Annotated in this window: 51 protein-coding genes, 1 tRNA gene, 1 pseudogene and 1 other annotated feature (1 of these 54 only partly in view); of the genes and pseudogenes, 26 read left to right on the forward strand and 27 right to left on the reverse strand. The window is 56.3% G+C overall.

All coding sequences use genetic code 11. The features are described 5' to 3' along the window. Positions 1–121: 121 nt before the first annotated feature. The 10 genes from ACMGEE_RS06955 to ACMGEE_RS07000 all read right to left on the reverse strand — a co-directional run bounded on the left by ACMGEE_RS06955 (position 122) and on the right by ACMGEE_RS07000 (position 13,346). A complete protein-coding gene (locus ACMGEE_RS06955; RefSeq protein ID WP_253454974.1) occupies positions 122–565 on the reverse strand; it encodes an RcnB family protein in 444 nt (147 codons plus the stop codon). A 188-nt stretch (positions 566–753) separates the two neighbouring features. After that, entirely contained in the window at positions 754–1,158 is a 405-nt protein-coding gene (locus ACMGEE_RS06960; RefSeq protein ID WP_301729860.1) for a type III secretion system chaperone, read from the reverse strand. 11 nt (positions 1,159–1,169) lie between these two features. Then, positions 1,170–6,266, reverse strand: coding sequence for an AvrE-family type 3 secretion system effector (locus ACMGEE_RS06965; protein WP_436829833.1), 5,097 nt, complete (start codon positions 6,264–6,266; stop codon positions 1,170–1,172). 285 nt (positions 6,267–6,551) lie between these two features. Further along, positions 6,552–7,805 (reverse strand): c-type cytochrome, encoded by a 1,254-nt coding sequence (locus ACMGEE_RS06970; protein WP_253454977.1) that lies wholly within the window; start codon positions 7,803–7,805, stop codon positions 6,552–6,554. A 6-nt stretch (positions 7,806–7,811) separates the two neighbouring features. Beyond that, positions 7,812–9,581, reverse strand: a complete 1,770-nt coding sequence (locus ACMGEE_RS06975) for a GMC family oxidoreductase (RefSeq protein ID WP_436829834.1) — start codon at positions 9,579–9,581, stop codon at positions 7,812–7,814. A 34-nt stretch (positions 9,582–9,615) separates the two neighbouring features. Then, positions 9,616–10,341, reverse strand: a complete 726-nt coding sequence (locus ACMGEE_RS06980; protein WP_253454978.1) for a gluconate 2-dehydrogenase subunit 3 family protein — start codon at positions 10,339–10,341, stop codon at positions 9,616–9,618. Between the two features lie 304 nt (positions 10,342–10,645). Beyond that, entirely contained in the window at positions 10,646–11,140 is a 495-nt protein-coding gene (locus ACMGEE_RS06985; RefSeq protein ID WP_253454979.1) for a DUF1198 family protein, read from the reverse strand. A gap of 98 nt (positions 11,141–11,238) precedes the next feature. Beyond that, the gene (locus ACMGEE_RS06990) at positions 11,239–11,505 is read right to left on the reverse strand and encodes a hypothetical protein (RefSeq protein ID WP_253454980.1); all 267 of its coding nucleotides are present in this window, start codon (positions 11,503–11,505) and stop codon (positions 11,239–11,241) included. A 193-nt stretch (positions 11,506–11,698) separates the two neighbouring features. Next, positions 11,699–12,658 (reverse strand): chemotaxis protein, encoded by a 960-nt coding sequence (locus ACMGEE_RS06995; protein WP_301252398.1) that lies wholly within the window; start codon positions 12,656–12,658, stop codon positions 11,699–11,701. Between the two features lie 322 nt (positions 12,659–12,980). Then, positions 12,981–13,346 (reverse strand): helix-turn-helix domain-containing protein, encoded by a 366-nt coding sequence (locus ACMGEE_RS07000; RefSeq protein WP_253454982.1) that lies wholly within the window; start codon positions 13,344–13,346, stop codon positions 12,981–12,983. 158 nt (positions 13,347–13,504) lie between these two features. Here ACMGEE_RS07000 and ACMGEE_RS07005 point away from each other — a divergent pair, with 158 nt between their 5' ends. The 5 genes from ACMGEE_RS07005 (at position 13,505) to ACMGEE_RS07025 (ending at position 16,160) form a co-directional block, all read left to right on the forward strand. Next, complete coding sequence (locus ACMGEE_RS07005) at positions 13,505–13,633, forward strand: hypothetical protein (RefSeq protein ID WP_301252397.1); 129 nt, start codon at positions 13,505–13,507, stop codon at positions 13,631–13,633. 346 nt (positions 13,634–13,979) lie between these two features. After that, entirely contained in the window at positions 13,980–14,762 is a 783-nt protein-coding gene (locus ACMGEE_RS07010) for an ATP-grasp domain-containing protein (RefSeq protein ID WP_436829835.1), read from the forward strand. Between the two features lie 26 nt (positions 14,763–14,788). Continuing rightward, positions 14,789–15,151, forward strand: coding sequence for a tlde1 domain-containing protein (locus tag ACMGEE_RS07015; protein ID WP_301729867.1), 363 nt, complete (start codon positions 14,789–14,791; stop codon positions 15,149–15,151). Then, complete coding sequence (locus ACMGEE_RS07020) at positions 15,148–15,747, forward strand: hypothetical protein (protein WP_436829836.1); 600 nt, start codon at positions 15,148–15,150, stop codon at positions 15,745–15,747. The genes ACMGEE_RS07015 and ACMGEE_RS07020 overlap by 4 nt, the downstream gene beginning before the upstream one ends. Further along, positions 15,714–16,160, forward strand: a complete 447-nt coding sequence (locus ACMGEE_RS07025) for a DUF943 family protein (protein WP_436829837.1) — start codon at positions 15,714–15,716, stop codon at positions 16,158–16,160. The genes ACMGEE_RS07020 and ACMGEE_RS07025 overlap by 34 nt, the downstream gene beginning before the upstream one ends. Before the next feature lie 73 nt (positions 16,161–16,233). Here ACMGEE_RS07025 and hxsD read toward each other — a convergent pair whose 3' ends face one another. Then, positions 16,234–16,482 carry a His-Xaa-Ser system protein HxsD gene (gene hxsD / locus ACMGEE_RS07030; protein WP_436829838.1) on the reverse strand — a complete coding sequence of 83 codons (249 nt, stop codon included), beginning with the start codon at positions 16,480–16,482 and terminating at the stop codon, positions 16,234–16,236. A 399-nt stretch (positions 16,483–16,881) separates the two neighbouring features. On the opposite strand from hxsD, the pseudogene ACMGEE_RS07035 reads away from it, so the two are divergent. Next, positions 16,882–17,127: pseudogene (locus tag ACMGEE_RS07035) on the forward strand (tyrosine-type recombinase/integrase); the annotation flags it as partial. Positions 17,128–17,142: 15 nt separating this feature from the next. Here ACMGEE_RS07035 and ACMGEE_RS07040 read toward each other — a convergent pair. After that, a tRNA-Arg gene (locus ACMGEE_RS07040) sits at positions 17,143–17,219 on the reverse strand. A gap of 183 nt (positions 17,220–17,402) precedes the next feature. On the opposite strand from ACMGEE_RS07040, the gene folD reads away from it, so the two are divergent. Further along, entirely contained in the window at positions 17,403–18,269 is an 867-nt protein-coding gene (gene folD, locus ACMGEE_RS07045; protein ID WP_301252380.1) for a bifunctional methylenetetrahydrofolate dehydrogenase/methenyltetrahydrofolate cyclohydrolase FolD, read from the forward strand. Next, the gene (gene ybcJ, locus ACMGEE_RS07050) at positions 18,269–18,481 is read left to right on the forward strand and encodes a ribosome-associated protein YbcJ (RefSeq protein ID WP_301252378.1); all 213 of its coding nucleotides are present in this window, start codon (positions 18,269–18,271) and stop codon (positions 18,479–18,481) included. The genes folD and ybcJ overlap by 1 nt, the downstream gene beginning before the upstream one ends. 91 nt (positions 18,482–18,572) lie before the next feature. On the opposite strand, the gene cysS is transcribed toward ybcJ, so the two are convergent. Next, complete coding sequence (gene cysS, locus ACMGEE_RS07055; RefSeq protein ID WP_436829839.1) at positions 18,573–19,961, reverse strand: cysteine--tRNA ligase; 1,389 nt, start codon at positions 19,959–19,961, stop codon at positions 18,573–18,575. Positions 19,962–20,192: 231 nt separating this feature from the next. Here cysS and ppiB point away from each other — a divergent pair, with 231 nt between their 5' ends. The 5 genes from ppiB (at position 20,193) to ACMGEE_RS07080 (ending at position 24,442) form a co-directional block, all read left to right on the forward strand. Next, positions 20,193–20,687 carry a peptidylprolyl isomerase B gene (gene ppiB, locus ACMGEE_RS07060; RefSeq protein WP_125288486.1) on the forward strand — a complete coding sequence of 165 codons (495 nt, stop codon included), beginning with the start codon at positions 20,193–20,195 and terminating at the stop codon, positions 20,685–20,687. Next, on the forward strand, positions 20,687–21,412 hold the full coding sequence (lpxH, locus tag ACMGEE_RS07065; protein WP_253454990.1) for a UDP-2,3-diacylglucosamine diphosphatase: 726 nt from the start codon (positions 20,687–20,689) through the stop codon (positions 21,410–21,412). Before ppiB ends, lpxH begins: the two co-directional genes overlap by 1 nt. 265 nt (positions 21,413–21,677) lie before the next feature. Then, positions 21,678–22,187 carry a 5-(carboxyamino)imidazole ribonucleotide mutase gene (purE, locus tag ACMGEE_RS07070; RefSeq protein ID WP_253454991.1) on the forward strand — a complete coding sequence of 170 codons (510 nt, stop codon included), beginning with the start codon at positions 21,678–21,680 and terminating at the stop codon, positions 22,185–22,187. Next, the gene (gene purK / locus ACMGEE_RS07075; RefSeq protein WP_369896314.1) at positions 22,184–23,263 is read left to right on the forward strand and encodes a 5-(carboxyamino)imidazole ribonucleotide synthase; all 1,080 of its coding nucleotides are present in this window, start codon (positions 22,184–22,186) and stop codon (positions 23,261–23,263) included. Before purE ends, purK begins: the two co-directional genes overlap by 4 nt. 435 nt (positions 23,264–23,698) lie before the next feature. After that, positions 23,699–24,442, forward strand: coding sequence for a helix-turn-helix transcriptional regulator (locus tag ACMGEE_RS07080; protein WP_125288482.1), 744 nt, complete (start codon positions 23,699–23,701; stop codon positions 24,440–24,442). Here the strand turns inward: ACMGEE_RS07080 and ACMGEE_RS07085 are convergent. The 3 genes from ACMGEE_RS07085 to ybbA form a co-directional block, all read right to left on the reverse strand. Then, the gene (locus ACMGEE_RS07085; RefSeq protein WP_253454994.1) at positions 24,410–25,063 is read right to left on the reverse strand and encodes an acyl-homoserine-lactone synthase; all 654 of its coding nucleotides are present in this window, start codon (positions 25,061–25,063) and stop codon (positions 24,410–24,412) included. The genes ACMGEE_RS07080 and ACMGEE_RS07085 overlap by 33 nt on opposite strands. Positions 25,064–25,222: 159 nt before the next feature. Continuing rightward, entirely contained in the window at positions 25,223–27,640 is a 2,418-nt protein-coding gene (ybbP, locus tag ACMGEE_RS07090) for a putative ABC transporter permease subunit YbbP (protein ID WP_253454995.1), read from the reverse strand. Continuing rightward, positions 27,637–28,323 carry a putative ABC transporter ATP-binding protein YbbA gene (gene ybbA / locus ACMGEE_RS07095; protein ID WP_301729874.1) on the reverse strand — a complete coding sequence of 229 codons (687 nt, stop codon included), beginning with the start codon at positions 28,321–28,323 and terminating at the stop codon, positions 27,637–27,639. Before ybbA ends, ybbP begins: the two co-directional genes overlap by 4 nt. Between ybbA and tesA the strand changes: the two genes are divergently transcribed. Genes tesA through ACMGEE_RS07120 form a run of 5 tightly spaced genes read left to right on the forward strand, consistent with a single transcriptional unit; the run spans position 28,294 to position 32,096 of the window. Further along, positions 28,294–28,917, forward strand: coding sequence for a multifunctional acyl-CoA thioesterase I/protease I/lysophospholipase L1 (gene tesA / locus ACMGEE_RS07100; protein WP_301729875.1), 624 nt, complete (start codon positions 28,294–28,296; stop codon positions 28,915–28,917). The genes ybbA and tesA overlap by 30 nt on opposite strands. A 31-nt stretch (positions 28,918–28,948) precedes the next feature. Then, positions 28,949–29,746, forward strand: coding sequence for an SDR family oxidoreductase (locus tag ACMGEE_RS07105; protein ID WP_301252368.1), 798 nt, complete (start codon positions 28,949–28,951; stop codon positions 29,744–29,746). Between the two features lie 54 nt (positions 29,747–29,800). After that, positions 29,801–30,658, forward strand: a complete 858-nt coding sequence (locus ACMGEE_RS07110) for a co-chaperone YbbN (protein WP_253454998.1) — start codon at positions 29,801–29,803, stop codon at positions 30,656–30,658. 53 nt (positions 30,659–30,711) lie between these two features. Beyond that, on the forward strand, positions 30,712–31,626 hold the full coding sequence (locus ACMGEE_RS07115; protein ID WP_253454999.1) for an SPFH domain-containing protein: 915 nt from the start codon (positions 30,712–30,714) through the stop codon (positions 31,624–31,626). Then, on the forward strand, positions 31,626–32,096 hold the full coding sequence (locus ACMGEE_RS07120) for an NfeD family protein (protein WP_253455000.1): 471 nt from the start codon (positions 31,626–31,628) through the stop codon (positions 32,094–32,096). The genes ACMGEE_RS07115 and ACMGEE_RS07120 overlap by 1 nt, the downstream gene beginning before the upstream one ends. Before the next feature lie 47 nt (positions 32,097–32,143). On the opposite strand, the gene cueR is transcribed toward ACMGEE_RS07120, so the two are convergent. After that, positions 32,144–32,554, reverse strand: a complete 411-nt coding sequence (gene cueR, locus ACMGEE_RS07125; RefSeq protein ID WP_253455001.1) for a Cu(I)-responsive transcriptional regulator — start codon at positions 32,552–32,554, stop codon at positions 32,144–32,146. 153 nt (positions 32,555–32,707) lie between these two features. Here cueR and copA point away from each other — a divergent pair, with 153 nt between their 5' ends. The 3 genes from copA (at position 32,708) to ybaK (ending at position 36,746) form a co-directional block, all read left to right on the forward strand. Continuing rightward, on the forward strand, positions 32,708–35,209 hold the full coding sequence (gene copA, locus ACMGEE_RS07130) for a copper-exporting P-type ATPase CopA (RefSeq protein WP_436829840.1): 2,502 nt from the start codon (positions 32,708–32,710) through the stop codon (positions 35,207–35,209). A gap of 87 nt (positions 35,210–35,296) precedes the next feature. Then, entirely contained in the window at positions 35,297–36,097 is an 801-nt protein-coding gene (locus ACMGEE_RS07135; protein ID WP_253455004.1) for a TraB/GumN family protein, read from the forward strand. 163 nt (positions 36,098–36,260) lie between these two features. Continuing rightward, positions 36,261–36,746, forward strand: coding sequence for a Cys-tRNA(Pro)/Cys-tRNA(Cys) deacylase YbaK (gene ybaK, locus ACMGEE_RS07140; protein ID WP_125288471.1), 486 nt, complete (start codon positions 36,261–36,263; stop codon positions 36,744–36,746). Here ybaK and ACMGEE_RS07145 read toward each other — a convergent pair. After that, entirely contained in the window at positions 36,743–37,609 is an 867-nt protein-coding gene (locus ACMGEE_RS07145; protein WP_253455006.1) for a LysR family transcriptional regulator, read from the reverse strand. The two genes, ybaK and ACMGEE_RS07145, sit on opposite strands and share 4 nt — an antisense overlap. Before the next feature lie 85 nt (positions 37,610–37,694). Between ACMGEE_RS07145 and ACMGEE_RS07150 the strand changes: the two genes are divergently transcribed. Beyond that, on the forward strand, positions 37,695–38,129 hold the full coding sequence (locus tag ACMGEE_RS07150) for a multidrug/biocide efflux PACE transporter (RefSeq protein ID WP_253455007.1): 435 nt from the start codon (positions 37,695–37,697) through the stop codon (positions 38,127–38,129). On the opposite strand, the gene ushA is transcribed toward ACMGEE_RS07150, so the two are convergent. Beyond that, entirely contained in the window at positions 38,118–39,863 is a 1,746-nt protein-coding gene (ushA, locus tag ACMGEE_RS07155) for a bifunctional UDP-sugar hydrolase/5'-nucleotidase UshA (protein ID WP_301289738.1), read from the reverse strand. The two genes, ACMGEE_RS07150 and ushA, sit on opposite strands and share 12 nt — an antisense overlap. A 434-nt stretch (positions 39,864–40,297) precedes the next feature. Between ushA and ybaL the strand changes: the two genes are divergently transcribed. Next, the gene (ybaL, locus tag ACMGEE_RS07160) at positions 40,298–41,983 is read left to right on the forward strand and encodes a YbaL family putative K(+) efflux transporter (protein ID WP_301729880.1); all 1,686 of its coding nucleotides are present in this window, start codon (positions 40,298–40,300) and stop codon (positions 41,981–41,983) included. Between the two features lie 261 nt (positions 41,984–42,244). Here ybaL and ACMGEE_RS07165 read toward each other — a convergent pair whose 3' ends face one another. From ACMGEE_RS07165 to dnaX, 7 genes are all read right to left on the reverse strand, one after another. After that, positions 42,245–43,549, reverse strand: coding sequence for an inosine/guanosine kinase (locus ACMGEE_RS07165; protein WP_125288466.1), 1,305 nt, complete (start codon positions 43,547–43,549; stop codon positions 42,245–42,247). A gap of 75 nt (positions 43,550–43,624) precedes the next feature. Further along, the gene (gene hemH, locus ACMGEE_RS07170) at positions 43,625–44,584 is read right to left on the reverse strand and encodes a ferrochelatase (RefSeq protein ID WP_253455011.1); all 960 of its coding nucleotides are present in this window, start codon (positions 44,582–44,584) and stop codon (positions 43,625–43,627) included. Positions 44,585–44,700: 116 nt separating this feature from the next. Beyond that, entirely contained in the window at positions 44,701–45,345 is a 645-nt protein-coding gene (gene adk / locus ACMGEE_RS07175) for an adenylate kinase (RefSeq protein WP_253455012.1), read from the reverse strand. Positions 45,346–45,723: 378 nt separating this feature from the next. Beyond that, positions 45,724–47,598 (reverse strand): molecular chaperone HtpG, encoded by a 1,875-nt coding sequence (htpG, locus tag ACMGEE_RS07180; protein ID WP_253455013.1) that lies wholly within the window; start codon positions 47,596–47,598, stop codon positions 45,724–45,726. A 96-nt stretch (positions 47,599–47,694) separates the two neighbouring features. Further along, positions 47,695–48,300: a recombination mediator RecR gene (recR, locus tag ACMGEE_RS07185; protein ID WP_301252356.1), complete on the reverse strand. Its 606-nt coding sequence runs from the start codon at positions 48,298–48,300 to the stop codon at positions 47,695–47,697. Next, positions 48,300–48,629 (reverse strand): YbaB/EbfC family nucleoid-associated protein, encoded by a 330-nt coding sequence (locus ACMGEE_RS07190; protein ID WP_125288461.1) that lies wholly within the window; start codon positions 48,627–48,629, stop codon positions 48,300–48,302. Before ACMGEE_RS07190 ends, recR begins: the two co-directional genes overlap by 1 nt. A gap of 53 nt (positions 48,630–48,682) precedes the next feature. Then, the gene (dnaX, locus tag ACMGEE_RS07195) at positions 48,683–50,632 is read right to left on the reverse strand and encodes a DNA polymerase III subunit gamma/tau (RefSeq protein WP_253455015.1); all 1,950 of its coding nucleotides are present in this window, start codon (positions 50,630–50,632) and stop codon (positions 48,683–48,685) included. Further along, positions 49,277–49,338 (reverse strand) — a sequence feature (DnaX frameshifting element). Its footprint overlaps the gene before it by 62 nt. 516 nt (positions 50,633–51,148) lie before the next feature. Here dnaX and ACMGEE_RS07200 point away from each other — a divergent pair. Continuing rightward, positions 51,149–54,673, forward strand: coding sequence for a hypothetical protein (locus ACMGEE_RS07200; RefSeq protein ID WP_436829841.1), 3,525 nt, complete (start codon positions 51,149–51,151; stop codon positions 54,671–54,673). Positions 54,674–54,719: 46 nt separating this feature from the next. Here the strand turns inward: ACMGEE_RS07200 and apt are convergent, their stop codons facing one another. Further along, a complete protein-coding gene (gene apt, locus ACMGEE_RS07205) occupies positions 54,720–55,271 on the reverse strand; it encodes an adenine phosphoribosyltransferase (RefSeq protein ID WP_253455016.1) in 552 nt (183 codons plus the stop codon). A gap of 269 nt (positions 55,272–55,540) precedes the next feature. On the opposite strand from apt, the gene priC reads away from it, so the two are divergent. Both priC and ACMGEE_RS07215 read left to right on the forward strand, forming a co-directional pair. Next, positions 55,541–56,074 (forward strand): primosomal replication protein PriC, encoded by a 534-nt coding sequence (gene priC, locus ACMGEE_RS07210; RefSeq protein WP_253455017.1) that lies wholly within the window; start codon positions 55,541–55,543, stop codon positions 56,072–56,074. Positions 56,075–56,125: 51 nt separating this feature from the next. After that, positions 56,126–56,306, forward strand: partial view of a GlsB/YeaQ/YmgE family stress response membrane protein gene (locus ACMGEE_RS07215; RefSeq protein ID WP_253455019.1) — the 5' portion only. Its footprint extends 65 nt past the window's final position; the window shows 181 of its 246 coding nt (coding positions 1–181); it begins with the start codon at positions 56,126–56,128; its stop codon lies beyond the right edge, outside the window.

Genomic DNA, 56,306 nt, shown 5'->3' on the forward strand with positions numbered 1-56,306 from the left:
TGAAATGCGTGAAATGCGTGAAATGCGTGAAATGCGTGAAATGCGTGAAATGCGTGAAATGCGTGAAATGCGTGAAATGCGTGAAAATATGCCGACATCCTGCGATGTCGGCAAGTGGCTTTTAGTGAAAAGCGTTGTTCAGCAGAATAGAGGTAATGACGCCTGTCGCAGCGGCAATCAGCACATAGTTACCGTCGATAGAGGCCCAGCGCTCGCCGCGCGGTGGCTCGTGCAGGCCGCGAGCATGCCAGTCGTTTACCCGGTAATCGTTACCCCGGAAGCGAGGCGGCAACGGCTGGCCGCGATGGAATTCATGCCCCTGCCAGGCAAAACGGTCGCGCTCTTCAAAATGGCGATCGGGGCCATGACCTCTGTGACTATCGAAATCGGGGCCGCGATCCGGGCCACGTCCAGGCCTGTCACGATCGCCCGGGCCGCCGTGTCCTTCATGTCCGCCCTGATGATGCCACGCCTGTCCCGGAGGGCCGTCGGCCTGCGTAACGGTTGAAAAGAGCGAGCTTGCTGAAAATACGGCAATCAACAGCGCCAGGGTCGTTTTTTTCATGGTTATATCCTCGATTTGCTCACGGCTTTTGTCGCACCGTTGAACGACACTATCGTCTAACCCTGGCCTTAAAAATATCGCTAACTGTCTTAAAACCTCTTTAATTACCGTACTTTACCTCGCCCTGACCCTTTCTTAACACTGTGAATGAATTGTGGATCCGCTGCCCGGCAATAATTTGCGTTAAGTCAGGCGGCGCGGTGATTTTCGGCCAGAAATTCGCCGACTTCGTCTGCCTGCACGATAAACGCATTCAGCGCTGCGCTAAAGCCTGTGGCATCCAGAGAGGCCAGCGGCTGTTGGCTGCAAAGCCGCAGAACGTCGTCGCCATCCATCGCCAGCCAGCAGCCGCGCATCGCATTCATCTCAAAATTCAGCGCCAATAGCGTGCGCAAGTGACTTTCCGCAGCGCTTTGCAGATCCTCCAGCCTGCGGTGGAAAATCACGCAGTCGCTGTCCGGCGGCAGTTCGATAATGGCAACCTCGTGCCGGTTGCGCATCAGCGCGCACACGCCGTTTTTCAGGCCCAGGCTAAGATTGAGGCGGCGGCCATACCCGGCCAGGAAGTGATTAAGCTGCTCTGTTGCGTTCATGCCTGTCTCCGTTAGCTTTTAAGCACAAAGTGTTGTTCCTGCCCCTGGCGCAGCGCGCCGGCAAGTTCCGTCGTGGCTTTGGCGATACGCCCTTCCAGCGCATAATTGACCGGTTTATCCTGATCTTCGCCGTAGCTGAAGTTGATTTTCCCCAGGTTACGCTTCATGGAAACCGAAGCGCTGTTGGCGCCGCCAAGCAGAAAAGCGGGCGTGGCGAAGCCGTCCGTTTTTACCTGCGACTTGGTGAAGGCGATGGATTTAAGCCGCAGATTATCGCGGTTGGTCAGCTCGGCCTGCATCTCTTCCGGGCTGTTGCCCTGCTCCAGCCAGCGCTGCTCTAATCTCTCCCGTACCTCGTCCTTCAGCTCCAGCGTGACGGTCGCCTCGGTGCTGACGTTGTCCTGTAGCGCTGCAATCAGGGTTTGCAGCTGGTGGTCGTCCTTCATCAGCTCGCGCATTTTGTTGGCGTTGCTGGCATTCAGGCTGCCGTCGAGCAGATGCGAAAGCTGATGCCACAGCCCGTTGCTGTCGACCTTGCTCAGGTTGGCGTAGGTTGTCTGATATTCGCCGCCCTGCAACAGTTTTTGACCCCGCTCCGCCGCGCTTTGCTGACGCAGATGCTTATCAAGATCGCGCAGTGCGGCCTGCTGTTCGTTGCTTTTTTCGCGCAGATCGCGCGGCGAAAAATGCGCGTCCAGCTTGTCCAGCTTCTGCCTGGGCGTCAGCGGCGTTTCATCGTCTTTATCCTTCAGCGACGCGATAAGCGCCGCCGTAGCCGGATCGCTGAATTTTTTCCCCAGCGTTTCGGTCAGCTTGTCGATATGCACTTCCGCCAGCGGCCGGGCCGTTTTGGTTTCTATCGCCAGGCTCTGCTTTGTCCTGTTATCTATCGAAAGCTGCACGCTGGCGGCCGGCCCGGCGAACATCGGCGTCCGTCCCGTTTCGCCCTTAATCAGCACGCCGGTCGGCAACGCAAAGTTCACGCCCACGCTGGCTTTGTTCAGACCGCGCGGACGGTTATTGCTGCGGCTGATGGCGCTGCTGCTTTCTTTGGTGGTGGCGCCTCTTTCCCGTGTGCCGGAAAGCACGTTAACGCCTGCATAAGCGCCGCCGCCCACGCGGAAGCTGGCAGGCGTATCCTTTTCATGTTTGTTGGTCAACGGCACGCCCGCCGAAGCCAGCGCGGCGGCATTCGCGTCCAGGCTGACGTTCAGCACCTCGCCATGCTTCACGCTGTGATTTATTCCACGGTTGAGCAGCGCCAGCGGATCGAGCGTGCCCTGCGTTAGCCCTTCGATAAAAGCGGGCAGTTCCGCTTCGGTAATCTCAAAGCTGACGCTGTTTTGCTTTTTTAGATCCAGCGGCGTGACGGAGAAGACCCCGCCCAGCCGAACGGCAGGTGCCAGATTGCGCTGCTGATCGACGGCGACATCGTGCGCCGGATCTTTCATATAGCCGGTCAGCAGGTTGTAGCCCAGGCCGGTAAAGGCGGTTAACGCGCCGCCGCCGTCGCGCCCGAAGCTGACGGTCACGCCGCCTTCGCCTCGCGTCAGGCTCATGCTGTAGCCGCGATCCAGACTGCCTCTGCCGCCTACGCCCGCAATGACCTGTGAACCCGGCAGCGCGCTGATGGTGGTTGTTGCGCCGTAAGCCCGGCTGAAAGAGAGGCTTTCGCCCTTATCCATGTCCAGCACCGTGGTTTCCAGCCTGCGGGCAAGCAGCTGCTGATCCTCGGCCTGCATCACGGTGCGGGTGGTGACGTTCATCGCGTGGTTCGTTTTGCTGAACGCTTTGGTCATGGATTTGATGGCGTCGTAGTTGGCCTCCAGCCTGTCGTTCCCGGTAAATCCCTGGCCGGTGAGCTGTTTAAGCGGATTATTTTCCCACTCGTCATCCCGCAGCTCGCGGAACTCTCTCCCCAGCGCCTGCAACGCTTTTTCACGGGGTTCTCCCTGTAAATCCAGCGCGCGCGTCAGGCGCGTCGTTAAATCGTGCATTTTGACGTTGGTCAGGCCGTCGAGGATCAGGCGGGATTTCGTCAGCCCCATCGGATCGTGCTTGTCGCGATTTATCCCTGCCGGGATCGCCTCCGTGGGCTTTTGCCAGGAAAGCGTGACGTTGCTCTCGCGCATCGCCGCCAGGGAGAGCTGCGCGTGATTGCCTTTACCGCTGGGATGCAAGGCGTAAAGCTGCTGCAGCTTGTTCAACAGATCGTCGCCCTGGCTGCTGGCCGGATTCAGGCTGCCGGTCAGCTTATCAAGCTGCCTGCCTGCGCCGCTCTGCGCGCCATAATGCTGCTGAAGCAGACCGGCCTGATGCGCGGCGCTGTCTGCCAGCACCGTATTGAATTTTTGCATTTCGCCGAACCAGCCGGGCAAATCTTCCCGCGCGGCCAGCGTTTTCAGCTTCAGGCTGAGCGGCTCTTCCGCCCTGCCTTTTGGCTGACGTTTAAGATGCTGCGTCAGCGCCGCTATCTGCTGCGACTGCTGCTGATAGATCGCCGTCAGGCCCTGACGACCGCCGTGCGCGTGCTGCACAAGATTGCCCAGGTTTTTTAGCGGGCGCGGCGTCTCCAGCGTGGGACGGAATACAAAGGTGCTGAGCCGCGTGCGGAAAGGCGTATGGACTTTGTGTCCGTCGTGACCGGACTGCCCGAAGGTGTTGACCTCGCGCTTGTAGGTAAGACCGGTTTTACTCAATTTGGCATCGCGCGTGGCGGCGCTCAGTCGTTCAAAATGCCGATCGGCCTGATTTTCCGTATCGTGCACGCCCGCAGAAATATCGGCGGAAACCGGATGCCAGTCGTGCTCGTCTCGCGTCAGTACCTGTTTATTATCCCTCTCCAGCAGCAGCGTGCCTTTCTGGTTGCCATAAAATTTAACCGGCAGCGCCTCGGCGGCTTCGCCAAGTTCATCTTTCAGCGGCGCAGGCAGCCGCTCCGCCTGCATGTCGGTAACTTTTCCTTGCTGCCAGCTCTCGGCAGGCAGGCTGAAAACTTTGCCTTTATCGCTCAATATAAACAGGCGGTTTTCCGGGCCAAGCACTATGTCTTTGGCTTTATGCTCAAGCCGATCCTCAGGAAGACGGCTCAGTACCGCACCGGCCTGATTCATCGCCTGGCTCAGCGCCTGACGCGAAAGCGTCTGCGGCAGCCGCTTGTTACGGCGGCTTTCCGTATCAACGTGATGAAAATGGATATCGCCCTGCTCTTCCAGCGTGACGAAACGCCCGTCGTCCAGCGCGCTGGCCGCGACGGTTTTCTGTTTTTTATCCAGACCGGGCATCGCCAGCTCTTCACTGACGCTTTTTTTCACCTGGTGCAGCGCAAAGGTATTCTGCTGAAAATTGATTTTGTTGCTGGCTACGTTGACCTTCAGCCTTTTCAGCTGGTTATCTTTCAGCGCCCAGGCCTGGCCGTCCTGCCCGGCGCGCAGCTGGTCGGCTTTGACCTCTGTCGCTTCCCAGCTGCTGGTTAGCTCGTTAAAGAAGCGCACCTTGCCGTCGTGCAGCGCCAGCTTGCCGTTGGCGCCAATGGAAACGATATCGGTACGGGCCGGCGTGGGTTTTGGCAGGCCTTTCTGGTAATCCATCACCAGGCTGTCGCTGAGGTTCCAGCCGGAGGCCATCTGCGGCCTGTCTGCATGAGGGTTCAGCGCGATAGCGTGCTGCCTGTCCATGCTGTCTTTTACCACCGCATGCAGCTGGCCGTTTTCGCCGCACAGCAGGCTCTGTACGTGAAAGCGGTCGCCGATAGCGTCGGCGATTTGCTGATGCAGCGCGTCGCGCAGGCTCAGGCTTTGCGCGTCGCCAAAATTAAGCTCGTTCGCCTCGCCGGGGCGATTCGCCACCAGCAGACGGCCCTGATGATCGGCGGCGATAACCAGGCTGTCGGTCTGCGCTACCGCCGCCAGCGAAGTTTTAGCCGGTATTGGCTGTAGCGTACGGTGTTGCGCTTCCGGGCTGTCGATGCGCGGCAGCAGCTTAATGCTTTGCTGCTTGCTCTCTTCGCTGGCAAGCAGCACGATTGCCTGACCATCCGCCGCCACAGAGGCGCCGCTGATTTTATCGGCAAAGCGCGCGCTCTGCGTTTGCGTCGATAAATGATGCAGATGGCGATCGTCATGGATCAGATAGAGCGAGTTGTCGCCCTGACGTGACAGCTTCGACTGGTCTTTGTCGTCGCCGAAAAGGTCGACCTTCTGCCAGCCTTCTTCATGCGAAGCCAGCTGATAAAGTTTGTTGTCGCTGAGGCAAAATGCGCGGCCCCCGTCGGGCGTCGCCTGATGATGCACGCCGGTAAGCTGGCTGAGTACGGCGGCATCCGGCAGCTTTATCTCGGCTGCTCGTCCGCCGGGCGCATCGCTACGGCGAATTTGCACGCTGCCGCCGTCCTCGCTGAACGTCAGCTGGTGGTCAACGACCTCTGCCGCTTTACGCCGGGGAAATGCGCTGCCCGGCGTCTCTTCTCTTGCCCAGGCCGGTTTGCTGTGGGCCACGCCGACCAGCGTATCCCGCGATGAGTGCAGCGACAGCAGTTTACCTTCGTCGCTCAGCAACGCGTGCTGCTGGCCGTTTTTATTGGCCGCCACGCTTTGATAGTGCATTTTGGGATGGCCAACGGTCTGCTTAAGCAGCGCGCGCTGAGCGTCACGGCCCGCAGGCGCGGCGATAGCGGCGTTGCGCTTTGCGGTCAGCTGCACGCCCAGCGAGCCTTTCTCCTCCGGCTGATGCGCCAGCCGGTCGGCCAGCGTTGTCATAATCTCCTGCTCCAGCGCGCCTTCGGCCATAGAGGGAATGGCAACGTCCAGCTGGTTTAGCGGGCGCAGCGGATGGCTTTCCGGGTTGGCTATCGTCGCGCGGGCGTGGTTTTTCTTAAACAGCGGAAGATGGCTAAAGGCACGAAAACGTCCCTGGCCGGGCGCACGCGCCGCGCTGCCCTGCTGCAAACCCGCGGTGTCTGGCGGCTCGCTGCTCTGTAGTGTGCCGCCACCGCGCTGGCTGGGCGAAGCGTCCTGCTGCCGGAGCATGTCATGACGGGTTTGCGATGAAGTGGTGCGCTGTGCGCTGCTTGATGCTGATGCGAAAGCTGTTCTGATCCCCGATAGCACGGTATATCTCCTTAGCCGGAACGTCTGATTAGCCGGAACGTCTGATACCTGAGCTAAGTGGCGGAAAATACAGTGGAGTTCCGCTGTCACTGATTATTCATATTGATAAGCGATGCAAACGACGCAGCCTGGCGATCCTTGATAACCGTTTGATATATAGGTTAAAGGCGTAAAGCTGGCTAAATACACAGAAGTGGCCCGCATAACGTTGGATTTTTTTCTGATATAACGGGAAAGGCGGTTCAGGCATAAAAAAGGAGAGGCGTTGCGCCTCTCCTGTTACCGCTAGTGCTTCAGCGTTTCGCGCACTTTTTTCACGTCGTCGGCTTTCACCGCAGCGGCTTTATTGCTCCAGCCCTGACGGATAAAGGTAGCCAGCTGCGCGACCTCCTCGTCGTTCAGGCGGGCAGCAAAGCCCGGCATCGCCAGCGTGGAAGGCGCTTTCGCCGTAGAAGGCTGCTGTGCGCCGGCCAGAATGGTATGGATAAGCCCTGTCGGATCGCCTGCGTTAACGATAGTGGCCTGATCCAGCTGCGGGAAGACGCCAGGCGCGCCCTTGCCCGTCACAAAATGGCAGGCGCCGCAGTTATCCAGATAGAGACGCTCGCCGGTGGTCAGGTTTTTGGCCGCCGTCAGCTTAGCCTCCGTCGCGCTGGCCGCTTTGTCGTCACCGGCAGGCAATGAAGGATTGCCGCCCAGGAACTTCAGATAGGCCGTGATCGCTTTCAGATCTGCCTCGCTCATATAAGAGGTGCTGTGCTCCACCACCGAGGTCATCTCGCCGCCTACCGCAGCCTTATCGTTGCGGCCCGTCGCCAGGTAATCGATGGTTTCCTGCTCCGTCCAGCGCGGTAAGCCGCGCAGCGAAGGCACTTCCCAGTCGTTCAGGCTGCCGCCGGCAAGGAAATCCTTGTCGCCGCTGTCGAGCGCCTTTTCGTTCATGCCCAGTCCGCGAGGCGTGTGGCAGCTGCCGCAGTGGCCCAGGCTTTCGACGATATAGGCGCCGCGATTAACCTCGGCCGAAGCGCCGCCAATCGGCCGGAAAGGCTTATCGGAAGCAAAGGCCCAGTTCCAGAAGCGCATGCCCCAACGCTGGCTGAACGGAAAGCTCAGATCGGTTTCCGGCGGCTGTTCCGCGCTCGGCTTCACGCCCTGCATAAAATAGACGTAAAGCGCGTGCATATCCTCGTCGCTGATTTTAGCGTAATCAGGATAAGGCATAGCCGGATACAGCCGCTTGCCGTCAGGCAGCACGCCTTTACGTACCGCGTCGGAAAACTGCTGTTCGCTGTAATTACCGATGCCATGCTCTTTATCCGGCGTGATATTGGTCGAATAAATGGTGCCCAGGTTTGACTCGATCGCCAGGCCGCCGGAAAAAGCCGGTTTGCCGGGCAGCGAGTGGCAGGCGCTGCAGTCGCCCAGGCGTGAAAGATACTCGCCCTGTTTAATCAGTTCGCCGTTGTCTGCCGGAGCCGCCAGCGCCGAACCTGCACTGAGCAGCACGGCATTGGCGAGTAAAAAATGTTTAATCTTCATCGTCGCTTACGCCTGTACCATTGGACCGGGATTTTTCAGATAGATCTCTTTGATTGCCTGCGCCGCCATCAGCGTCAGCGCGCCGATGGTATCGGTCGGGTTCGCCTGGAAGTTTTGCGGGAAAGCGTTGCCGCCCGGCACAAAGACGTTATGCACATCCCAGCTTTGCAGATACTTGTTCAGCGCCGAGGTTTTAGGGTTATCGCCCATTACTGCACCGCCCACGTTATGGGTCGAGACGTATTTGGTCAGGTCAAAATGCGCGTCCATCGGCAGGAAGCTTTCGCTGTAGCTGTCCGGGTTCAGCTCTTTGGTGATGTTGCTGACCACGCCTTTCAGATACTGCTGCAGCTTCAGCTCATTCTGTTTCCAGTCGAAGGTCATACGCAGCAGCGGATAGCCGTATTCATCCTTGTAGTTCGGATCCAGATCGAGATAGATATCGCGATAGGACTGGCAGGTGGTGGTAATGCTGATTTTCATCGAATGGCCGTACCACTCTTCCAGCCCCTCTTTCCAGCCGGTTCCCCACGACGGCGTGCCTTTTGGCAGCGCGGTGCTGATTGGCGTGCCGGTAGCCTGCGAACTGTGAATTTTCGCGCCGCCGATAAAGCCCAGCGACGGGCCGTCAAAGTTGCCTGGCGAAATATCGTTAATCATCTGGCCGGTAGCGCCAGCCGTAGCGAACGGATTAAAGTTTTTGTCTTTGAAGAACAGCGTGGCGCCGCCGTTGCTCAGGAAAGCGTAGTTACGACCAATCACGCCCTCTTCGGTGATAGGGTTGTAAGGTTGACCGATGCCGGACAGCAGCATCAGGCGGACGTTACAGAACTGGAAGCTGCTCAATACCACGATTTTCGCGGGCTGGAAGCACTCGTTGCCCTGCGCATCGATATAAATCACGCCCTTAGCCGTTTTCTTATCGTCATGCAGCACCACTTTCATCACGTTGGCGTGCACTTCATAAGAGAAGTTATCCATGCGCTTAAGCGCATCCATAACGGCGGTCTGCGGCGAGGCTTTGGAGTAGTTCAGGCACGGATATTTACTGCAGTAACCGCAGTAGTTACAGGGCGCGATCTGGTTGCCGTAAGGGTTGGTCCAGGCACGGGAAACGCAGGCGGACGGGTTAGGGAACGGGTGATAGCCGAGCTTTTTCGCCGCTTTCGCAAACATGCTGGTATTAAGCGTATCTTCCAGAGGCGGCAGCGGGTAAGGCTCTGAGCGCGGCCCTTCAAACGGGTCGCCGCCTTCCAGGATCTGCCCGCGCAGGTTGCCGGTATTGCCGGACTGGCCGCAGATATTTTCAAATTTGGTGTAATACGGCTCGATTTCATCCCAGGTGAACGGGAAATCCATGATGCGCATATCTTCCTGCAGGATGCCTGGCTTGTAGGCCTGATCCGCATAGGTTTTCAGCTTCAGATCGGTTGGCGTTGGACGGATCAGCACCGCCGTCCAGTGCAGGCCGGAACCGCCCACGCCCGTACCTGGCGCAAAAGCGCCCCATTTACGCGTCGGCAGCGCCGTCTGGCTCATGTTGTAACGCACGGTCACCGCCGCTTCCGCCGGGGTCGCCATCACTTTATTACGCACGGCGTAGGCGTATTCATCGGCCGGTTTAGGATAGGCGAACTCTTCATATCCCCGATCGCCGCCGCGTTCCAGCGCGCGCACTTTTAATCCGGCCATCGCCAGCTCGATGCTCATCAGCGAGCCAGCCCAGCCCAGGCCGACGACTACAACGTCGACTTCTTCTTTATTGATTGTTGCCATTTTTAATCCTGCCAGTCTGTAATCAGAGAAAAACTCAGGCTCGCTCGCCTTTAATGCTTATCGGGCCCAGCGGATACGGCACGTTGTGCTGCTTCACCCATTCCATATAGCTGGCGCGCGCGCCGGGGAAGCCGATGGCAATCCAGGCTTTCATCCCTTTATTGCCGCCATACATCGGATCGGAGAGGTAGCCATGCTTGGTATTGGAGAGTAATTCGCTGAAGAATTGCGATCCCTGCAGGGCGCTTTCGCCCAGGTCGGCAAAGACGATCTGGTTTTTCTGCACCTGAGTCAGTACGGCTTCACGATCGGCTATTTCCAGCTCGTGGAACGCCTTCTGATGCTGCTGCTGGCACCAGCTGTTGACCAGCCGAATACCGGTTTGCAGGATTTGCTGCGGACGGAACGGGATTTGATACCCCATGGTGGCCGGCGCATGAGGGTTGAACGGCCCCTGCATATAGATTTCGCTGCCCATATCGCCATGCATTTGCTGATCGATAAAAATCGGCACGTTGGTTTCCAGCGCGCCTGGCGCCTTGCCTTTGCCACCGGCCGGGATCAGGCGATCGCAGGCGGCCATCACGAATTGCCATTCGTCGGCAGAAAAAAAGATGGGTTTATAATCGAGCAGCTCGGGTGCGGCCATTTCAGCAGCCTGCGCCGCCGTTAATCCTTTAAAGACCAGCTCGCCGAGCGGTAATGCTAACAGCGACCCCAGTAAAAACTTGCGCCGGGTAGTTTCTTTTTGTAGCAACATAACATTACGACTCTCACATGATAATAAAATGTAATTTGAGTTAATAGATTTTGTTATCGACCAGAAAAAAAGTAATGTTATGGATAAAATTATTTCTAAATGTAAAAATTAAACTCTAATTATTTTTAGTTAAGCTTTATAACTTTGTTATAAAACTGCAATAGAATTGATACCCGAGTGTTGTGTACAAAAAAAGCGCTTCGCCATTACTTTCCTGCCCGATTAAGGCACTATTTCCTTATAACCGCTTAAAAATAATTCAGATAAGTGATAATGCCCACACTGAACAGACGGGAAAAATTATTCAGTGGTGATGAGAATGAGAATGAATCGATACCACGTTATTGCTTCCGTTCTCCACAGTATTGCTATCGGGTGCGAACCGGGCGTTATAGCGCAGGCGAAATGCGTGCATTTCCTGCGCGTCCGGCTCCAGCTCGCGTAAAAATTTCAGCGCCAGCCGAACGTGTTCACTGGAAAGCTCGGTCGGCAGCCAGGCTTCGCGTAGTACGCCACGCCAGAAAGCGATATTTTCTTCCGATTCATCCACCAGGCAAAGCTGCCAGATTAGCAGCACGCTTGCCGCATTGCTTAAATGCGCCTCGTTATCGCGAGAAAGATAGGCAACAAACTCTTCTCCGGCCGTTCGCCCCATCAGGCTGAGCAATGATTCAACGTAGACCGGATCGATATTCAGCCGCTTCGTCAGCGCGCTGGTCGCGCGGCGGGATCGTGAATTCAGCACGCGAAAGCCAATAATAAAAACCACCACCAAAGTCAGAAGCATCAGCCAGATCATTTTTTTACCGGGAATTGCGGGCACAGGGGGCGTCAGAGTAACAGCAGCAATGTGGCGAGGCAACCGCGTAGAAAAGCTGCCCGCAGGCAGCTTAAGCGCTACTTTTGCCAGCTGGCGCGATGGTCGACGCAGGCCGCGACCGCCAGCCTTAACGCCGCTTCGGGCGTTTCCTCCGCCAGCGGCACGCTCAGCTCGTCTACTTTCGTCCAGACGGCCCAGGACAGCTGCCCGATTTGGTGCTGCAATGAGATATGCACCAGAACCAGCGCGGCGCGTCCGGTTTGATCGGCCAGAATAGCGTATTTGAGAAATTCGCCCTGTTCATCATTAAGATAAAGAACTTTTATTTGTTCCAGCATTGTCATCCTGATCTCCTTATGGTCTGACAGCGGCTGAATAATAAATGACTTCCCCTTCTTTACCTATAGATAACGTTCTGGCGCATCGTCAGGCATTTACTGACATTAATATGAACTTTAAAGAAGCAGTATTTTTTTATTTCGCCTTATCAGCACATCATTGTTATCAGGCGGCCTGTTAACCGCCGATAATAACAAATCAGTTACCGGCTTCTTCCAGCACTTTGTGGATCACGGCGGAAAGCTCGTTGATCTCAAATTTAGCCACGTAGCCGTTGGCGCCGACTTTACGCACGTGGTCTTCGTTAGCGCTGCCCGAAAGCGAAGAGTGGATCACTACCGGGATATTTTTCAGGCCCAGATCGCTCTTGATATTGCGCGTTAAGGTAAAACCGTCCATTTCCGGCATTTCAAGGTCGGTTAAGACCATCGCGATTTTGTCGTGAATGGAAACGCCTTCCGTCATCGCCTGCTGCGCCATCAGCTTGATTTTTTCCCAGGCTTCGAGGCCCGTGGTGTGCATAACGGCAGGGATGCCCATCACCTTCAGACCCTGCTCCAGCATCTGGCGCGCGACCTTAGAGTCTTCCGCTACGATAGCGACCGATCCGGGCCTGATATTAAACTCTTTCACCTTAACGTCTTCTGCTTTTACGTCCCGCACGGAAGGAATAACGTCATGCAGGATCTGCTCTACGTCCAGCACCATCGCCATGCTGTTGGTTTTGTCATCCAGGCAGGCAATGCTGGTGATATTGCGGCTGCTGATACCGGACTCCGCCGTATGGATCTGGCTCCAGTTCAGGCGCACGATATCGTCCACGGATTCCACGGCGAAAGCCTGCGTGCTGCGGGCATATTCGGTAACCAGCAGCAGGTTTAAGCCTGTTTCCGGTGTGCAGCCTGCAACGGCCGGCAGATCGATAACCGGGATAAACTGGCCGCGAATGTTCGCCATGCCCAGCAGAGGTGATTTCATACCCGCCGCTTTGGTAATAGTCGGCATAGGGACGATTTCGCGCAGCTTAAACACGTTAATACCGAAAAGTTCTGATTTCGCATCGTTCTGATCTGAGCCTAAACGGAATAACAGAAGCTCAAACTTGTTGGATAAGGCGAGATTCGCTCTCTCATCAATCTCTTTCTGGAAATTATCCATTACTACCTCTGGGTTGCCTGACTGTTTGTACGCTGGTAAGCGGCGCACAACGGCACGCGGCTTATCACTCTGTGAGTGTTATCGGCACCGGTGAAGAAAAGTACAGGGCAACAGAGAAAGGGTGAACCGAATTAATTACTAAGCGTTAAAGTAAGGCAGCCGCAGTGCAGGGAATCAACGCCGGGCCTTACCGGCTCACGGGTTGACTGACTGAACGACTGACAATAACTGCTGACAATGACTGAATGAATGACGGCGGCTGGCCGAGTGATTCTGTGTCGTGACGATTATGTATAAGGTATTGGCTTGATAACGTCTTTAACTAACGGTTAGTTCGACAGCAGTCCGGGCCGTTTTTTAACGCATTGTATTTTCTGAAGGCGGCTGGCGGCTTATGGTATTTTTTAGCAAAAATGCGGGTAAAGGTCTGCTGAGATTCATAGCCGTATTTTTGTGAGATAGTCATCACCGTTTCGGTGGTTTTGATTAAGTCCCCTGCCGCCAGCGCCAGTTTGGTGTCGCGAATGTAGTTGCCCAGATTTTTGCCCATCACGCGCTGAAACATTCTCTGCAAATGCCATTTTGAATAGCCTGCTTTTTCCGCCACGTCGTCGATTTTTAACGGCCGATGAATGTTGGCGTCTATCCAGGCCGCCAGCTCATAAATGATGATCTGCTCTCGCTGCATTGTCTTTTCTCTTCTACCGCTATCGTCTTTAGTATGTTGTAATTAAATAAAGCTACATGTCGGTTTTAGCTTGCTCAGGGCTTATATAGCCATAGCGTGAGGAAGCATAGCAGCTAAGGTTCAGGACATTTATAGGCCATATGGAGTTAAAGCTATGAATGCTGCTCATTAATCGGCAGATTGCTGATGGTGGCTATGTTTCCCCTGCCGCCGATAAACAATTTGCCTCAGCCATTTTCTTTCCCGCCTGCCACTTAGCACACGCCCTGCTTACCCAATATTTCTGAGTACGGTTCATTTTGACAGGGTAAAAAATGCCGCTACAGCGTTAAGTGCTTTTGCCGCTGGCCGATGCCGCTTTGCTTATCGTTAAAACAGCGTTATAAATATTGCTACCTTGAGCGGCCTGATAAATAGCTGCCAGCATACTCATCTCAGGAGCTTCCGTGCCTTTTTTAATACTCGGTTTCCCTTTCTGGCTGTTGGGCTGGTATTAGTTTATTCAGGCCGGAGGAAAAAAGAGAAAAATTACTTTTTTCCCGCTTTTGTGATGCCGATCGCCGCTTTTGTCAATATCGTTATCGGGCTGGGTATGGGCTAAAGGACTGCTTGTGCAAAGAAAAGGAGAATTCGATGCAAATTATCTATCCCAGCCAGTTATTTCAACCAAAACGTCCTGATGAAGCCTTTGCGCAAGAGTATTATTGCGCGCGTGAAAAAGGTCTGCATTGCCTGCTCCTGTCGTCAGATGCGGCGGCTATGGGCGATTATCGTTTTTCCTCGCCTTTTCTGTCCGACCACGTGATTTGGCGCGGCTGGATGATGTCGGCACTGGAATATCGGCAGCTGCATCATGCCGTAACCGTGCGTGGGGCCGCGATGATGACGTCGCCAGAAGACTATCTTCGCTGCCATCATTTGCCGGGCTGGTATAATCTTTGCCGCGATTTCACGCCGGAAACGAGAGTTGTTCATCCCGATGTAGATTTTGATGCCCTGCTGGCTGAGCTACAGTGGCCCGTCTGTTTTGTCAAAGACTACGTAAAATCTTTAACCACGTCCCGAGGATCGGTTGCGCATAACGCCAATGAGATCCGCGAGATTGTTCAGCTGCTGAAAAAATTTCGTGGCGAAATCGAAGGCGGTATTTGCCTGCGTCGTTTTGAATCTTTTAAACCTCACAGTGAAAAGCGCTATTTTGTGCTGAACAAACAGGTTTACGCCGCCGACGGCGATGTATCGACAAGCGTAAGAGAGATAGCCAGCCGGATAGACAGCTCGTTTTTTACGATAGATATGATTGAGAATACGCTCGGAGAACCACGGCTGGTGGAAATTGGCGACGGGCAGGTTTCAGATCTTAAGGGGTGGCCGGTCACGCGGTTTGTAGAGATGCTGGCGAAGCAGATGGAATAAATTTAATAATATAAGGATATAGAATTATGGCCTGGATCTACAATGTAATAACTAAAAAATTCTCCCGCAATGGCGACTATAAATTTAGCGCTGAGTATGCGGGATCGCCGGGTTACAAAGACAACCCTGATGATGAGTGCGTTAAGAATAAAGGGCTGCTGCCGCGCGGCAATTATCATATAACTGGCCCGATTGCAGTTCACCCTACGGCAGGAAGATATGTTATCAGGCTTACGCCACACAGCGGGAACAGCATGTGCGGGCGTGAGGGGTTTTTGATTCATGGTGGTAATGGCAGAGGAACCGCATCCAATGGCTGTATTATTTTGATGCGGGGATACAGGGAAAAGATAATAGAAAGCGGCGATAAGGAGCTGATTGTACAATGAAAAAATTCACAACCGCTCTTCTTATATTGCTGCTCAGCGCTTGCGCATTAAATAGCTCAGAGGATAAGCTTTACAGAAAGGTGTTAATGGCCATTAATGAGCAGAAAACCGAAAAATTCTCTGATACGGATTACGAGAACATATTAGAGTACTTATCTAAAGGACAGGATCGCTGGATAAATCTTTACCCTGCGCTCGACAAAGAACCCTTTTTAAGCATCACTTATTTTCAGGAAGGATTACATATTTCGATGGCTGAAGCATTGATAGACAATACCACAGGAACATTACAATATCTCAACAAAGACAATATCGAGCATATTTGCGGAATTCCCTTTATTGAACCAACAGTTGAAGAAATAGAGGTATATTACATTAAAGCACGAGCGGCGCTGAAAGCAGCTTCTGCTAAAAGCGGTTGGAAGGAACTTTGTATTTTACAACTTGAAAATTCATACTCTGGATTTCAGAATATGGTTCGTCCTACAGAGGGCAAAGCATTTTGCTCAAAAGCCATTTTTTACAAATTTTTAAGCAACCATAACATTGACCGGAGAAAACAATGTTTAAATATAAAAGGATTGGAGCAATTTTAGTTTTTTTAATATCAGCATATTGCATATGGATTGCTGTAAGGCCAACCAAAATAGTCAGAGTAGATAATGGTGCTGTTTTTGTAGAGCACTTACCAATGACTACTAAAGGAAAACTAAAATGGTGGTTAAAAAACAGAGAATTACTTCAGAATAAATCTCAAATTATTAATACTCCTGATAACTTCACAGTTATCGTCATGAATTTCAATGGTTACGAGAAACTTCCCAAAGGCACCAGAGATGGTTCAATAGATGACTATACCTGCTTTGATGATACGAATGGCGAGCATAATAATTGTGTGTATAACAGCATAGCATTTGTTGTTAGAGGAAGCATAGATGGAAAAGCATTTATAAATATAGGTGATAAAACGTATATCCAAAGCTCTGATGGCAAGGTATCCTTAAAATAACAAAACAGGATACTTTGCATAAAAAGACATTATAGTTTAGATAAGCTACCTTAACAGTTGAATAGTATCGTATTCATTGAGCAAGTCTCAAATTGATGCTCCTCAGAACATTGTCGATGATCAAAGTTCTAATTTCTCCAGTATGTACCTGAAGCTTCTCCCTGAACCTGGAGTCATTCAAGATCTGCTCAAACTCTAATTTAACCTCGTCATTAAACGTCTCAAACGATACCAGCCAATTCTGCTCGTCTTCCTTGAGCTTCCAGCTAATAATAGTACTCATCCAATAAAGTCCATTTCTGATTACCCATTCAGAAACCATTTTTCTATGTTTTTTTTCACAACATTACCATCCCGAAAGTAATGCGACAAAAAGGAGAAACTTAACTTACTAGTTTCAAATCATAAAATCGCTCAGTAAATTAAATTTAAACATCAAAAAAAATCTGTTGTTAAATATAAGATTTCATATAAAAATTTGACGGTGGTTTTTATTGCCTATATTCGGATCCACTTTTATTAATATTTTTTTCGAAAGCCTCACAGAAAACAAAAATAAGATTATACAGTTTATTGTTTTGCGCGTAGATGTGCAACCGTGATACCCATTTAAGGTATGAGATTAGAAAATGATTAAGAGGAGTGATTTATTGACTGAAATTCAGTAAGAATATGTGCCTCCGGTCAAAAACACTGCATGGCGGGCAGCGTTAATCAGGAAGGCATTAAGGATTTCCGCTTTCACGATTTGCAACACACCTGGGCGAGCTGGCTCATTCAGGCCGGAGTGCCGTTGTCTGCGCGGCAGGAAATGGGCGGCTGGGAAAGCATTGAGATGGTACAGCGTTACGCTCATCTGGCACCGAACCATTTGACCGAGCACGCACGCCATATTGACGCTATTTTCAGGGTGTCTGTCCCAAATCTGTCCCACGGTGAAAATATGAAGACAGGAAAAGGCGAGTAAGTCATTGAAATATAATGGTACGCCCTACAGGATTCGAACCTGTGACCTACGGCTTAGAAGGCCGGTGCTCTATCCAACTGAGCTAAGGGCGCATGGGGAACAGGGTCGGATTATACGGCGCGAAGCCGTCGAGTCAACGATTTTGCTTACTAAGCCAATCTGTTGCTGCACTATTGAACAGCCCGCTCCGAATCTGTGCCTGACAGCGGCGCGCGCTTCTGCCAGAATAGGCGCCATCTCCCGTTTCAACTCAACACAGATGGATCCTCTCTCTGATGGCAGCAAAGATTATTGACGGTAAAACGATTGCGCAGCAGGTGCGCCTTGAGGTTGCAGAAAAAGTGCAGCAGCGTCTGGCCGCGGGTAAACGCGCGCCTGGCCTGGCGGTGGTACTGGTAGGTGAGAACCCGGCTTCACAAATCTACGTGGGCAGCAAACGCCGTGCCTGTGAAGAAGTGGGCTTTATCTCCCGCTCTTACGATTTGCCGGCCTCCACCAGCGAAGCGGAGCTGCTGGCGCTGATCGATAAGCTGAACGACGATAGCGAAATTGACGGCATTCTGGTGCAGCTGCCGCTCCCGGCAGGCATTGATAACGTAAAGGTGCTGGAGCGCATCTCGCCGTCAAAAGACGTCGATGGATTCCATCCTTATAACGTTGGTCGCCTGTGCCAGCGCGCGCCTAAGCTGCGTCCCTGTACGCCGCGCGGCATCGTCACGCTGCTAGAGCGTTATAACATTGACACCTTTGGCCTGAACGCCGTGGTGGTTGGCGCGTCCAATATCGTTGGTCGTCCAATGAGCATGGAGCTGCTGCTGGCAGGCTGCACCACTACCGTTACCCATCGCTTTACCAAAAACCTTCGTCACCATATCGAACATGCCGATCTGTTGGTGGTGGCCGTAGGTAAACCAAACTTTATTCCTGGCGACTGGATCAAGCCTGGCGCGATCGTGATTGACGTGGGCATTAATCGTCTGGAAAGCGGCAAAGTGGTTGGTGACGTAGATTTTGCTGCAGCTTCCGAGCGGGCAGCTTATATTACGCCGGTTCCAGGCGGTGTTGGCCCGATGACCGTGGCAACGCTGATTCAGAATACCCTGCAAGCCTGCGAAGAATTTCATGATGGAGCAGTACAATAATGGCAACTTTTTCTCTGGGTAAACATGCCCACGTCGATTTATGCGATCTGCTGAAGCTGGAAGGTTGGGTGGAAAGCGGCGGTGCGGCTAAAGACGCAATCGCGGACGGCCAGGTTACGGTAGATGGCAAAACAGAAACCCGTAAACGCTGTAAAATCGTTGCGGGCCAGACCGTCAGCTTTAACGGCAACAGCATCACCGTCGCTGAGTAAAGTCAGCTGCAGGCTGCATTTTAAAAGCTGAGCGGTCGGTGAAGAAAGTAAAAACCATTCAGGAGCCAATTGGCTCCTGAACTTTTTTAGCTTATTTACGACGCCAGCTGGTTCCCTGCGGGCCGTCTTCCAGCACGATCCCCATCCCGACCAGCTTGTCACGCGCCAGGTCAGCCTGCGCCCAGTTTTTCTCTTTACGTGCATCCAGGCGCATTTTGATCAGCGCTTCGATCTCGGCGACCTCATCGTCGTTACTTTGCGCACCGCTCTGCAAAAAGACTTCAGGATCCTGTTCCAGCAGGCCCAGCACGCCAGCCAGCTGACGCAGTTTTGCCGCCAGCCCGTTTGCGGCCGCCCTGTCTTCGGTTTTCAGGCGGTTAACGTCGCGCGCCATATCAAAGAGCACGGAATAGGCTTCCGGCGTGTTGAAATCGTCGTCCATCGCCTCGCGGAAACGGGCTTCAAAAGCCTCGCCGCCCACGGCTTCAGCCTGCGGATCGGTGTTGCGCAGCGCGGTATAAAGCCTTTCCAGCGCCGCGCGCGCCTGCTTCAGGTTATCTTCGCCGTAATTCAGCTGGCTGCGATAGTGGCCCGACATCAGGAAGTAGCGCACGGTCTCGGCATCGAAATAGCCCAGCACGTCGCGCACGGTAAAGAAGTTGTTCAGCGACTTGGACATCTTTTCACGGTCAACCATCACCATGCCGGAATGCATCCAGTAGTTGACGTAGGGGCCGTCATGCGCGCAGGTAGACTGGGCGATTTCGTTTTCATGATGCGGGAACATCAGGTCGGAACCGCCGCCGTGAATATCGAAGTGCTCGCCAAGCTGCTTGCAGTTCATGGCGGAACATTCAATATGCCAGCCCGGACGCCCCTCGCCCCACGGCGAAGGCCAGCCCGGCTCATTGGCCTTGGACATTTTCCACAGCACAAAATCCATAGGATTACGTTTAACGTCGGCGGCCACCTCAACGCGCGCACCGGCCTGGAGCTGTTCCAGATCCTGACGCGACAGCAGGCCGTAATCGGCGTCGCTGGCAACAGAGAACATCACGTCGCCGTTGCTGGCGACGTAAGCATGGTCGCGCTCAATAAGCTTGCTGACCAGTTCAATGATGTCGGCGATATGGTGCGTAGCGCGAGGTTCCAGATCCGGCGGCAGAATATTCAGCGCGGCGAAGTCAGCGTGCATTTCCGCGATCATCCGATCGGTCAGCACGTCGATAGTTTCGCCGTTTTCGTTGGCGCGCTTGATGATTTTGTCATCAATATCGGTGATGTTACGCACGTACTTCAGCGAGTAGCCTAAATAGCGCAGATAGCGGGCGACCACGTCAAAGGCAATAAAGGTGCGCCCGTGACCAATATGACACAGGTCATAGACGGTGATGCCGCACACGTACATGCCGATTTGACCGGCATGAATAGGCTTAAATTCCTCTTTTTGACGACTCAGGGTGTTGAAAATCTTTAGCATTGAGACATTCCGTTTTTAACGTGTGCGATCGTGATAGTAACAGGCATATTCTGCCGTATTGTTAACGCAAGCGCCACGCAAAGCAAGGTTCGGCACGCTTCCGTTTATGCGGCGGTGCTGACTCGTCATCACATTTTGTGATATAAGAGCCCTCTATTTTATCGCCTGTCAGCCTGATTATTCCGCTGACGGCAGCTAAATCCACCCCTTCAACCTTTACAGGATGAGAATATGGTCACTTTCCAGACTAACCATGGCGATATCGTTATCAAAACCTTTGACGATAAAGCGCCTGAAACTGTTAAAAACTTCCTGGATTACTGCCGTGAAGGTTTTTACGACAACACCATTTTCCACCGTGTTATCAACGGCTTTATGATCCAGGGCGGCGGTTTTGAGCCTGGCATGCAGCAGAAAGCCACCAAAGCGGAAATCCGTAACGAAGCCAACAACGGCCTGAAAAACACCAAAGGCACGCTGGCGATGGCCCGTACCCAGGCGCCACACTCCGCGACCGCGCAGTTCTTCATTAACGTGGCGGACAACGACTTCCTGAACTTCCGTGACGAAAGTCTGCAGGGCTGGGGCTACTGCGTCTTTGCTGAAGTTGTGGAAGGTATGGACGTGGTTGAGAAAATCAAAGCCGTTTCTACTGGCCGCAGCGGAATGCATCAGGACGTGCCAAAAGAAGACGTCGTGATCCAGAAAGTCACCGTTAGCGAATAATGTCGCATACGCTGTTTATCGCAGATTTACATCTGTGTGAAGAAGAACCGGCAATCACTGCCGGTTTTCTTGCTTTTTTGCGGCGTGACGCGCGTCAGGCCGATGCACTGTACATCCTCGGTGACCTGTTTGAGGCCTGGATTGGCGATGACGATCCCAATCCGCTTCACGCCAAAGTCGCCGCCGCGCTTGATGAATTAAGGCTGGCGGGCGTTCCCTGCTACTTTATTCACGGCAACCGCGATTTCCTGCTCGGTCAGCGCTTTGCAAAATCATGCGGTATGCGGCTGCTGCCGGAAGCGCAACGGCTGGAGCTGTATGGTCGGCCGCTGCTGATTATGCATGGCGACACGCTGTGTACTGATGACGAAGGCTATCAGCGCTTTCGCCGCAAGGTCCATCAGCGCTGGCTGCAAAAGCTTTTCCTGTCGCTGCCGCTGTCGCTGCGCCAGCGTATCGCTCAGAAAATGCGTGCTGGCAGCAAGCAGGCCAACAGCAGCAAAACGATGGCGATTATGGACGTTAATAACGAAGCCGTTACCTATACGATGAGCCGCTATCAGGTGCAGTGCCTTATTCATGGCCATACGCACCGCCCCGCCGTTCATACGCTCACCGTTAACGGTCTGCCCGCCGAACGCGTGGTGCTGGGCGCCTGGCACACGGAAGGATCGATGATCCGCGTAACCTCATCCGGAACGGAACTGATCGCTTTTCCCCTGTAAATTCTTCCCATATTGCGTCGACCAAAACGCTTGCTGTCTGAGCTACGCCAAAAGCCTCCCGGCTTAACGTTCCGGCATCTGATGCAGTGGCTTTAAGCCTGCTGCTGGTCAGCTGACAGGCGCGAAGTTCCCCATTCCGTGATGCGATTGAACCGACGCAACCGTTTTCCTGCCCGGTGAGTCATGCTATTCTCTCAGCCCTTCCTGTCTGGCTGACCGACCAGCTTTCAGACACTGTTTGTATAATCACAGGAGTCACACCCGCATGTCTTCTACTGCCGCACCGGCCCGCATCGCCATTGTAATGGGTTCTAAAAGCGACTGGGCAACCATGCAATTCGCCGCGGATATTCTCACCAGCCTGGCCGTTCCTTTTCATTGTGAAGTGGTTTCAGCGCACCGTACGCCGGACAAGCTGTTCAGCTTTGCGGAACAGGCCGCAGAGAACGGTATTCAGGTTATTATCGCCGGCGCTGGCGGCGCGGCGCACCTGCCCGGCATGCTGGCGGCGAAAACGCTGGTGCCCGTGCTGGGCGTACCGGTGCAGAGCGCGGCGCTGAGCGGCGTTGACAGCCTTTACTCCATTGTCCAGATGCCGCGCGGCATCCCGGTCGGCACGCTGGCTATCGGTAAAGCAGGCGCGGCTAATGCGGCGCTGCTGGCCGCACAAATCCTGGCGCTACACGATGCGGAGTTAAACCAGCGTCTGTCCGCCTGGCGTCAAAGCCAGACTGACGAAGTTCTGAATAACCCGGATCCGCGGGAGGAAGCATGAAGCCAGTCTGCGTATTAGGAAATGGTCAGCTGGGGCGGATGCTACGCCAGGCTGGTGAACCGTTGGGAATAGCCGTTTATCCTGTCGGGCTGGATGCGGAACCGGAAGCGCTGCCTATCCAACAAAGCGTGATCACGGCGGAAATCGAACGCTGGCCGGAAACGGCGCTGACGCGTGAACTCTCGCATCATAATGCCTTTGTAAACCGCGATATTTTTCCGCTGCTGGCCGATCGTCTGACGCAAAAACAGCTGCTGGATCGGCTGAACCTGGCTACCGCGCCCTGGCAGCTGCTGAGCGATGCCGCGCAGTGGCCCGATGTTTTCGCCAGGCTGGGCGAGCTGGCTATCGTTAAGCGCCGTACGGGCGGCTACGATGGTCGCGGCCAGTGGCGTTTACGGCAGAACGATGTCGCTTCCCTGCCTGCGGATTGCTACGGCGAGTGCATTGTGGAACAGGGCATTAATTTTTCCGGCGAGGTGTCTCTGGTTGGCGCTCGCGCTCATGACGGCCGCACGGTTTTCTATCCCCTCACCCACAATCTGCATCAGGACGGTATTCTGCGCGCCAGCGTCGCGTTACCGACGCCGGATGCGGAACGTCAACAGCAGGCTGAAAGTATGCTGGCCGCTATTATGAACGAGCTGGACTATGTAGGCGTTATGGCCATGGAATGCTTTGTGGTGCCGGAAGGACTGCTGATTAACGAGCTGGCGCCCCGCGTGCACAACAGCGGCCACTGGACGCAGAACGGCGCTTCCATCAGCCAGTTCGAGCTGCATCTGCGCGCCATTCTGGATCTGCCTTTGCCTGCGCCCGTCGTCAGCACGCCGTCGGTTATGATTAACCTGATCGGCACGGCAGTTAACCTTGCGTGGCTGGAGCACCCGCTGGTTCGCCTGCACTGGTATGAAAAAGAAGTGCGTCCGGGACGCAAGGTAGGGCACCTGAACCTTTGCGATACCAGCCGTGAATCGCTTCAGCAGGCACTGAGCGCGCTGGCGCAGGATTTACCTGCCGATTATGCTGAAGGCATTGCCTGGGCAAACACCCATCTGAAAAAAGACAGTGCTTAACTGTACTTAAGTATGGCTATTAATTTGTTGGTGAAAGTCGTATTGTATTGGCGAACAAAACAATAAATACATAATACTATTAAGTAATTAGAAGTTTTTTTTGCCAACACCAAGGGAACCACTCTCAGATTTTCTGGATAAACACGTAAATTTTGCTTCATGATTGACGTGTCAGGGTCTGGTTTGGTTCTCCTCCCTCGCTTCTCTCATCAAATTGTGCCCTTACGTCAACACCCTGTTTCTTCAGCTTCCATAAAAAGTTACTATGATTTTTCGGCTGCGCCGGACGTGCTGAACATTATTCCGCCATTTACTTTAACGCCGCTCATCTACGGCAGCCTGTCTGAGCAGGGTGCATCGTTAGGTCTGGCTTTAAAAACATGGTAAAGTCGGCTATTGACGATGGAAGCCCCACTTTCTCAGGGAGATAATTACATGTCTAAATCATATTTTAGTAATCAGGTTATCAATTCCTCCATAAAAGATTACCTTGAGAGGAAACTGACTCAGTTCAGTAACGTTAAGTATGCCTATGCGATTATGAGTAAACGCAACCCTGCGGATTTCTCTATAATTTCTAACAGGCCGGAATGGTTTCAGGTTTATGTCGAAAACAACTTTCAGTTTATCGATCCCGTTCTGATCACGGCGCTTTACCGTGTTTCGCCCTTCTCATGGGACGAAAACATTATGCTGAACAAGGGCGTCAAGGTTCCTAAGCTTTTTGATATGGCGCGTAACCACAATATCATCAACGGCTATACGTTTGTTCTTCACGACCACAATAACAATCTTGTCGTGCTCTCAATCATGCTGGACGAGCACTGTGACGATAATATTGAAGAAGTGATCCAGACGAATAAAAGCAAATTGCAAATGCTGCTGATTAACGCCCATGAAAAGCTGACGGAGCTGTATCAGGAGCAGGCAAGAAAAACTGATTTTGATGAAATGAACACGCGGGAAATATTCTCTAAAAGAGAGAATGAGATTATTTACTGGGCCAGCGTGGGCAAATCCTACCAGGAAATCGCGTTAATTCTGGGCATCAAGCTCACCACGGTTAAATATCATATTGGTAACGCGGTGAAAAAGTTGGGCGTTACCAATATGAAACATGCCATCAGATTAAGCATTGAGCTACAGCTAATCAGGCCGGTGCTGACTGACGGGGAATGAGAGCGGCCAGGCATCCAGGGCCATTGTTAACTCGGGTGCCTTAGATTTTACCAGGTCAATCAATATACGCTGGTTATCATCATCTACAGGCATAAAGATCAGGAATATCTTTTCTTTTTTCTCGGAAAGACTTTGTGCCTCTACCGAAACCTTCCAGCCAGAACGCTTAAAAATGAGATACATAGGATGGCTGACGATGGCGTATATGCCGTCATATTTATAGTGCCGGGCATAATTAATCATCGATAAAAAAAGCAGCGCGCTGACGGGTTTCTCACGCAGCTTTAACATCGTCATCCGCTCTTTATCGATAAACAGACGGCTGGCCTCTACGTAGTTCCCTTCGGGAAGCGTAAAATCTTTAAACCATGACCGGAACGTGCCGGTAATCATATTCGGGTGTTGGGTTTCTATAAAGCGAAGGCTACAAACGCAGGTATCCTGGTGGACGCCAAAAACATAAGTGGTTTGTTCATTATCATATTCATCGAACTCCATCTCATCCTGGCTGTTGACCATCCAGTTGAGTCTGTCTTTAAATACTCTTTTTCTTAAACCAAATAGCTCAGTTGACTTCATTTCAGAGAGATGACGATATTTTATATCCAGCAGATCCAACATTTCAGCTATTTCCCTATTCCACTATCTACGTTATTTATGACCTTTATCACAGCCCGCAGGAAAGCAAAACCGGTCAGGCGAAACGATTCAGAGGTTCCCGGCCGCCTCAGAATACGAAAGAAAATAAATGATAAAGGCCGATACATATCGGCCTTTATTCTACGCTGCGTTATACCCTCGGAACAATGCCTTTCCTTTAAGTAACCTTATGCCTAACCAGCCGCCGCACAGCGACAGTAAACAGGTGCCGGCCAGAGGCAACGTTACCCACAGGAGATAGTCGGGCTGCCACGGGAAATCAAACACCTTACGCTGCAGGCCCCACAGCGCCGCCTCGGCGCCCAGCGTGGCGGCGATGCCGGAGACGCAGCCCAGCAGCGCAAACTCGCACCACAGCGTGTGCCTCAGCAGCTTTTTACCGGCGCCCAGCGTTCGATATACCACCAGCTCCTGCCTGCGCTGACGCATCCCGACCTGTATCTGCGCCAGCAGCAGTAAAATACCGCAGGCGGTGACCAGCACGACCATGATCTCCAGCGCCTGGCTCACCTGCGCCAGCACCTGCCCTATTTGCCGCAGGATAGTGCCGATATCCAGCAGGCTGAGTGTAGGAAAGGCACGATTCAGCTGCGCCAGCAGCGCATTATCATGATCAAGCCGAAAGCTGGTCAGCCAGGTTTGCGGCTGTCCATCCAACGCGCCGGGCGGAAAGATAAAGAAAAAGTTGGGCTTGAGGCTTTCCCAGTCCACTTTGCGCAGACTGGTAATTTTTGCAGAGAAGGTTTGCGTATCGCCGGTGAAGGTCAGCGTATCGCCAGGCTTAACGCCCAGCCTCTCCGCCAGCGCTTCTTCTATCGAGACTTCGCCCGCCCGGGGCGGCCAGCTACCGGCAACCAGCGGATTATGGTCGGGCAGCTTTTCAAGCCAGGTCAGGTTAAGCTCGCGGTTCAGCGCGTTATCCAGCGACGGATCGGCAGGCTGCTGATTAATCGAGGTTAGCCGCGCTCTGACAATCGGATAAAAAGTCTGTGGCTGGATATGATGTTGCTCCAGGAAAGCACGCACCGGCGAGATTTGCTCCCCGGTTAAATTAAGCAGGAAATAATTAGGGCTGTCGGGCGGGAGCTGCTGCTGCCAGCGATCGAGCAGATCGCCGCGCATAACCAGCAGCAGAGCCAGCAGCATAAAAGAAAGCGAAAAAGCGGCCAGCTGGCTGAAGGTCGCCGAGGGCTGACGCAGCAGTCGGTTAACCGCCAGCCGGAAAGCCAGGTTACGCACGCGCAGCCGCCGCAGCAGCAACAACGCGCCCCACCCCAGCCCGCCCAGCAGCAGCGTCAGTAGCAGGATGCCGGCGATCAGCGCCCAGAGCAGCCTGCTGCCGCCGACCAGCAGTGCAAGCAGAACCACTATCGTCAGCGCCATTATCGGAAGATAAAATTTCAGCGGCCAGACGGAAGCGATGACATCGCGCCGCAGCACCCGCAGCGGCTGGGTAGCCAGCAACAGCCGATAGGGCCGCAGGCCAACCAGCAGGGAAATGGCAAACAGCGATCCCGTTGCCCACAGCCAGGGCCAGAAACTGGCCGCAGGCAGTTCGCCCGGCAATACCGGCCGCAGCATTTGCAGCAGCAGCGCCTCAAAGCCTTTTCCCACGATGCCGCCGCAAAGCGCCGCCAGCAGCAGCACGGCCAGCCACTGACCGACAATCAGTTTGCGCAGGGCCGCTCTGTTGGCGCCCAGCGTCTTCAGCACGGCAACCAGATCGTAACGGCTGCGGCAGTAGTGGTTCATGGCGACAACCACGGCGGCAATCGCCAGCATCAGCGTCAGCAGCGCTGAAAGCAGTAAAAATTGCTGCGCGCGCTGCATCGATTTGCCGAGGGCGTCCTCTGAGTTCTCCACGCTGATCCAGCGCTGTTCGGGCTGAATACGCGCCGCGATAAAGCGGTCGTAGTTCGCCAGCTGCGAAGCCGTCCCGGCAAATTTATAACGCCATGTCACCCGGCTTCCCGGCTGAATGGCGCCGGTCTTTGCCACATCCGCCAGGTTCATTAACAGACGCGGCGCGGTCTGAAAGGGATTAAACCCGGCGTCGGGTTCCTGAATGACCTCTCCGGCTACGTGCAGCGTGGCATCGCCCACGTCCAGCTTGCTGCCCGCCTTCACATCCAGCAGCGCCAGCAGCCGCGGTGCGGCCAGCACGGTGCCCGCCACGGGACGCAGCCCGGCGGGTTCGGTAGCAAGCTGGCCGAACATCGGATAGCGGTCGTCCACGGCTTTTACGGCAGCCAGCTGCGGCGTGTCGCTGGCGAAGGTCATGGTCATAAACGTCAGCTGACGGCCCACCTGCAACCCTTCGCGGCGTGCCTCATCCAGCCAGGCTTGCGGCACCTCGCGCGAGCTTTGCAGCGTGCGGTCGCCCGCCATATAGTCGCGGCTTTGCTGGGTCAGCCCCTTTTCCATCCTGTCGCTGAGCGATCCCAGCGCCAGCACGCAGGCCACCGCCAGCGTTAGCGCCAGCCAGACGATCAGCAGCGAAGGCGATTTCCATTCCCGCCAGAACCAGCGCCAGATCATACTTCCTCCTGAAGTTTGCCATCGCGCATTCTTAAGCGGCGATCGCAGCGGGCGGCCAGCTGCTCGTCATGAGTCACCAGGATCAGCGTGGTGGCAAAATCGCGATTCAGTGAAAACAGCTGCTCGACGATCCGTTCGCCCGTCTGGCGATCGAGATTACCGGTCGGCTCATCGGCGAACAGCAGCGCCGGACGTCCGCTAAAGGCACGCGCTAACGCCACGCGCTGCTGCTCGCCGCCGGAAAGCTGCGACGGCAGATGGCTCAGGCGCGCCGACAGCCCCAGCTGGCCCAGCAGGTTTTTCGCCTGTTCGCGGCTTTGCGCATCGCTTTCGCCGCGCAGCAGCGCTGGCAGCTGCACGTTTTCCAGCGCGTTCAGCGTCGGCACCAGCATAAAAGACTGAAACACAAAGCCGACGCTTTTAGCACGCAGCGCTGCCCGCTGTTCCTCATCCATCTGATGTAAAGGCGACCCCAGCAGAAAAACTTCGCCTTCGCTGCCGTCGTCCAGACCGGCCAGGATCCCTAACAGCGTCGACTTCCCGGAACCGGACTCGCCGATTAGCGCGATGGTCTCGGCCGGTTTGACAACCAGCTCAACTCCGGTAAGGATGGAAAGCTGATGCTCACCCTGACCGACGGACTTACTAAGACGATGAACTTCAAGAATGTTTTCCGCTGGCATTACCTTATCCTGTTATTTTTGGCTCTGACGACGCTGCGTGCGGCGGCGGCGGACAAATTGCTGGTGCTGGGCGACAGCCTGAGCGCGGGCTATCGCATGTCCGCCAGCGCCGCGTGGCCAGCGTTACTCAATGATAAATGGCAGAAATCTCCCGTCATTATTAACGGTAGCATAAGCGGCGATACGGCGGCGCAGGGTCTGGCCCGACTGCCCGCTTTGCTGCAGCAGCATCAGCCTCGCTGGGTGCTGATTGAGCTGGGCGGCAACGACGGGCTGCGCGGTTTTCCTCCTCAGCAGCTGGAGCAGGAACTGCGGCAAATTATTCGCCTGGTGAAAACGGCTGGCGCACAGCCGCTGCTGATGCAGGTTCGCCTGCCGCCTAACTATGGCCGTCGCTATACCGAAGCATTCAGCGACGTTTACCCCAGACTGGCGAAAGAGTTTTCTCTGCCGCTGCTGCCCTTTTTTATGGAGCGGGTCTATCTGAAGCCGGAATGGATGCAGCAGGACGGCATTCACCCGAATCCTGATGCGCAGCCCTTTATTGCCGATCAGATGGCAAAAGCGCTGGCTCCGCTAGTTAACCATGAGTAACCGAGATTGCAGATCGCCTACAGGTAAAGTTATGCAAAAAACAGTTGTTATCACCGGCTGCTCCAGCGGGATCGGCCTGGTCGCCGCCAACGATCTGCTGCGACGCGGCTACCGTATTCTGGCCGTCTGCCGTAAACCGGAAGACGTGCAGCGCATGGACGAGCTGGGTTTTACCGGCGTCGAAATGGATCTGAACAGCAGCGAAAGCGTTATCCGCGCGGCAGAGCAGATCCTTGCTTTAAGCGATAACCGGATTTTCGCGCTGTTTAATAACGGCGGCTATGGCGTTTACGGCCCGCTTACCGCAATTAGCCGTCAACAGATGGAACAGCAGTTCGCCACCAACTTTTTCGGCACGCATCAGCTGACGATGCTGCTGCTGCCGGCTTTACGCGCCAGCGGCGACGCGCGCGTTATCAATACCAGCTCGGTAATGGGCCTGATCGCCACGCCGGGACGCGGCGCCTACGCGGCCAGCAAATATGCGCTGGAAGCCTGGTCCGACACGCTGCGCATGGAGCTGCACGGCAGCGGCGTTCAGGTCAGCCTGATTGAGCCAGGCCCGATCAAAACCCGTTTTACCGACAATGTGAATCAGGCCGAACGGGAGAAACCGGTAGAAAATCCCGGTATCGCCGCCCGCTTTACGCTGCCGCCGGAGGCGATCCTGCCGAAGCTGCGCCACGCGCTGGAGAGCCCGCGACCTCGCTTACGCTATCCTGTAACGATGGTCGCTCACGCCATCACGCTGCTGCGGCGTATTTTGCCGGGCCGGATGCTGGATCGCATTTTGCGCGGTAAACCGACGCAGACGCCAACAAAACCTTGAAGCCAAAGCATCCGCCCCAATAAAGTAAGAAACCCGGAATAAAGAGACGAATTCATGTCATCACAAGCTGCTATTGTCACCATTAACGAAAGCAACCTGCATCAGACGCTTGAGCAGTCGATGCAGATCCCCGTGCTGTTTTACTTCTGGTCTGCGCGCAGCCAGCACTGTCAGGAGCTGACGCCGCTGCTGGAGCGCCTGGCGCAGGAGTATGCCGGTCAGTTTATCCTTGCCGAGCTGGACTGCGACGCGGAGCCTGCCGTTGCCCAGCAGTTTGGCCTGCGCGCCATTCCTACCGTTTATCTGTTCCAGAACGGTCAGCCGGTAGACGGTTTCCAGGGCCCGCAGCCGGAAGAAGCCGTGCGCGCGCTGCTGCACAAGGTGCTGCCGAAAGAAGAAGAGCTGAAGGCGCAGCAGGCCATGCAGCTGGTGGAGGAAGGTAAGCCGCTGGAAGCGCTGCCGCTGCTGAAAGAAGCCTGGCAGTTAAGCAACCAAAACAGCGAAATGGGCTTTCTGCTGGCCGAGGTGTTAATTAGCCTGAACCGCAGCGATGAAGCGCAGGCGGTGCTGGACGTGGTGCCGTTACAGGATAAAGATACACGCTATCAGGGGCTGATCGCCCAAATCGACCTGCTGAAGCAGGCGGCCGATACGCCGGAAATTCAGCAGCTGCAGCAGCAAATTGATGCCGATCCTGACAACCCTGAACTGGCGACCAGGCTGGCCGTTCAGCTGCATCAGGTCGGCCGCAACGAAGAGGCGCTGGCGCTGCTGTTCGGCCATTTGCAAAAAGATTTAGGCGCGGCGGACGGCCATGCGCGCAAGATCCTGCAGGAGATCCTGGCGGCGCTGGGCACGGGCGATGCGCTGGCCGCAAAATACCGTCGCCAGCTCTATTCCCTGCTTTACTAACAAAGCATCCGGGCTGAATGGATCAGCCCGTTTTTCAACAACCCGGAGGTTATATGTTGACTGTTATTCCCGTTATTATTCTTGTCGCGCTGGTGCTTGTCTGGTCCGGCATCAAAATTGTGCCGCAGGGCTACCAATGGACGGTCGAACGTTTTGGCCGCTACACCAAAACGCTGCAGCCCGGCCTTAACCTTCTGGTGCCCTTTATGGATCGCGTTGGTCGCAAGATCAACATGATGGAACAGGTGCTGGATATCCCCTCGCAGGAAATCATCTCGAAAGATAACGCCAGCGTGACTATCGATGCCGTCTGCTTTATTCAGGTAATCGACTCGCCACGCGCGGCCTACGAGGTCAGCAACCTTGAGCTGGCTATCGTGAATTTAACCATGACCAATATGCGTACCGTACTGGGCTCGATGGAGCTGGACGAGATGCTGTCGCAGCGCGATAACATCAACACCCGGCTGCTGCGTATCGTGGATGAAGCGACCAACCCGTGGGGCGTCAAAATTACCCGCATTGAAATTCGCGACGTGCGGCCACCGGCCGAGCTGATTGCCTCTATGAACGCGCAGATGAAGGCGGAACGTACCAAGCGCGCCGATATTCTGGAAGCGGAAGGCGTCCGCCAGGCCGCGATCCTGCGTGCGGAAGGCGAGAAGCAGTCACAGATCCTGAAAGCGGAGGGCGAGCGCCAGTCAGCTTTCCTCCAGGCCGAGGCGAGGGAACGCGGCGCAGAAGCCGAAGCACGCGCCACCAAAATGGTTTCAGAAGCCATCGCCGCCGGGGATATTCAGGCCATCAACTACTTCGTGGCGCAGAAATACACCGATGCGCTGCAGAAGATTGGCACCTCGCAAAGCAGCAAAATGATTATGATGCCGCTGGAATCGTCAAGCCTGATCGGTTCGGTCGCTGGCATCGCCGAGCTGCTGAAGGAAACCAAAAAAGACAGGCAAAGCTGATGGCGAGCGAACTGTTCGCCAATCCTGCCTGGCTGTGGCTGACGCTGGGCGGCATCCTGCTTGCGGCGGAAATGCTGGGCGCCAGCGGCTATCTGCTCTGGAGCGGCGTCGCTGCCGTGCTGGTCAGCCTGCTGGTCTGGCTGGTGCCGCTGCCCTGGGAGTGGCAGGGTTTATGCTTTGCCATCCTGACCATCCTTTCCGCGCTGTGGTGGTATAGCTGGCTGCGCGGCCGGGATCGTAAGCAGCCGCCCTCCTCGCTTAACCAGCGCGGCAGCCAGCTGATTGGCTCTGCGCTACGGCTGGAGGAAGCGCTGCACGACGGTATAGGGCATATTCGCGTTGGCGACAGCAGCTGGCGCGTCCAGGCTACGGAAAACCTTCCTGCCGGTACGCCGGTTACGGTGGTGGCGGTGGAAGGGATTACGCTGCGGATCGTCAGGCGAGATCCCAACAACGAGCAATCGGCGTAGCCCTTTCGATTTTTACGGGCCGTAAAGATGCCTTAGCGAGCGCCCGCTTAACGCCCCTTGCTCTCGTGGCAGCATCCCGCCAGGTTATCAATAATAGGGCAATCGGCGCCCTCATCGCCCGGACAGCTGGCCGCCAGCGCCAGCAGCCGCTCGCGCATCAGGTTCAGTTCGCTGATATGCGCTTCGATTTCCGCCACTTTATTCAGCGTTCTGGCTTTTACCTCGGCGCTATGGCGCTGCGGATTGTGGAAGAGCAGCAGCATTTCACGGCACTCTTCCAGGCTAAAGCCCACCTGGCGCGACTGGCGCAGCAGCGTCAGCTCCTCCAGATGCTTTGTCGTGTAGTGGCGATAGCCGTTCTCGCCGCGCGAAGGCGCGGTCAACAACCCTTTTTCCTCATAAAATCGGATGGCCTTGCTGGTCAGCCCGGTTTTTTTAGCTACGTCGCTAATGTTCATATAGGGATCCGCCTGTCTGCTATCGCTTAATTTTAACACTCTTCACGGCAGGACTAAAATTGTCCGTGCCGGCCAGAGACAAGCTTGACCCTCCCCTTGATGGAAGGTTTATCCTTAATCCTGACGGTGTTCCGACTAAGCAAAGGAGTTTTTATGTCACAAACAACGGTATTAAAACTGGATGGCCTTTCCTGCGGTCATTGCATAAAAAGAGTCAAAGAAACGCTGGAGAAACGGAATGATGTGGATCAGGCCGAGGTATCTCTGGATGAAGCCCGCGTAACCGGCCACGCTGCACCGCAGGCGCTTATCGCGGCGGTAGAAGAGGCAGGCTATCAGGCCGCGCTGGCGGACGACGCGCGCCCAAAGCCTGAACCGCTGACAGTATCAGATCCCCAGCCGGAAGCGCTGACAGCGGCCCCTTCTCAGCTTCCGGCAACCGATGACAGCTTTCATCTGTTAATTGGCGGCATGAGCTGCGCCAGCTGCGTCAGTCGCGTTGAGCACGCGCTGCAGCAGGTGCCCGGCACGCATCAGGCGCGGGTAAATCTTGCCGAACGCAGCGCGCTGGTGATGGGCGACGTTTCGCCCGATGCGCTGATTCAGGCGGTGCGCAACGCGGGCTACGATGCCGAAATTATCGAAGATGAAAGCGAGCGCCGCGAAAAACAGCAGCAAACGGCGCTTAAAGCGATGCGTCGTTTTCGCTGGCAGGCGCTGCTGGCGCTGGCGTTTGGTCTGCCCCTGATGGGCTGGGGCATGCTCGGCGACAACATGATGTTAACCGCCGATAACCGCGTCACCTGGCTGACACTGGGCGCCGTGACGCTGGTAATTATGGTCGTTGCGGGCGGCCATTTTTATCGTAGCGCCTGGCGCAGCCTGCTGAACGGCAGCGCGACGATGGATACGCTGGTCGCGCTCGGCACGGCGGCGGCCTGGCTCTATTCCAGCGCGGTCACCCTGTGGCCCGCTGCTTTTCCTTCAGAAGCGCGCCACCTTTACTACGAAGCCAGCGTAATGATTATTGGCCTGATTAACCTTGGCCATATGCTTGAACAGCGCGCGCGCCAGCGATCTTCTCAGGCGCTGGAGCGATTATTGGATCTCACCCCGCCTTCCGCCCGTGTGGTTATCGCCGGTGAAGAGAAAGCGATGCCGCTCAGCGAAGTGACGCCCGGCATGACGCTGCGCCTGACCACGGGCGATCGCGTGCCCGTTGATGGCGTCATCGTCCAGGGCCAGGCCTGGCTGGATGAGGCGATGCTGACCGGCGAAGCGCTGCCGCAGGAGAAAAGCGCGGGCGACAAGGTTCACGCGGGCACGGTAATGCAGGACGGCAGCGTGCTGTTCACCGCCAGCGCGGTCGGAAAAAATACCACGCTGTCGCGCATTGTGAATCTGGTTCGCCAGGCGCAAAGCAGCAAGCCCGAGCTCAGTCGCCTGGTAGATAAAATTTCTGCGATTTTCGTGCCCGCCGTGGTCGCTATCGCGCTGCTGAGCGCGGCCGTCTGGTATTTTATCGGGCCTGCGCCGCAGCTGGTTTATACGCTGGTTATTGCCACGACGGTGCTGATCATCGCCTGTCCCTGCGCGCTTGGGTTAGCCACGCCGATGTCGCTTACCGCCGGGATGGGCCGCGCCGCCGAGTTTGGCGTGCTGGTGCGGGACGCGGACGCGCTGCAGCGCGCCAGCACGCTGAATACGCTGGTTTTTGATAAAACCGGTACGCTGACGGAAGGCAAACCGCAGGTGGCGGCCATCCGGGTGTTTAACGGTGCCGACGAGCAGCAGGCGCTCTCGCTGGCGGCCGCGCTGGAGCAAGGTTCGCAGCATCCGTTGGCCCGCGCCATTATCGGGCGCGCCGGTCAGGCTGCTTTGCCCGAGGTCACCGGCTTTCGCACGCTGGGCGGCCTGGGCGTCAGCGGGCAGATCCAGGACGAAACCTGGCGGCTGGGCAACCGTACGCTGATGGCGCAACACAATGTGGTTGAGGAGGAAATGGACAAGGCGATCGCCTCTCAGGCCGCGAAAGGCATGACGCCGGTGCTGCTGGCAGCGGGCAATCAGCTTAAAGCTATCTTTTTCCTGCGCGATGCCCTGCGTCAGGAAAGCGTCGCCACGCTGCAGCAGCTGCGCGAGCAGGGTTATCGTTTAGTGATGCTGACGGGCGACAATGAAATCACCGCGCAGGCTATTGCCAGCGAAGCCGGCATCGATGACGTTATTGCCGGGGTCTTGCCGGACGGGAAAGCAGAAGCGATTAAAAAACTACAGCAGCAGGGAGCCAGCGTGGCGATGATTGGCGACGGCATTAATGACGCACCGGCGCTGGCGCAGGCGGATGTGGGTATCGCTATCGGCAGCGGCAGCGACGTGGCGATTGAGACGGCAGGCATCACGCTGATGCGTCACGATCTGCACGCCGTGGTGGACGCGCTGGCCGTGGCAAAAGCGACGCTGCGCAATATGAAGCAGAACCTGCTGGGAGCGTTTATCTATAACGCCTGCGGCATCCCGATTGCGGCTGGCGTGCTCTATCCGTTAACCGGCACCCTGCTCAGCCCGGTCGTAGCCGGTGCCGCGATGGCGCTCTCTTCGGTAACCGTCGTCAGCAACGCCAACCGACTGCTTCGCTATCAGCCGCCAAAGTGACGCACAGTCTTGTCTGAAAGCCCGGTCTCCGTCTGTCCTTCGGTGGGCTAAACCGTTAGCATAAGGGAAACTAACGGAGCGGAGCCTATGGGAAAATTACTGCAAAAGGCTGTCGCGCTGTGGCGCAAACTCTCGCCCATTAGCTATGCCTATCCGGCGCAGGATATGGCGCTCGGCGCCCGCCATCTGCATCTGGTGGGCAGTATTCATATGGGCACGCAAACCATGATGCCGCTTCCGGCGGCGCTGCAAAAAAAACTGGCGCGGGCCGATGCGCTGATTGTGGAGGCGGATATCACCTCCGGCGCCTCGCCTTTTAGCGCCAGTGAAATCTGCCCGCCGCTGGCGGAGCGTCTGAGCGAGCGGGAGCTGGAGGAATTGCAGCGTGTCTGCCGCGAGGTCGCTATTGACGCAGAAGTTATCGATCGGCTGCCCGCCTGGCAGATAGCCTTAATGCTGCAGGCGCAGCAGGCCCAGCGTCTTGGGCTGCGGACGGATTACGGTATCGATTTCCAGCTGCTCAGCGCCGCTAAAGCGCAGGGGAAAAAAATCATCGAGCTGGAAGGGCCGCAGGCGCAGCTGGATCTGTTGAAAGCGCTGCCCGATAACGGTCTGTCGCTGCTGCAGGATACGCTGCAGCACTGGCACACCAACGCGCGCCTGCTGCAAACCATGATTGGCTGGTGGCTGGAAACGCCGCCTGCGGACAGCCGACCGGCCCTGCCCGGTACCTTTAACAGCGCGTTAAACGAGGTGCTGATGCTGCAACGCAATCAGCGCTGGCGGCAGGATCTGACGGCGTTGCCGCCAGGGGAGTATGTGGTGGCCGTGGGCGCGCTGCACCTGTATGGCGAAGGCAATTTGCCGGACCTGCTGAAAAAAGGCTAAAAAAAAAGGCCAATATCGCTACCGGCCATGAATAAGATCTGTTTTATGATTTTAGTTCGCCTTCGACAAAGGCCGAAGGGGCAAAGATTGTCGCCTGGATCCCACATTTTCGCCAGTACTTTTTTTCGCCAGTTGTTCCATGCGCCACCTGAGGAGAAGCGTCGTGACGCCAGCCGTAAAACTGCTTGAAAAGCAAAAAATAAAATTTCAGCTGCACAGCTATGAGCACGACAGCAGCGAAACCCACTTTGGCGATGAAGCCGTACGGATGCTGAACCAGGATCCCGATCGGGTGTTTAAAACGCTGTTGGTTTCGCTGAACGGCGAGGCGAACACGCTGGCGGTAGCCGTCACGCCCGTTGCCGGCCAGCTGGATTTAAAAAGCGTCGCCAAAGCGCTGGGCGTAAAGAAAGTCGAAATGGCCGATCCGCAGATCGCCCAGCGAATCACGGGCTATCAGCTGGGCGGCATCAGTCCGCTGGGGCAAAAAAAACGTTTGCCCGTAGTGGTGGATACGCTGGCGCAGCAGTTTCCCACCGTGTTTGTTTCCGGCGGACGACGCGGGCTTGAGATAGAGCTGGCTCCGCAGGATCTGGCGCGGCAGCTCAACGCCAGCTTTGCCGCTATCGCGAAGCGCGACCGCAGCTAGTTGGTCTGCGCCAGCAGCCGATCGATCATCCAGCGCCCGGCCGGGCCGGGCGGCGACAGCCGCGACCAGGCGACATCCACCGAAAGATTCTGCGGCCAGCCGGCGATCGGCAGCTCGCGCAGCACCTGATGGCCGAACTGCTCCACCAGCCAGCGCGGCAGTATCGTCCAGCCAAAGCCCTGTTCCGCCATCTCCAGCAGCAGCAGATAAGAAGGCGCAGACCAGACGCCGTTGCCCGGCCGGGGCCGCCCCTTCTCTACCCACGTGTTCAGACAGAGCTGCCGCTCGCTTTTTAACGCTTCGCTGCTGACGACAGCCTGCCGCGTCAGCGGATGATCCTGATGCAGATAAATAGCCATCTGCGCTTTAACCTGAAGCCTTGCAGTGGCGATATCAGCCGGGTAATGCGGCTGCACGCGGATCACCCCAATATGCGCCCTTCCGGCCTGGATCAGATCGATAACGTCGGCATCTTCGGCAATCATGCATTCAAATTCAATCTGCGGATAGCGATCGGCAAAGCGTCTCAGCAGCGATTCATGGTAATCCGCCTGCCAGAAATCGGAGATCGCCATGCTCAGGCAGGGTTCCACATCGCCAGTCAGGCGGATAGCTAGCTCATCCAGCCGCTCGCTGGCCGCCAGTATTTCCCGCACCTGTGCCAGCGCCCGCTGCCCGTTCTCTGTCAGCACCGGCGAGCGCCCGTCGCGGCTGAACAAGGCGAACCCCAAATCTGTTTCCAGGTTGGCCACGGCAGCGCTGACGGTGGACTGGCTTTTACGCAGCGCTCTGGCAGCGGCAGAAAAGGAGCCGCTTTCCACCGTCTGTACAAACGCCTGTAACGATTCCGGTGAATATCGCATTTAAGTATCGCTTTTTCCGATGGGTAATCATTTTATCTTAGCAAACCGGGCAGGCAAAATACCGGTCTGATTTTAAGGAGAACCAATGAGCCGTACACTGAAAGAACGTTTTTTCCACGCCCTGGGTTTTGAAGCATTGGCCGTGACGATAGTTTCGCCGCTGGCCGCGTGGGCAATGGATAAACCGCTGTTCCAGATGGGCGCGCTGGCTATTATGCTGTCGACCGTCGCCATGCTCTGGAACATGGTTTACAACGCCGGTTTCGACCGTCTATTCCCGAACGGCCGTCAGAGCTGGCTGCTGCGTATCGTGCACGCGCTGGCTTTTGAAGGCGGGTTTATTCTGATTGGTTTGCCAATCGCCGCCTGGATGCTGGGCGTTTCGCTGTGGCAGGCGCTGCTGCTGGAAATCGGCTTTTTCCTTTTCTTCCTGCCCTATACGGTGGTCTATAACTGGTTATACGATACGCTTCGCGCCAAATGGCAGCGCAAAGCGCATCCTGTGTCTTCAGAACAGTGACGACCAGACCTGGCGCATAGCCAGTTCAATACGCGGCAGCCGCCATTTTTTCGGCGGCTCGTCGGCTTTTTGTTCCGTCACGGCGGCCTTCTGCTGATAAAGAATTTCGTCGTGCGGTGCAAAAGCGCTGGCTTTCAGCGGCGAGTGCTTCTCAATATACTGTTTCAGCACCTCGGCATCGACAAAGCCGGTGTTTACGTAGCCCGGCATAGAGGTGATAACAGGATAGCCGTCGCCGCCGGTCGCGTTGAAGCTGAGCGTCGCCATGCGGTAGGTTTTGTCCGCCTGGAGCGGTTCGCCTTTGATTTTTACGTCATGAACGCTGCTGCCATCGGCCGTCAGGCTAACGTTGGCCAGCTGCGCGTAGGCGCCGGAATCGACCTGTTTATTCGCCACTACCGCCAGATATTTTTCAACTTCGCTGCCCTTCATATCGACATAGACGACCGTGTTGCCGAAAGGCTGCACCTTCAGCACATCCTTGTAGGTGATGTCGCCGGGTTCGATGGAGTCCCGCACGCCACCGCCGCTCATTACCGCGAAATCAGCGCCGGTTCGCTCTGCCTGCGCGCTCAGGAGCACACGGGCAAGGTTGGTCTGCACAAAGCGCACCTTGCTGCGATCCCCTTCCAGATGGCCGTCTACGCTGCCGATTTTGACGTTAAGCTGCGCTTCTCCCTTTTTCTGGAAAGGCGTCAGCAGCTTCATCATCGCCGGATTTTTGGCGATTTCCTGGGTGTAATTCACCCAGCTGACGCTGCCGTCGGCATTGGTCACCTTATGCCGCAGATTGATCGGCACCAGTTCGTAATGTTCCAGCGTCAGCTTGCCGTTCAGGAAGGTAAAATCGGCCCGGCCGATATATTTTCCCCATTCGTGCGCCTGAACAATCCAGGTGCCGTTTTGCCGATCCGGCTGGCACGGCGTGCCCGGCACGTAATCCGCCTGCTTAACGTTTTCCTTCGCCATACAGACCGGATCCTGAGAATGGCCGCCCACGATCATATCCAGATAGCCTGCCGGCAGCGCCCGAGCCATCTCCACGTCGCCCGGCGCGTTGGAGCCGTGATTGCCGTTATCGTAGTGTCCCATATGCGTCGCCGCGATAATCACGTCCGGCTTCTCCTGCTGGCGCAGCGCTTCCACCACCGCCTTCGCTTCCGTCGCCGGTTTATGAAAAACGATGTCGGTAAAATTCTCTGGGTTGCCGATTTTAGCCGTGTCGTCAGTGGTCAGTCCGATCACCGCGATTTTCAGTCCCATCCGATTAAACAACGCATAGGGCTGGAACAGGCGCTGTCCGGTGCTTTTCTGATAAATGTTGGCGGAAAGCAGCGGGAATTTCGCCCATTTTTGCTGCTGACGCAGCACGGAAAGCGGGTTATCAAACTCGTGATTGCCGATCGCCATCGCATCGTAGCCAATCAGGTTCATGCCGCGAAAGTCGGGCTCGGCATCCTGTAAGTCCGATTCTGGCACGCCGGTATTGATATCGCCGCCGGAGAGGATCAACACCGCGCCGCCGTGCGCCTGCACGTCGTAGCGGATCTGATCCATCATGGTTTTTTGCGCCGCCAGCCCGTACTCGTCATGCTCGTTTTGCCAGAAGCGGCCGTGATGATCGTTGGTATGCAGCACGGTGAATTTATAAACCCGGTCTTTAACCCAGGCCTGCGCGGCAAGCGGCGCGCTGAGTAAAGCCAGCGCCAATAGCGTCAGCGAGTTTTTTTTCAGTGAAAGCACAACGGATCTCCTTGTTGAAGCACTTATAAGGCTGGCGTAACCAGCAATCTACTACAGGCGCGGCGAATGGCAAGCGGTGCCGGTTTTCGGCAGCGCGTCGCGGGCCCTTAAAACAAGCGCGACGGCTAGATGAGTGCTAAATCTGCGGCCTTGCTGCATACGCATCCTGTTTAGTGCGGTTGTTTGCAGCTGTGTCGCAAAAAAGCGGCCTGCGTTTTGAAAGATAACTGCATAATCTTTATTATCAGAACAGTCATTATTCAGCTCTCCAGCCACTTAACACATTAAAATCACGCGATCCTGTGTGTTTTTGCTGCCAGCGCTTTTTTTCACATTTTTACCTGAATAAGGCAGGCAGACTAGCCGGATATACCATACACTTTAAGCTTACATTCGGATACATTTGCACATACAAGGAGAGAAGCATGCACCACACTACCCCGCTTATCACCACCATTGTCGGCGGGCTTGTTCTCGCTTTTCTCCTGGGTATGCTGGCCAATCGGCTGCGGGTTTCGCCGCTGGTTGGCTATTTGCTGGCTGGCGTGCTGGCCGGCCCATTCACGCCCGGTTTTGTCGCCGATACCAATCTGGCACCCGAGCTGGCGGAGCTGGGCGTCGTGCTGCTGATGTTTGGCGTTGGCCTGCATTTCTCGCTGAAGGATCTGATGGCGGTTAAAGCGATCGCTATCCCCGGTGCCGTGGCGCAGATCGCCGTCGCCACGCTGTTGGGTATGGGGCTTTCCTCGCTGCTGGGCTGGCCGTGGATGACCGGGCTGGTGTTCGGCCTTTGCCTTTCCACCGCCAGTACCGTGGTGCTGCTGCGCGCGCTGGAAGACAGGCAGCTTCTTGACAGTCAGCGCGGGCAGATCGCTATCGGCTGGCTGATTGTGGAAGATCTGGTAATGGTGCTGGCGCTGGTGCTGCTTCCGGCTATCGCGGGCATGTTTGAGCAAGGCAACGCCAGCGTAAGTATGCTGCTGATCGATCTGCTGATTACCATCGGCAAGGTGGTGGCCTTTATGGTGCTGATGATGGTGGTCGGTCGACGCGCGGTGCCCTGGATCCTCGCTCGCAGCGCCGCAACCGGTTCCAGAGAGCTGTTTACCCTGGCGGTGCTGGCGCTGGCGCTGGGCATCGCTTTTGGCGCGGTAGAGTTTTTTGACGTTTCCTTTGCGCTGGGCGCCTTCTTTGCGGGCATGGTGCTGAACGAGTCCGAGCTGAGCCATCGCGCCGCGCATGATACGCTGCCGCTGCGTGACGCCTTTGCGGTGCTGTTTTTCGTCTCCGTCGGGATGCTGTTCGACCCGATGATCCTGCTGGAACAGCCGCTGGCAGTTGCGGGCGTGCTGGCTATTATCGTGCTGGGCAAATCGCTGGCCGCGCTGCTGCTGGTGCTGCTGTTCGGCCATTCCCGCCGTACCGCGCTGACCATTTCGGTGAGCCTGGCGCAGATCGGCGAGTTCGCCTTTATTCTCGCCGGACTGGGGATCTCGCTAAAGCTGCTGCCTGATGAAGGCCGCAATCTGGTGCTGGCAGGCGCCATCCTTTCCATCATGCTTAATCCGCTGCTTTTCGCGCTGCTGCAGCGCTATCTCGGTAAAAAAGAGGCCGAGGAAGAGCAGCAGCAGGCCGCAATAATGGAAGAGGAAAACCCGATCCCGGTTAATCTCTGTAACCACGCCATCATCGTCGGTTTTGGCCGCGTCGGCAGCCTGCTGGGCAGGAAACTGATAGAAAATGGCGTGCCGATTGTGGTGGTTGAGAACAGCCGGACGCGGGTGGATGCCTTAAGGGCGGAAGGGATCAGCGCTGTGTTGGGCAACGCTGCCCGCACGGAGACGATGGATCTGGCGCGTCTGGACTGCGCGCGCTGGCTGCTGCTCACTATCCCTAATGGTTTTGAAGCGGGCGAAATCGTCATCGCCGCACGAGAGAAGCGCCCGTCGATTGAGATCCTAGCGCGGGCGCATCATGACGAAGAGGTGCACTACATTACCGAGCGCGGCGCAAATCAGGTGGTGATGGGCGAGCGGGAGATTGCCAACAGCATGCTGAATATTATGCTCGCCAATGAAAAGGCAAGCGCGCCGCAACCCAGCCCGATCTGAAAAGGCGAGTTTGATGACAAACTTAAAAGCCTGCGGCTTACACTGCCATTTTTACAGCGATCCAACCGCTTCACAGCGGCGGAGGCTGAGCGGATAAGCGGACCGTTTTCGCGCATGGACGCGCGAAACGAGCCTACATGGACGTGCGCGTCCGTGTTCCGCTCTGCCTCTGCGGCTATTTACCAGACTGATAGCCAACTGATGGCTGAGCATAGCTTTGTTAACAGTCTCAGGCGGTCTCTGGAAGAGGCCGCGCTCGTCTTATCTTTCCCAGTAGGACTCTTCCAGGCTGTCTTCGCGCTCCGGCAGCCCTCGGGTCAGGCGCGGCGAGTGCTGATTCAGCACCTGATAGCTGACGCGGTTGGCGTATTTACAAACCTGCGCCAGCGAGGAATAGGTCAGGTAGCGACGACCGTGTTTGCTGGAGTTCGGCACGTTCAGACGATGATAGTCGTTAGCGGTGATATCGTGCAGCACCGCCGCCAGCGCGCCGTCGCCCGCGCCGTTGGTGTTCATGATCTTCTCCGGGCCGCCCATATAAGGCGCGATATGCGAGAAAATGCGCAGCGGCTGCTCGCAGTCCTGGTGGCGCATCGCGCGGCTGAACTCATACTGGTTGAACTCCGGGATCGCGCCTGGCAGCAGCGGATGCTGCGTTTTGCGCTTGCCCTCTTCCTCAGTGTAGCCCGCCATATACAGACCGTTCGGCCCGGCGGTGCACAGCACCAGATCCACCCAGTCCAGCGCCATATTCGCCGCCTGTAGCGGATCGCTGAAGCCGGTCAGCGCCTCGCCCTCTTCCTCGTTCATCGCCACCACGGAAACGTGATCGCGCAGGAAATCGCGCCAGAACTGCGGATTGTCGCCAATCACGTATTTCGTGCCCAGCGTCAGCACCACCGGTACGTTATGCTTTTTCGCCCAGGCGATGGCCTGCATCGTTGCTTCCGCCATCGGTTCGCCCGGCTTGCAGCGCAGCAGATAAGAGGTCAGCAGCAGCGCGGACGCGCCCGCTACCACCTCTTCAGGAATGCTTTCCTTGCTCAGCTGGTTCATCATGCCCGGACTGATGGCAAAGGTACGCTCGCCGTGTTCGCCAATCAGCGTAAAGCAGCGGCCGATAGCGCCGTCGACGCCCTGCAAATAGTTCAGATCGGTACGGCTGGAGGTATTGCACAGGTAGCGATAGGCGTAGCTCCCGATCTGCACGTTGCTGCACATCACGCCCAGCAGCACCGAGCGGTCGTCGGCCAGCACCGAGTAGTTGTGCAGCGTGTTGCCGATGGTACCGCCCGCAAACTGATGGGTGATCAGGTTGTTTTGCGTCAGCTCTGCATACAGCGCTTCGGCAACCTCGTCTTCAATCACCAGCGAGTGGCCCGCACTCAGGCCGTAGCGCGCCACAAAAGCGTCATCCACCTTCGCTTCGATATCCACCAGGATCTGATCGATACCCGCTATCCAGCTGGTCGCGGTTTCGCTTTCCGGCTGCACGGGCTGGAGCAGCGGGTCGCGCGCGCTGACGGGAAAGTAGTGTTTGGATTTACGCTGGCCGGGAAATTTCATATTGCTGACTTCTGGAAAGAATAGGAAGCAGCCAATGATAACAGGGATGCGGCTAAGTGCCCACACCCCTCTTTTTTAGCGCTGGCTGTTGACCAGCTCAACCATCATATCGATATGTAGCTCATCGTCGTTCAGCGCCGGGATATATTCAAACTTGGTGCCGCCCGCGTGCATAAAGAATTCGCAGTTCTGCTCGCTGATCTCTTCCAGCGTTTCCAGACAGTCGGCGGAGAAGCCAGGGCTCATGACCTGTACATGCTTCACGCCCTTTGCCGGCAGCGACTGCATCGTTTCGTCAGTATAGGGCGTCAGCCACGGCTCGCGGCCAAAGCGCGACTGGAAAGTCAGCATCGCTTCGTGTTCGGCCAGGCCCAGCGCGGCAATCAGCGCCTCGCTGGTTTCCCGACAGCGCAGCGGATAATCGTCGCCCTGATCGGCAAAACGCTGCGGAATGCCGTGGAAAGACATCACCAGCAGATCCGGCTTGCCATGTTTAGCAAACGACCGTTCGACCGACGCCTTCAGCGCGGCAATATAGGCCGGATGCGTGGCGTAATCGCGGATAAACTGCACCGAAGGCAGGCTGCGATAACCGGCAAAGACCTCGGTGATGCCGTCCCAGACCGCCGCCACGGTAGAGCAGGAAAACTGCGGGTACAGCGGCAGCACGATCAGGCGGGTTACGCCCTGCGCCATCAGGCTGTCAAGCGCGCTTTTCAGGCTCGGATTGCCGTAGCTCATGCCCAGTTCCACAGGCATAGGTAGCCGGGCCGCCAGCGCTTCGCGCTGCCGTTTGCTGTAGACCATCAGCGGCGAGCCGTCTTCCATCCAGACCGATGCGTAAAGTTTTGCAACGCGCGGCGAACGGATCGGCAGGATCACGCCGTTCAGGATTGGCCACCACAGCCAGCGCGGCGTATCGACCACGCGCTTGTCGCTGAGGAACTGTTTCAGGTAGCGTTTAACAGCAGGCGTGGTTGGCGCGTCAGGTGTACCTAGGTTCACCAGCAGCACGCCGGGTTTATCTTGCCTCATTGTTATTCCTTCTCTGGGCATGTCAGGTGATGAAAACGAGAATCATTCTAGCGGAAAATCAGGAAGGGGTAACCAATTGCTGTAGTAGGGCCAGCTTTTGCTGGCCCCGGAAGGTATTAACCGAAGATTTTTTCCAGTTCGGCGCTGACTTCAGACACTTTACGGGTGCCGTCAATTTTGTGGTAAGCGGTATGGCCCGCTTCCGCTTCTTTGCTGTAGTAGGCAATTAGCGGCGCGGTCATCTGATGATATTCCACCAGGCGCTTACGCACGGTTTCTTCCTGATCGTCTTTACGCGTGGTCAGCTCTTCACCGGTCACGTCGTCTTTGCCTTCCACCTTAGGCGGGTTGAAGGTCACATGGTAAACGCGGCCGGATGGCGCATGAACGCGACGACCCACGATACGTTCAACAATCAGCTCGTCCGGTACGGCGAACTCCAGCACGTTGTCGATTTTGATGCCCGCTTCCTTCATGGCGTCAGCCTGAGGGATAGTGCGCGGGAAGCCATCAAGCAGGAAACCGTTACGGCAATCTTCCTGCGCGATGCGCTCTTTAACCAGGGCAATAACCAGTTCATCAGTGACCAGTTTGCCTGCATCCATCAGTTCTTTGGCCTGTTGACCCAGCTCGCTGCCGGCTTTAACCGCTGCGCGCAGCATGTCGCCCGTGGAGATCTGCGGAATGCCGTATTTCTCCATAATAAACTGAGCCTGTGTCCCCTTACCTGCACCCGGAGCACCGAGCAGAATAATACGCATTGCGTAAATCCCCTTGCGAATCGCTTTAATCAAGTTATGTAGGGCATGAACATACCATCATGCCCCTGTATCCACAAGGAACGCGGCCGTTAAGCTGGGTTATCGCCCGGTAAAGTTACCGGTAACGCCAGGGGGTTTCGGCATTATTGACGCCGCTTTAGCGCTTTACGGGCGCCGTCGTGCCGAAAGCCTTGTTTTCAGACAATTTCACCTTTTCGCCAGCAGGATCGCTACCGGTATAGTCCCTTGAGAGACGCGGTTTTCGGCAGGATCGCGCTTGCGGGAAAGCGTCGGGATGACAGGGAGTTGAGTTAAGAACCAGGCAGGAGGGAAACCAAACAGAAAGGCAGAGGGCGTTGCCCCCTGCCTTTGACCGATTTAGCCCAGCAGCAGCTGGTTCATGCGGCGGATAAACTGGTTAGGATCTTCCAGCGTGCCGCGCTCGGCAAACATCGCCTGATCGAGCAGCAGCTCAATCCACTCGCCGAAGCGGGCTTCATCCTGCGTATCCGCAGCGCGTTTAACCAGCGCGTGCTCCGGGTTCAGCTCAAACAGGTACTTCACTTCCGGCACCGGCTGGCCCGCAGCGGCGAACAGCTTCGCCATCTGGGTGCTCATGTCGTTGGCGTCGGTGGTGACGATAGCAGGCGTGTCGGTCAGGCGGTGCGTCAGACGCACATCCTTCACGCGCTCGCCCAGCAGCGTTTTCACGCGGTCGACAAACGGCTCCAGCGCTTTTTCCGCTTCTTTCTGCTCTTCGCTTTCTTCGTCTGCCAGCTTGCTCAGCGCTTCGTCCGCCTTGCTGACGCTCTGGAAGGTTTTGCCATCGAACTCGGTCAGATAGCTCATCATCCATTCGTCGATACGATCGGAGAGCAGCAGCACCTCGATGCCTTTCTTACGGAACAGCTCCAGATGCGGGCTGCTTTTCGCGGCGGCATAGCTGTCGGCGGTGATGTAGTAAATCTTCTCCTGCCCTTCCACCATGCGGCTGACATAGTCTTCCAGCGACACGGTCTGCGCGGAGCCTTCACTGCTGGTAGAGGCAAAACGCAGCAGTTTGGCGATGGTTTCTTTGTTGGCGCTGTCTTCAGCCGGGCCTTCTTTCAGCACCAGACCGAACTGCTGCCAGAATTTCTGATACTGCTCTTCGTCATCCTTCGCCACTTTCTCCAGCATTTGCAGCGCGCGCTTGCTCAGGGCGTTACGCAGATTCTGGGTAATGCGGCTGTCCTGCAGGATTTCACGCGAGACGTTCAGCGGCAGATCGCTGGAATCTATCAGGCCGCGCACGAAGCGCAGGTAGTTCGGCATAAACTGCTCGGCGTCGTCCATGATAAACACGCGCTGCACGTAGAGCTTCAGCCCGTGCTTGTGATCGCGGTTCCACATGTCCCACGGCGCCTGCGAAGGGATATACAGCAGGCTGGTGTACTCCTGCTTGCCTTCTACGCGGTTGTGGCTCCAGGTCAGCGGATCGGCAAAATCGTGCGAAACGTGTTTGTAGAACTCTTTGTACTCGTCGTCGCTGATCTCAGACTTGTTGCGCGTCCACAGCGCCTGCGCCTTGTTGATTTTTTCCCAGCTGGAGGTTTTCTCTTCTTCGTTATGCTCTTCGATCTCTACCGGCAGCGCGATGTGATCGGAATATTTGCTGATGATGCTGCGCACGCGCCACGCGTCCAGGAACTCGTCTTCGCCTTCGCGCAGATGCAGCGTAATCTCCGTACCACGATCTTCTTTCGTGATATCGGCAATGGTGTACTCGCCTTCGCCTGCGGATTCCCAGAACACGCCTTCATCCGCAGCGGCGCCGGCAGCGCGGGTGCGCACGGAAACCTTGTCCGCCACGATAAAGGCGGAATAGAAGCCGACGCCGAACTGGCCGATTAGCTGGCTGTCCTTCGCCTGATCGGATCCTAATGATTCCAGGAAGGATTTGGTGCCCGATTTGGCAATGGTGCCCAGATTCTCAATGACTTCGTCTCGCGTCATCCCGATGCCGTTATCGCTCAGCGTCAGGGTACGATTTTCCTTATCAACAGAAACACGCACGCGCAGATCGCCGTCGCCCGCGTAAAGTTCCGGCGAAGAAAGCGCGCGGAAGCGCAGCTTGTCGGCCGCATCGGAGGCGTTGGAGATCAGCTCACGCAGGAAGATTTCTTTGTTTGAATAGAGGGAATGGATCATCAGGTGCAGAAGCTGTTTTACCTCTGACTGGAAGCCACGCGTCTCTTGTCCTTTCATGGTCATTGCTACCTCAGTTAACTTGGCGGTTTACATTGAGAAGTAGAATGGGGACGACTGGCGGGTTTTCAAGACGGCACGACGCATCGTGCCGTTAAATGACTAAAATTTAATCTTGTGGCGCCCGGCCAGAGAGTGGGAAAGCGTGGTGCCGTCCACCATCTCCAGCTCGCCGCCAACCGGCACGCCGTGGGCGATGCGGCTGGCGTCAACGCCATACTGACCGCACAGCTCGGCAATGTAGTTGGCGGTCGCCTCGCCTTCAACCGTAGGGTTAGTGGCCAGGATCACCTCCTGAATCGTCTCTTTTTCCAGCCGTTGTTCCAGCCGGTCAAGACCGATATCGTTCGGGCCAATGCCATCCAGCGGCGAAAGGTGTCCCATCAGCACAAAGTAGCGGCCGGCGAACTGCCCGGTCTGCTCAATGGCGTGAATGTCGGCCGGGCTTTCTACCACGCAGATAAGACCCGTCTGCTGACGACGAGTATTCGCGCAGATGGTGCAGATTTCCTGCTCGGTAAAGGTGCGACAATCTGCACAATGTCCAATTTCCGACATGGCGCGCGTCAGCGCCTGCGCCAGACGCATTCCGCCGCTGCGATCGCGCTGCAGCAGCTGGAACGCCATACGCTGGGCCGATTTCGGCCCCACGCCGGGCAGACAGCGCAGCGACTCCATCAGGCTTTCAAGGAGCGGGCTGGTCTGCATCAGAACGGCATCTTGAAGCCAGGCGGCAGCTGCATCCCGCTGGATACCGCAGACATTTTCTCTTTCTGCGCTTCCGCTACGCGACGGGCGGCATCGTTAAATGCGGCAGCGACCAGATCTTCCAGCATATCTTTGTCGTCTTCCAGCAGGCTTGGATCAACCTCTACGCGACGGCAGTTGTGTGCACCGTTGATGGTGACCTTCACCAGTCCCGCGCCCGATTCGCCCGTTACTTCCATGGCCGCGATCTCTTCCTGCACCTGCGCCATTTTGTCCTGCATTTGCTGGGCCTGCTTCATCAGGTTACCCAGTCCGCCTTTTCCAAACATAATTTTCTCTCTTAAGAAGGGCCGTACTCATGCCGCAGCACGGGAACAGCGTTTCAAAGGGGGCGAATACTCTCTTCATCCACGTCCGCATCAAAAAAGCGACACAGCGTCTGAATATGATTATCCGCGATAATTGACTGACGCGCCTGCGCCAGTTTCTCTTCGTAGATTTTTTGTCGCCACTCCAGCGGCGTCAGCACCGTCGGATTATCGTCTTCAATCAGCGTCAGTTCAACCGGCTTGCCTGCCGCCGCGCTCAGCGCCTCGCTCAGCGCTTTCTGCGCCGACGGCGAGTTCAGGTGACGCTGGCTGGAACGCAGGTGCAGACAGATCCCGTCTGCCGTCTGCTCTTTCCAGGCGTTCAGCGCCAGCTGCTGCACCAGCTTCGGCAGCGTCAGCCCGGCGATTTCCGCCGCCCAGGCGTCGCGCTGCTGCGATTCCGTGGTCAGCTTCGCCATCAGCTCCGGGGTTTTCTCATGTTCTAACGCCGTGCGCAAGGCTTTGGGCGTGGCCACCGGTTCTGGCTTCGCCTCGACGGTTTGCGCTTTCCAGCGATAGGCCTCCGGCTTTACCGGTTCAGTCGCGATAACGGCGCTTTGCCGCTTCTGACCACGCTCGGTCGCGGCAGCCAGCCGCTCCAGCGCCGAGCCTGCCGGCCGCGCATTGGGCGCTGCCGGCTCACTCTTTTTTAGTTTGGTCGCTCCCTGCTGGCGCATCAATTGCGTTCGCGCCTGCAACAGCTGGCTGGTGGTATCAGGCAGCGGCGCGCTGGCCTGCACGGTATGCGTCGGCGCCGGGCCTGCCGGCGGCTGGCTCTGCGCTGCGGACGGCGACGGGATCGTTTCCTGTTGGCCCGGCGCTGAAGGCTGAGCCTGCGGCACCATCGCAGGACGCGCGACCGGCTCTGCAATCACTTGTTTAGGATGAAAAGCCAGCGCGCGCAGCAGCGCCATCTCTACGCCCATGCGGCGATCGGGTGCCAGCGGCAGCTCTTTGCGGCCGACCAGCAGCGTTTGATAATAAAGCTGTACGTCGGCAGGCGGCAGAACGCGCGCCAGCTCGCGCAGGCGCTGCTCGGCAGTGGCGAACTCTTCGCCCAGCGCGGAGGGCAGCAGCTGTATCATCGCCACGCGGTGCAGCAACGTCAGCATTTCTACCAGCAGCGCTTCCCACTCGACGCCGCGTGAAGCGGCCTGGTCCAGCAAAGACATGACCTGCTCGCCTTCGGCGTTCACCAGCGCTTCGATCAGCGCCAGCGGCTGCTCGTCGTCCAGCGTGCCAAGCATAGTGCTGACCGTCGCCGTGGTGATCTGCCCCTGCCCCATGGCGATAGCCTGGTCGGTCAGGCTTAACGCGTCGCGCATACTGCCATCGGCGGCTCTTGCCAACAGCTGTAACGCGCGCGCTTCGGAGGCGATCTGCTCCGCTTCCAGCACGTGTTCAAGCTGGCCACGGATCTGGCCAACGTCCAGCGCCTTCAGATGGAATTGCAGGCAGCGCGATAAAATAGTGACCGGCAGCTTTTGCGGATCGGTAGTAGCAAGCAAAAACTTCACGTGCTCGGGCGGTTCTTCCAGCGTTTTCAACAGCGCGTTAAAGCTGTGCCGCGAAAGCATATGCACTTCATCGATCAGATAAACTTTAAAGCGGCCGCGCGCGGGCGCGTACTGCACGTTATCCAGCAGATCGCGGGTATCCTCGACCTTGGTGCGCGAGGCGGCGTCGATCTCAATTAAGTCGACAAAGCGGCCCTGTTCGATTTCGCGACAGTTGTCGCATTTTCCACAGGGCGTAGCGGTAATGCCGGTTTCACAGTTAAGGCCTTTTGCCAGAAGACGGGCAATAGTGGTTTTTCCCACGCCCCTGGTGCCGGAAAAAAGATAAGCGTGATGGATGCGGCCAAGCGACAGGCCGTTCGCCAGCGCGGTCAGCACGTGCTCCTGACCGACGACATCACTGAACGCCTGGGGACGCCACTTGCGGGCCAGTACCTGGTAGCTCATTCGTGATTCATCATTGATTTATAGAGAATAATTCATCTAAACACCGTTAACCCGTGTTTTAGCCTCGTTGCTGATTGCCGCTACAGTGTACCAGTACGGCCTGGGTCATTCCTATCACTTTGCGTAAAACCAGCGGCTAAATCCGCTTGTGGCCAGCACCAGTAAAAACGCCGTTCAGATAATGATAAAAAAAGGATAGCGTGAAGTTGGGCAGAAAATTACCTGTTGCAGCCAGAAAACCGCACAACCCGAAAATCAGTCACTTTTCCTAAAATGACAAAACAGATTTACCCTCCAAAAATTAACGTATTTAATAACGACACCCTAAAAAATAGCTTTATTAAACAATAGCTGGAGGAGCTGGAGTTATTTAAGAGTGAATCAAATTACATTATATTTAACCAATTGAAAATAAGCGATTTTATAAGAAAAATTTATACAATCCTTGTCAAATAAAACTAATGGACTGGTAAAATGGAAAATAAGAAAAGGACATTTCATCCTGAAAAGCCGGGTATGCAGAATAAAAAAAGATGGCTCGGCGCTTTTAACGCGCTGGCGATCTTTATCTCGCCCGGCACCGTTTTTATTCATTCTGCCCAAGCGGAAGATAATATTACCGTCGGCGCCCAGGGCGGCGATGGCGGCAGCGGCAGCACCGCCAGCCTGCCGGGTGAAGCAGGCACCGGCGGCAACGGCGGCAACGGTGCTAACGCGGCGGGAAACGGCAACGGCGGCAGCGGCAGCGACGGCGTGTCGGGCAGCAACGGCGCCAACGGTACGCCGGGCGTCGACGGCGCGATCGGCACCAGAGGCTCCGACGCGACTGGCTCATTGCATAATGTGAAAGGACAGCTGGGCATACTGCAAATTGGCGGCGGCGGCGGCCATGGCGGTCTGGCGGGCGAAGCCTCAGCCGGTGCCGGCGGCGGCGCGGCAGGAAAAGGCGGAAACGGCGGCAGCGGCGGTAATGCAGGCATGGGCGGCGATGGCGGTAACGGTGGCGACGGCGGCAGCGGCGGTCATGGCGCGAACGGCGGCAGCGGTGGCGTCGCGGCGACAGGCGGAAACGGCACGCTGACTATTAATCAAAGCGCTTTTACCAGCACGGTTCTGGCCGTCGGCGGTGATGGCGGCGCCGCCAGTGCGGGAGGAAACGGTCAGCCCGGCGGCGGCGGCGGTGCCGGAAAAAGCGGCGGCGAGGCGGGCGTCCCCGGTTTGCAGGCTGCCGGTGGGATGCCGGGCAACGGCGGCAGCGGTGGCGCGGGCGGCAAAGGCGGCAGCGGCGGCAACGGAGCCGATGGCGGTAACGGCGGCAGCGGCGTATTGACCCTCAACGGCACTACGGTAACGGTCAGAAGTACGCTGGCCGTCGGCGGCGCAGCCGGTGACGGATCGGACGGCGGCGATGGCGCAAACGGCGGCAACGGCGGCGATGCGGGACACACTGCCGATCCCTATATCGAAACCAACGTCACAGGCGAAACGGGCGACAGCGGCAACGGCGGCGGCGGCGCTAAAGGCGGAAACGGCGGGCGCGGCGCTAACGGCGGCAACGGTGGCGAAGGCAGGCTGTTGCTTAACAACAGCACCGTAAACGCGCAGGCGCTGAAGGTTGGCGCTAACGGTGGGAAAGGCGCTAACGGCGGCAACAGCGGCAGCAACGGCCAGGCAGGCGCGGCGGATAGCGTTGCGGCAGCCGGAAAAGGCGCAGCTGGCGGTCAGGGCGGTTTGGGCGGCAACGCCGGACAGGCCGGCACCGGCACGCTGACGGTGGAAGGCAGCACGCTGACCGTGACCTCCGGCATCTCTCTTGGCGGCGACGGCGGCAGCGGCGGCAACGGCGGCGCGTTACAGGGCAGCGCCGCCGCCGGTAGTGGCGGCAATGCTTCCAACGGCGCGGCCGGTACGCTGTGGTTTAACAGCGGTACGCTCAACAACGGCGGCACGCTACAGCTGGGCGGCCAGGGAGGCGATGCGGGCGATGGCGGCAGCAACAACGGTGCCAAAGGTCGCTCGGGCAACGGCGGCAAAGCGGGTAACGGCGGCAACGGTATCGCCATCTTCACCAGCGGCAGCGGCCAAATCGGTACAACCGTTCAGCTCGGCGGGGCCAGCGGCAGCCACAACGGCGTATTAAACAGCAGCGCCTGGGCGCAGACAGCTGGCGCTGGCGGCACGGGCCAGCTGGAACTGCGCGGCGGCACCTTTACCGCCGGCACGCTGGCTATCGGCACCGCCACGGTCTGGAACGCGCTGACCGGCGTCGCCTCAACGGCAGACGGGCGCTATTTGCAGAGCGGCGGGACTTTCCGGGTCAATAATACGGAACTGAACAACGGCAGCCTGATCGTCAGCGGCGGCACCTTTACCAGTAAAACGCTGGAGGCGACGCAGGGAACGCTGACCGTCAGCGGCGACGGCTCGATCGTTTTTGGCTCTACGGAGCTGAACGCGCATCACTGGCAGGAAAGCGTGGCGCAGCTTCAGCAAGCGCTGCAAACAAGCTGGAACGGCAAGCTGATCCTGAGCGGCGACGGCACGATCGATTTCGCCAGCAACGAGCTCGCCTGGCGGATCGGCGGCGATGAGGCAACGCAGGGATTAGGATCCTCTTCGCTAACGGTGATCCATGCCCGATCCTACATAGACTCCGGCAAAGTCGCGCTGGCGCTGGGCAATGCGCAGATTGACAATAAAGCCAGCCTGCTGGTGCTGACGGATGATGGCGTAGCCGCCGGTGAAAGTTTTACGATAGCAACAGGAGCAAACCCCCTGACGACGCCCGGCTGGCAGCAGGCGAACATTAATACCACCAGCCGTCTGATAATGGCGACTTCATCGACCAATGCAGAAGGAACGCTGCTTACGCTCGGCAATGCCGATTACAGCGCTGCCTTGCCGAAGCTCTCTGCCGGCTCGGTAAAGCTGCTTAAGGCGATGACTGCTGAAGTTGGGGTAAACACGGCTTCCGACAATGCTGCTCAGCAGTTCCTTTCACAAACGATGGACGTGCGCTACGTCAGCGATGCCGCGACCGCTGCACGCCTGGTGGAATCCGCCATTAACTTCGCCTCCGTGGCTAACGTTGCAGGCGCCAGCTATCAGACGATGTCTGCCGCGACCCGCGCCCTCGCCCGCCATCTTTCCCAAAGCGAACATCTTTTTGACGGTACGCCGCCGGAAGAAGGCTTTAATCTGTGGACATCGCTGTTCTACGATAACGCCCGTCTGAAAGGCTATAGCGCTGGCGGTTTTGACAGTAAAAGTAAAACCAGTATGGGCGGCGCTTTTATCGGCGCTGAAGATACGTTGATTACGCAACAGGGCGCGATCCTGAAAACCGGCGTCGCACTGCATACCGGCCGGGGAAAAAGCAGGACGAGCGGTAATCTCTATCCGGTGAAAAACGACCTGGATTTCTGGGGCGGCTCCCTGTACGGCAGCTGGTTGAACAATAACTGGGATCTGGTGGCTGACGTAGACTACTCGCGGGTGAGCCATGATATGAAGATGTCGCTTCCGGCTGCGGGCTACCCAACCCTCTCAGGCGAAGCGAAATCAACCATCATAAGCGCCGGGCTGACGGCGGAGTATCTGTTCAACCTGGAATATCTGGATGTGATACCGCATATCGGCCTGCGCTACACCCGGCTGAAAACCAATAGCTTTACGGCGAAAAGCAGCGGTAAATCCTTGTTCAATAACGCTGCCGCTTCGGCCTCGCTCTGGTCGGTGCCGCTGGGAGTCAGCCTGGCTCGCGAATTTCAGTACGAATCGGGCTATACGCTGAAGCCCAGAGTGGATCTTTCATTTATCGCCACCACCGGCGATACCACTCACGGTACCCGCGTCAGCATGGCCGACGTTAGCGGCACGGGCTGGAGCGAGTCCCGGCTTGCCGACGGTTCGGCTTTCAGCTTCAGCACGGGCGCGGTGCTGCAAAAAGGCGATCTGACCTATGGGTTGCATTACGACCTGCAAAAATCGTCGCACGAAACTGCTCAGGCGGTTTCGGCCTCCTTCAACATAAAATTTTAAATAAAAAAAGGCTGGCAAGCGCCAGCCTTTTTTTTTCTGCAACGGCTTAGTGACCGGGGAAGTTCACCAGGCTGAAGCACTCCAGCCCCATCGCCTTCAGGCGCGCTTCGCCACTCAAATCAAACAGATTGATGATAAACGCCGCGTCTTTTACCTCGCCGCCTGCGCGACGGATCAGTTTGACGGTCGCTTCAATCGTGCCGCCCGTAGCCAGCAGATCGTCTACCACCAGCACTTTGTCGCCCGGTCCGATGGCATCGCAATGCAGTTCCAGACAGTCCGTGCCGTATTCCAGCTCGTAGGTTTCAGCGAAGGTTTTACGCGGCAGCTTGCCCGGCTTGCGTACGGGCACAAAGCCTACGCCAAGTGCCAGAGCCACCGGCGCGCCAAACAGGAAGCCGCGCGCTTCGGTACCTACAACTTTAGTAATACCTGCATCACGATAGCGTTCAACCAACAGTTCAATGCTGAGTGCATAGGCTTTTGGATCTTCCAGCAGGCTGGTGACGTCACGGAACAGAATGCCTGGCTTAGGATAATCCTCAATGCTTTTGATACTGTTTTTAAGAAATTCAAGCTGCTGCGCAGTCGCGGTCATAGTGTTATGCCTGGTAAATACAAATCTGACTCGCGCAGCTTCGTTGCTCTGGCGAGGAAGTCGCAGAGCAAGACGGGAGTGTCCGGGGGAAGCCACGCACGAAAACGACCAAATCTATGCAAATCGTCCGACAATTGCAACCGTCGGAAGCAAAATCCACGTATTTGTTGCCCTTAATCAACCTGAGTCGCTCAGGAAAAAGCAGACCAGCGCACAGATCGATCAAATTAAGCGTATTATAGGCGCGGCTCACCAGGGGAGAGAGAAAAATGAAAAGCGCCCATTTGCTTGAGCAGCTGGAAGCAAAGCTGGAAGAACTGGCGCAGACCATTGCGCCTCACGCTAACCAACGCACCGCGAAAGCGCGTTTTGACAGCCAGCTGTTTCACTGCCACGGTACGCGGCTTGCCGACTATCTACAGGAAGCGCGGCAAAGTATGGCCTTACTCAGGCAAAGCGTAAACGGCCACCGCACGGAGCGCGTTGCCTGGATGGCCGAACGCGTGGTGCTGCAGATAAGCGCGCTACAGCGCGAGCTGGCTACGCTAAAGCTGCGCAACAGCGAAACCAGACCGGAGCCAGAGCCGGAGAATCTTTACGAGAAGCTGGCGAAACATCAGGATTACGAGCGCCGCCTGCGCGCGATGGTCGCCGATCGGGAAAGCCAGCTTGCTCATCAGGAAACGCTGGCGCAGCAGCGGAAGCTGCAGCAGGAAATCGCGGCGCTGGAGGGGCGGTTACAGCGTTGTCTGCTGGCATTAAAAAAAATCGAGCGCGCGATTGAAAACCGCGACCGACAATGAGTACGCAGCGGCGTTGCTATACTTTTTGAAAAAGCTGACTGGAGATCGCAAATGGGACTTCTCTCCTGGATAATCATCGGGCTATCGGTAGGATTCGTTACCCGCTATGTCTTTCCTGGCCGCCCCGGCGGCCTGATAGCGACGCTGGCGCTGGCCATCATCGGCTCGCTGGTCGGCGGCTATATCGGGGTCTTTTTTAATTATGGCAGCCTGGCCGTAGCGGAACCCAGAG

The sequence above is a fragment of the Erwinia artemisiae genome (genome assembly GCF_051400835.1).
Classification (GTDB): domain Bacteria; phylum Pseudomonadota; class Gammaproteobacteria; order Enterobacterales; family Enterobacteriaceae; genus Erwinia; species Erwinia aeris.

Bases quoted from the DNA above. Each gene is read 5' to 3' on its own strand.
- ppiB (WP_125288486.1), top strand. From the start codon at position 20,193: ATGGTCACTTTCCAGACTAACCATGGCGATATCGTTATCAAAACCTTT.
- apt (WP_253455016.1), bottom strand. From the start codon at position 55,271: ATGACCGCGACTGCGCAGCAGCTTGAATTTCTTAAAAACAGTATCAAA.
- ybbA (WP_301729874.1), bottom strand. From the start codon at position 28,323: ATGCCAGCGGAAAACATTCTTGAAGTTCATCGTCTTAGTAAGTCCGTC.
- tesA (WP_301729875.1), top strand. From the start codon at position 28,294: ATGAACTTCAAGAATGTTTTCCGCTGGCATTACCTTATCCTGTTATTT.
- ACMGEE_RS07015 (WP_301729867.1), top strand. From the start codon at position 14,789: ATGGCCTGGATCTACAATGTAATAACTAAAAAATTCTCCCGCAATGGC.
- ybaL (WP_301729880.1), top strand. From the start codon at position 40,298: ATGCACCACACTACCCCGCTTATCACCACCATTGTCGGCGGGCTTGTT.
- ACMGEE_RS07145 (WP_253455006.1), bottom strand. From the start codon at position 37,609: ATGCGATATTCACCGGAATCGTTACAGGCGTTTGTACAGACGGTGGAA.
- ACMGEE_RS07150 (WP_253455007.1), top strand. From the start codon at position 37,695: ATGAGCCGTACACTGAAAGAACGTTTTTTCCACGCCCTGGGTTTTGAA.
- priC (WP_253455017.1), top strand. From the start codon at position 55,541: ATGAAAAGCGCCCATTTGCTTGAGCAGCTGGAAGCAAAGCTGGAAGAA.
- ACMGEE_RS07120 (WP_253455000.1), top strand. From the start codon at position 31,626: ATGGCGAGCGAACTGTTCGCCAATCCTGCCTGGCTGTGGCTGACGCTG.
- ACMGEE_RS07010 (WP_436829835.1), top strand. From the start codon at position 13,980: ATGCAAATTATCTATCCCAGCCAGTTATTTCAACCAAAACGTCCTGAT.
- ACMGEE_RS06985 (WP_253454979.1), bottom strand. From the start codon at position 11,140: ATGATCTGGCTGATGCTTCTGACTTTGGTGGTGGTTTTTATTATTGGC.
- htpG (WP_253455013.1), bottom strand. From the start codon at position 47,598: ATGACCATGAAAGGACAAGAGACGCGTGGCTTCCAGTCAGAGGTAAAA.
- hxsD (WP_436829838.1), bottom strand. From the start codon at position 16,482: ATGGTTTCTGAATGGGTAATCAGAAATGGACTTTATTGGATGAGTACT.
- ACMGEE_RS07005 (WP_301252397.1), top strand. From the start codon at position 13,505: ATGCTGCTCATTAATCGGCAGATTGCTGATGGTGGCTATGTTTCCCCT.
- ACMGEE_RS07135 (WP_253455004.1), top strand. From the start codon at position 35,297: ATGGGAAAATTACTGCAAAAGGCTGTCGCGCTGTGGCGCAAACTCTCG.
- ACMGEE_RS06975 (WP_436829834.1), bottom strand. From the start codon at position 9,581: ATGGCAACAATCAATAAAGAAGAAGTCGACGTTGTAGTCGTCGGCCTG.
- dnaX (WP_253455015.1), bottom strand. From the start codon at position 50,632: ATGAGCTACCAGGTACTGGCCCGCAAGTGGCGTCCCCAGGCGTTCAGT.
- purE (WP_253454991.1), top strand. From the start codon at position 21,678: ATGTCTTCTACTGCCGCACCGGCCCGCATCGCCATTGTAATGGGTTCT.
- adk (WP_253455012.1), bottom strand. From the start codon at position 45,345: ATGCGTATTATTCTGCTCGGTGCTCCGGGTGCAGGTAAGGGGACACAG.
- lpxH (WP_253454990.1), top strand. From the start codon at position 20,687: ATGTCGCATACGCTGTTTATCGCAGATTTACATCTGTGTGAAGAAGAA.
- ybcJ (WP_301252378.1), top strand. From the start codon at position 18,269: ATGGCAACTTTTTCTCTGGGTAAACATGCCCACGTCGATTTATGCGAT.
- ACMGEE_RS06970 (WP_253454977.1), bottom strand. From the start codon at position 7,805: ATGAAGATTAAACATTTTTTACTCGCCAATGCCGTGCTGCTCAGTGCA.
- ACMGEE_RS07200 (WP_436829841.1), top strand. From the start codon at position 51,149: ATGCAGAATAAAAAAAGATGGCTCGGCGCTTTTAACGCGCTGGCGATC.
- ACMGEE_RS06995 (WP_301252398.1), bottom strand. From the start codon at position 12,658: ATGGATAATTTCCAGAAAGAGATTGATGAGAGAGCGAATCTCGCCTTA.
- ybbP (WP_253454995.1), bottom strand. From the start codon at position 27,640: ATGATCTGGCGCTGGTTCTGGCGGGAATGGAAATCGCCTTCGCTGCTG.
- cysS (WP_436829839.1), bottom strand. From the start codon at position 19,961: ATGCTAAAGATTTTCAACACCCTGAGTCGTCAAAAAGAGGAATTTAAG.
- ACMGEE_RS07085 (WP_253454994.1), bottom strand. From the start codon at position 25,063: ATGTTGGATCTGCTGGATATAAAATATCGTCATCTCTCTGAAATGAAG.
- ACMGEE_RS07080 (WP_125288482.1), top strand. From the start codon at position 23,699: ATGTCTAAATCATATTTTAGTAATCAGGTTATCAATTCCTCCATAAAA.
- purK (WP_369896314.1), top strand. From the start codon at position 22,184: ATGAAGCCAGTCTGCGTATTAGGAAATGGTCAGCTGGGGCGGATGCTA.
- ACMGEE_RS07190 (WP_125288461.1), bottom strand. From the start codon at position 48,629: ATGTTTGGAAAAGGCGGACTGGGTAACCTGATGAAGCAGGCCCAGCAA.
- ACMGEE_RS07020 (WP_436829836.1), top strand. From the start codon at position 15,148: ATGAAAAAATTCACAACCGCTCTTCTTATATTGCTGCTCAGCGCTTGC.
- folD (WP_301252380.1), top strand. From the start codon at position 17,403: ATGGCAGCAAAGATTATTGACGGTAAAACGATTGCGCAGCAGGTGCGC.
- ACMGEE_RS07110 (WP_253454998.1), top strand. From the start codon at position 29,801: ATGTCATCACAAGCTGCTATTGTCACCATTAACGAAAGCAACCTGCAT.
- ACMGEE_RS07115 (WP_253454999.1), top strand. From the start codon at position 30,712: ATGTTGACTGTTATTCCCGTTATTATTCTTGTCGCGCTGGTGCTTGTC.
- hemH (WP_253455011.1), bottom strand. From the start codon at position 44,584: ATGAGGCAAGATAAACCCGGCGTGCTGCTGGTGAACCTAGGTACACCT.
- ACMGEE_RS07165 (WP_125288466.1), bottom strand. From the start codon at position 43,549: ATGAAATTTCCCGGCCAGCGTAAATCCAAACACTACTTTCCCGTCAGC.
- copA (WP_436829840.1), top strand. From the start codon at position 32,708: ATGTCACAAACAACGGTATTAAAACTGGATGGCCTTTCCTGCGGTCAT.
- ACMGEE_RS06960 (WP_301729860.1), bottom strand. From the start codon at position 1,158: ATGAACGCAACAGAGCAGCTTAATCACTTCCTGGCCGGGTATGGCCGC.
- ACMGEE_RS07105 (WP_301252368.1), top strand. From the start codon at position 28,949: ATGCAAAAAACAGTTGTTATCACCGGCTGCTCCAGCGGGATCGGCCTG.
- ACMGEE_RS07025 (WP_436829837.1), top strand. From the start codon at position 15,714: ATGTTTAAATATAAAAGGATTGGAGCAATTTTAGTTTTTTTAATATCA.
- recR (WP_301252356.1), bottom strand. From the start codon at position 48,300: ATGCAGACCAGCCCGCTCCTTGAAAGCCTGATGGAGTCGCTGCGCTGT.
- ACMGEE_RS06980 (WP_253454978.1), bottom strand. From the start codon at position 10,341: ATGTTGCTACAAAAAGAAACTACCCGGCGCAAGTTTTTACTGGGGTCG.
- ACMGEE_RS06955 (WP_253454974.1), bottom strand. From the start codon at position 565: ATGAAAAAAACGACCCTGGCGCTGTTGATTGCCGTATTTTCAGCAAGC.
- cueR (WP_253455001.1), bottom strand. From the start codon at position 32,554: ATGAACATTAGCGACGTAGCTAAAAAAACCGGGCTGACCAGCAAGGCC.
- ACMGEE_RS06990 (WP_253454980.1), bottom strand. From the start codon at position 11,505: ATGACAATGCTGGAACAAATAAAAGTTCTTTATCTTAATGATGAACAG.
- ACMGEE_RS07000 (WP_253454982.1), bottom strand. From the start codon at position 13,346: ATGCAGCGAGAGCAGATCATCATTTATGAGCTGGCGGCCTGGATAGAC.